55 protein-coding genes and 1 tRNA gene (1 of these 56 running past the window's edge) are annotated in these 57,671 nt (G+C 32.6%); 23 read left to right on the plus strand and 33 right to left on the minus strand.

What is annotated here, in order from left to right:
* The first annotated feature begins 289 nt into the window (after positions 1-289).
* From DM444_RS06440 to DM444_RS06450, 3 genes are all read left to right on the plus strand, one after another.
* Positions 290-853 (plus strand): Crp/Fnr family transcriptional regulator, encoded by a 564-nt coding sequence (locus DM444_RS06440; protein ID WP_111284984.1) that lies wholly within the window; start codon positions 290-292, stop codon positions 851-853.
* Between the two features lie 64 nt (positions 854-917).
* Positions 918-1,691 carry an acyl-ACP--UDP-N-acetylglucosamine O-acyltransferase gene (gene lpxA, locus DM444_RS06445; RefSeq protein ID WP_111284985.1) on the plus strand — a complete coding sequence of 258 codons (774 nt, stop codon included), beginning with the start codon at positions 918-920 and terminating at the stop codon, positions 1,689-1,691.
* A 48-nt stretch (positions 1,692-1,739) separates the two neighbouring features.
* Positions 1,740-2,333 (plus strand): YdeI/OmpD-associated family protein, encoded by a 594-nt coding sequence (locus DM444_RS06450; protein WP_111284986.1) that lies wholly within the window; start codon positions 1,740-1,742, stop codon positions 2,331-2,333.
* A gap of 60 nt (positions 2,334-2,393) precedes the next feature.
* On the opposite strand, the gene DM444_RS23855 is transcribed toward DM444_RS06450, so the two are convergent.
* A complete protein-coding gene (locus tag DM444_RS23855) occupies positions 2,394-2,918 on the minus strand; it encodes a DMT family transporter (RefSeq protein ID WP_239455601.1) in 525 nt (174 codons plus the stop codon).
* 74 nt (positions 2,919-2,992) lie between these two features.
* Entirely contained in the window at positions 2,993-3,283 is a 291-nt protein-coding gene (locus tag DM444_RS23860) for an EamA family transporter (RefSeq protein WP_239455602.1), read from the minus strand.
* Between the two features lie 344 nt (positions 3,284-3,627).
* Here DM444_RS23860 and DM444_RS06460 point away from each other — a divergent pair, with 344 nt between their 5' ends.
* The 3 genes from DM444_RS06460 to DM444_RS06470 all read left to right on the plus strand — a co-directional run bounded on the left by DM444_RS06460 (position 3,628) and on the right by DM444_RS06470 (position 5,787).
* Positions 3,628-4,722: an acyltransferase family protein gene (locus DM444_RS06460; RefSeq protein ID WP_111284987.1), complete on the plus strand. Its 1,095-nt coding sequence runs from the start codon at positions 3,628-3,630 to the stop codon at positions 4,720-4,722.
* A 162-nt stretch (positions 4,723-4,884) separates the two neighbouring features.
* Positions 4,885-5,304: a hypothetical protein gene (locus DM444_RS06465; RefSeq protein WP_111284988.1), complete on the plus strand. Its 420-nt coding sequence runs from the start codon at positions 4,885-4,887 to the stop codon at positions 5,302-5,304.
* A 123-nt stretch (positions 5,305-5,427) separates the two neighbouring features.
* The gene (locus DM444_RS06470) at positions 5,428-5,787 is read left to right on the plus strand and encodes a MerR family transcriptional regulator (RefSeq protein ID WP_111285168.1); all 360 of its coding nucleotides are present in this window, start codon (positions 5,428-5,430) and stop codon (positions 5,785-5,787) included.
* An 87-nt stretch (positions 5,788-5,874) separates the two neighbouring features.
* On the opposite strand, the gene DM444_RS06475 is transcribed toward DM444_RS06470, so the two are convergent.
* The 6 genes from DM444_RS06475 to DM444_RS06500 form a co-directional block, all read right to left on the minus strand.
* Positions 5,875-6,291: a helix-turn-helix domain-containing protein gene (locus DM444_RS06475; RefSeq protein WP_111284989.1), complete on the minus strand. Its 417-nt coding sequence runs from the start codon at positions 6,289-6,291 to the stop codon at positions 5,875-5,877.
* A 312-nt stretch (positions 6,292-6,603) separates the two neighbouring features.
* Positions 6,604-7,077, minus strand: coding sequence for a hypothetical protein (locus DM444_RS06480; RefSeq protein ID WP_111284990.1), 474 nt, complete (start codon positions 7,075-7,077; stop codon positions 6,604-6,606).
* 90 nt (positions 7,078-7,167) lie between these two features.
* Complete coding sequence (locus DM444_RS06485; protein WP_111284991.1) at positions 7,168-7,596, minus strand: NUDIX domain-containing protein; 429 nt, start codon at positions 7,594-7,596, stop codon at positions 7,168-7,170.
* A 79-nt stretch (positions 7,597-7,675) separates the two neighbouring features.
* Positions 7,676-7,753, minus strand: a tRNA-Val gene (locus DM444_RS06490).
* A 160-nt stretch (positions 7,754-7,913) separates the two neighbouring features.
* Complete coding sequence (locus DM444_RS06495) at positions 7,914-8,711, minus strand: hypothetical protein (RefSeq protein ID WP_111284992.1); 798 nt, start codon at positions 8,709-8,711, stop codon at positions 7,914-7,916.
* A 112-nt stretch (positions 8,712-8,823) separates the two neighbouring features.
* Positions 8,824-10,050 (minus strand): bifunctional folylpolyglutamate synthase/dihydrofolate synthase, encoded by a 1,227-nt coding sequence (locus tag DM444_RS06500; RefSeq protein ID WP_111285170.1) that lies wholly within the window; start codon positions 10,048-10,050, stop codon positions 8,824-8,826.
* A gap of 130 nt (positions 10,051-10,180) precedes the next feature.
* On the opposite strand from DM444_RS06500, the gene DM444_RS06505 reads away from it, so the two are divergent.
* Positions 10,181-10,876 carry a MotA/TolQ/ExbB proton channel family protein gene (locus DM444_RS06505; protein ID WP_111284993.1) on the plus strand — a complete coding sequence of 232 codons (696 nt, stop codon included), beginning with the start codon at positions 10,181-10,183 and terminating at the stop codon, positions 10,874-10,876.
* 3 nt (positions 10,877-10,879) lie between these two features.
* Positions 10,880-11,275, plus strand: coding sequence for an ExbD/TolR family protein (locus DM444_RS06510; protein WP_008464192.1), 396 nt, complete (start codon positions 10,880-10,882; stop codon positions 11,273-11,275).
* A gap of 378 nt (positions 11,276-11,653) precedes the next feature.
* On the opposite strand, the gene DM444_RS06515 is transcribed toward DM444_RS06510, so the two are convergent.
* The 3 genes from DM444_RS06515 to DM444_RS06525 form a co-directional block, all read right to left on the minus strand.
* The gene (locus tag DM444_RS06515) at positions 11,654-12,559 is read right to left on the minus strand and encodes an energy transducer TonB (RefSeq protein ID WP_111284994.1); all 906 of its coding nucleotides are present in this window, start codon (positions 12,557-12,559) and stop codon (positions 11,654-11,656) included.
* A gap of 711 nt (positions 12,560-13,270) precedes the next feature.
* Positions 13,271-14,497: a Glu/Leu/Phe/Val dehydrogenase dimerization domain-containing protein gene (locus tag DM444_RS06520; RefSeq protein ID WP_111284995.1), complete on the minus strand. Its 1,227-nt coding sequence runs from the start codon at positions 14,495-14,497 to the stop codon at positions 13,271-13,273.
* 142 nt (positions 14,498-14,639) lie between these two features.
* Positions 14,640-15,215 (minus strand): chalcone isomerase family protein, encoded by a 576-nt coding sequence (locus tag DM444_RS06525; RefSeq protein ID WP_111284996.1) that lies wholly within the window; start codon positions 15,213-15,215, stop codon positions 14,640-14,642.
* A gap of 483 nt (positions 15,216-15,698) precedes the next feature.
* Between DM444_RS06525 and DM444_RS06530 the strand changes: the two genes are divergently transcribed.
* From DM444_RS06530 to DM444_RS06550, 5 genes are all read left to right on the plus strand, one after another.
* Positions 15,699-16,841 carry an acyl-CoA dehydrogenase gene (locus tag DM444_RS06530; protein WP_111284997.1) on the plus strand — a complete coding sequence of 381 codons (1,143 nt, stop codon included), beginning with the start codon at positions 15,699-15,701 and terminating at the stop codon, positions 16,839-16,841.
* Between the two features lie 140 nt (positions 16,842-16,981).
* Positions 16,982-17,959: a M28 family peptidase gene (locus DM444_RS06535; RefSeq protein ID WP_111285173.1), complete on the plus strand. Its 978-nt coding sequence runs from the start codon at positions 16,982-16,984 to the stop codon at positions 17,957-17,959.
* 35 nt (positions 17,960-17,994) lie between these two features.
* Positions 17,995-18,672, plus strand: a complete 678-nt coding sequence (locus DM444_RS06540; protein ID WP_111284998.1) for an SDR family NAD(P)-dependent oxidoreductase — start codon at positions 17,995-17,997, stop codon at positions 18,670-18,672.
* 28 nt (positions 18,673-18,700) lie between these two features.
* Complete coding sequence (locus DM444_RS06545; protein WP_111284999.1) at positions 18,701-19,069, plus strand: four helix bundle protein; 369 nt, start codon at positions 18,701-18,703, stop codon at positions 19,067-19,069.
* Between the two features lie 12 nt (positions 19,070-19,081).
* Positions 19,082-19,690, plus strand: a complete 609-nt coding sequence (locus DM444_RS06550) for a SprT-like domain-containing protein (protein WP_111285000.1) — start codon at positions 19,082-19,084, stop codon at positions 19,688-19,690.
* Positions 19,691-19,795: 105 nt separating this feature from the next.
* Here the strand turns inward: DM444_RS06550 and DM444_RS06555 are convergent, their stop codons facing one another.
* The 6 genes from DM444_RS06555 to gcvP all read right to left on the minus strand — a co-directional run bounded on the left by DM444_RS06555 (position 19,796) and on the right by gcvP (position 27,308).
* Positions 19,796-20,560: an ABC transporter ATP-binding protein gene (locus tag DM444_RS06555; RefSeq protein WP_111285001.1), complete on the minus strand. Its 765-nt coding sequence runs from the start codon at positions 20,558-20,560 to the stop codon at positions 19,796-19,798.
* Entirely contained in the window at positions 20,560-21,306 is a 747-nt protein-coding gene (locus tag DM444_RS06560) for an MlaE family ABC transporter permease (protein WP_111285002.1), read from the minus strand. The genes DM444_RS06555 and DM444_RS06560 overlap by 1 nt, the downstream gene beginning before the upstream one ends.
* A 79-nt stretch (positions 21,307-21,385) precedes the next feature.
* Positions 21,386-22,234, minus strand: a complete 849-nt coding sequence (locus DM444_RS06565) for a glycosyltransferase (protein WP_111285003.1) — start codon at positions 22,232-22,234, stop codon at positions 21,386-21,388.
* A 94-nt stretch (positions 22,235-22,328) separates the two neighbouring features.
* The gene (locus tag DM444_RS06570) at positions 22,329-22,856 is read right to left on the minus strand and encodes a methyltransferase (protein WP_111285004.1); all 528 of its coding nucleotides are present in this window, start codon (positions 22,854-22,856) and stop codon (positions 22,329-22,331) included.
* A gap of 131 nt (positions 22,857-22,987) precedes the next feature.
* Complete coding sequence (locus DM444_RS06575; protein WP_111285005.1) at positions 22,988-24,046, minus strand: 3-oxoacyl-ACP synthase III family protein; 1,059 nt, start codon at positions 24,044-24,046, stop codon at positions 22,988-22,990.
* 412 nt (positions 24,047-24,458) lie between these two features.
* Positions 24,459-27,308 (minus strand): aminomethyl-transferring glycine dehydrogenase, encoded by a 2,850-nt coding sequence (gene gcvP, locus DM444_RS06580; RefSeq protein WP_111285006.1) that lies wholly within the window; start codon positions 27,306-27,308, stop codon positions 24,459-24,461.
* Between the two features lie 193 nt (positions 27,309-27,501).
* Here gcvP and DM444_RS06585 point away from each other — a divergent pair, with 193 nt between their 5' ends.
* Positions 27,502-28,314, plus strand: coding sequence for a UbiA prenyltransferase family protein (locus DM444_RS06585; RefSeq protein WP_111285007.1), 813 nt, complete (start codon positions 27,502-27,504; stop codon positions 28,312-28,314).
* On the opposite strand, the gene DM444_RS06590 is transcribed toward DM444_RS06585, so the two are convergent.
* The 6 genes from DM444_RS06590 to DM444_RS06615 form a co-directional block, all read right to left on the minus strand.
* Positions 28,309-28,554, minus strand: a complete 246-nt coding sequence (locus DM444_RS06590) for a DUF3781 domain-containing protein (protein ID WP_204251668.1) — start codon at positions 28,552-28,554, stop codon at positions 28,309-28,311. The two genes, DM444_RS06585 and DM444_RS06590, sit on opposite strands and share 6 nt — an antisense overlap.
* Before the next feature lie 545 nt (positions 28,555-29,099).
* Positions 29,100-29,555 carry an SRPBCC family protein gene (locus tag DM444_RS06595; protein WP_111285008.1) on the minus strand — a complete coding sequence of 152 codons (456 nt, stop codon included), beginning with the start codon at positions 29,553-29,555 and terminating at the stop codon, positions 29,100-29,102.
* 134 nt (positions 29,556-29,689) lie between these two features.
* Positions 29,690-30,595 carry a TIGR01777 family oxidoreductase gene (locus DM444_RS06600; protein WP_111285009.1) on the minus strand — a complete coding sequence of 302 codons (906 nt, stop codon included), beginning with the start codon at positions 30,593-30,595 and terminating at the stop codon, positions 29,690-29,692.
* 59 nt (positions 30,596-30,654) lie between these two features.
* Complete coding sequence (locus DM444_RS06605) at positions 30,655-31,473, minus strand: thiol-disulfide oxidoreductase DCC family protein (protein ID WP_111285010.1); 819 nt, start codon at positions 31,471-31,473, stop codon at positions 30,655-30,657.
* Positions 31,474-31,500: 27 nt separating this feature from the next.
* Entirely contained in the window at positions 31,501-32,241 is a 741-nt protein-coding gene (locus DM444_RS06610; protein WP_111285011.1) for a YqjF family protein, read from the minus strand.
* 62 nt (positions 32,242-32,303) lie between these two features.
* Positions 32,304-32,807 (minus strand): GbsR/MarR family transcriptional regulator, encoded by a 504-nt coding sequence (locus DM444_RS06615; protein WP_111285012.1) that lies wholly within the window; start codon positions 32,805-32,807, stop codon positions 32,304-32,306.
* A gap of 511 nt (positions 32,808-33,318) precedes the next feature.
* On the opposite strand from DM444_RS06615, the gene DM444_RS06620 reads away from it, so the two are divergent.
* From DM444_RS06620 to DM444_RS06635, 4 genes are all read left to right on the plus strand, one after another.
* A complete protein-coding gene (locus DM444_RS06620; protein ID WP_111285013.1) occupies positions 33,319-33,540 on the plus strand; it encodes a hypothetical protein in 222 nt (73 codons plus the stop codon).
* A gap of 110 nt (positions 33,541-33,650) precedes the next feature.
* A complete protein-coding gene (locus DM444_RS06625) occupies positions 33,651-34,364 on the plus strand; it encodes a hypothetical protein (RefSeq protein ID WP_111285014.1) in 714 nt (237 codons plus the stop codon).
* An 89-nt stretch (positions 34,365-34,453) separates the two neighbouring features.
* Positions 34,454-35,191, plus strand: a complete 738-nt coding sequence (locus DM444_RS06630) for a hypothetical protein (protein ID WP_111285015.1) — start codon at positions 34,454-34,456, stop codon at positions 35,189-35,191.
* Positions 35,192-35,326: 135 nt separating this feature from the next.
* Complete coding sequence (locus tag DM444_RS06635; protein WP_111285016.1) at positions 35,327-36,589, plus strand: cation:proton antiporter; 1,263 nt, start codon at positions 35,327-35,329, stop codon at positions 36,587-36,589.
* 180 nt (positions 36,590-36,769) lie between these two features.
* Here DM444_RS06635 and DM444_RS06640 read toward each other — a convergent pair whose 3' ends face one another.
* The 7 genes from DM444_RS06640 to DM444_RS06670 all read right to left on the minus strand — a co-directional run bounded on the left by DM444_RS06640 (position 36,770) and on the right by DM444_RS06670 (position 45,874).
* The gene (locus tag DM444_RS06640; protein WP_111285017.1) at positions 36,770-37,429 is read right to left on the minus strand and encodes a SanA/YdcF family protein; all 660 of its coding nucleotides are present in this window, start codon (positions 37,427-37,429) and stop codon (positions 36,770-36,772) included.
* 144 nt (positions 37,430-37,573) lie between these two features.
* Positions 37,574-39,601 carry a M3 family metallopeptidase gene (locus DM444_RS06645; protein WP_111285018.1) on the minus strand — a complete coding sequence of 676 codons (2,028 nt, stop codon included), beginning with the start codon at positions 39,599-39,601 and terminating at the stop codon, positions 37,574-37,576.
* A gap of 137 nt (positions 39,602-39,738) precedes the next feature.
* The gene (gene purE, locus DM444_RS06650) at positions 39,739-40,221 is read right to left on the minus strand and encodes a 5-(carboxyamino)imidazole ribonucleotide mutase (RefSeq protein WP_111285019.1); all 483 of its coding nucleotides are present in this window, start codon (positions 40,219-40,221) and stop codon (positions 39,739-39,741) included.
* Between the two features lie 117 nt (positions 40,222-40,338).
* Entirely contained in the window at positions 40,339-41,490 is a 1,152-nt protein-coding gene (locus DM444_RS06655) for a 5-(carboxyamino)imidazole ribonucleotide synthase (protein ID WP_111285020.1), read from the minus strand.
* A 214-nt stretch (positions 41,491-41,704) separates the two neighbouring features.
* Positions 41,705-42,256 (minus strand): hypothetical protein, encoded by a 552-nt coding sequence (locus DM444_RS06660; protein WP_111285021.1) that lies wholly within the window; start codon positions 42,254-42,256, stop codon positions 41,705-41,707.
* A 23-nt stretch (positions 42,257-42,279) separates the two neighbouring features.
* On the minus strand, positions 42,280-44,382 hold the full coding sequence (locus DM444_RS06665; RefSeq protein WP_111285022.1) for a TonB-dependent receptor: 2,103 nt from the start codon (positions 44,380-44,382) through the stop codon (positions 42,280-42,282).
* Between the two features lie 208 nt (positions 44,383-44,590).
* Positions 44,591-45,874, minus strand: a complete 1,284-nt coding sequence (locus tag DM444_RS06670; protein WP_111285023.1) for a PQQ-dependent sugar dehydrogenase — start codon at positions 45,872-45,874, stop codon at positions 44,591-44,593.
* 185 nt (positions 45,875-46,059) lie between these two features.
* Between DM444_RS06670 and hpt the strand changes: the two genes are divergently transcribed.
* The 4 genes from hpt (at position 46,060) to obgE (ending at position 49,847) form a co-directional block, all read left to right on the plus strand.
* The gene (hpt, locus tag DM444_RS06675) at positions 46,060-46,590 is read left to right on the plus strand and encodes a hypoxanthine phosphoribosyltransferase (RefSeq protein WP_111285024.1); all 531 of its coding nucleotides are present in this window, start codon (positions 46,060-46,062) and stop codon (positions 46,588-46,590) included.
* 66 nt (positions 46,591-46,656) lie between these two features.
* Positions 46,657-47,229, plus strand: coding sequence for an adenylate kinase (locus tag DM444_RS06680; protein ID WP_111285025.1), 573 nt, complete (start codon positions 46,657-46,659; stop codon positions 47,227-47,229).
* 200 nt (positions 47,230-47,429) lie between these two features.
* Entirely contained in the window at positions 47,430-48,704 is a 1,275-nt protein-coding gene (locus DM444_RS06685) for a hemolysin family protein (protein WP_111285026.1), read from the plus strand.
* A gap of 141 nt (positions 48,705-48,845) precedes the next feature.
* Entirely contained in the window at positions 48,846-49,847 is a 1,002-nt protein-coding gene (gene obgE, locus DM444_RS06690) for a GTPase ObgE (RefSeq protein WP_111285027.1), read from the plus strand.
* Between the two features lie 92 nt (positions 49,848-49,939).
* On the opposite strand, the gene DM444_RS06695 is transcribed toward obgE, so the two are convergent.
* Both DM444_RS06695 and DM444_RS06700 read right to left on the minus strand, forming a co-directional pair.
* Complete coding sequence (locus tag DM444_RS06695) at positions 49,940-51,004, minus strand: hypothetical protein (protein ID WP_111285028.1); 1,065 nt, start codon at positions 51,002-51,004, stop codon at positions 49,940-49,942.
* The gene (locus DM444_RS06700) at positions 50,997-52,031 is read right to left on the minus strand and encodes a hypothetical protein (RefSeq protein WP_111285029.1); all 1,035 of its coding nucleotides are present in this window, start codon (positions 52,029-52,031) and stop codon (positions 50,997-50,999) included. Before DM444_RS06700 ends, DM444_RS06695 begins: the two co-directional genes overlap by 8 nt.
* 223 nt (positions 52,032-52,254) lie before the next feature.
* Here DM444_RS06700 and DM444_RS06705 point away from each other — a divergent pair, with 223 nt between their 5' ends.
* Positions 52,255-54,399 carry a S46 family peptidase gene (locus DM444_RS06705; RefSeq protein ID WP_111285030.1) on the plus strand — a complete coding sequence of 715 codons (2,145 nt, stop codon included), beginning with the start codon at positions 52,255-52,257 and terminating at the stop codon, positions 54,397-54,399.
* Positions 54,400-54,473: 74 nt separating this feature from the next.
* Here DM444_RS06705 and DM444_RS06710 read toward each other — a convergent pair whose 3' ends face one another.
* Positions 54,474-57,671: the 3' portion of an alpha-2-macroglobulin family protein gene (locus DM444_RS06710; RefSeq protein WP_111285031.1), read on the minus strand. 3,081 nt of this gene lie beyond the right edge of the window; the window shows 3,198 of its 6,279 coding nt (coding positions 3,082-6,279); its start codon lies off the right edge, out of view — the gene reads right to left on this strand; it ends in the stop codon at positions 54,474-54,476.

The raw sequence follows: 57,671 nt of genomic DNA on the forward strand, positions 1-57,671 counted from the left end.
GCCTTTCTTTTAAGAATCCTCATCATGTATTTGATGGGGATTTTTTGGTTTTAATAGTCTGCTGAAATCTGGATTGTAAACAATCTTCTGGAATCTTAAAGGATTTTCCTTGGGAAAACCTCTTAAAAAAAATGTCTTTTTTATTGTGATATAGAAGCTGTAATTTTAATAATTTGGCTTTAAAATGCGAAAAAAAAAGGCTTTGAGTAAGTGTTTTCATTTGTAGGTTATATTGCTTTATAATTTTCGAATTAAAACTTTAAATTTGAAATTATAATATAGAAAATAAATGGAAGAACTAATTCAAGTCATTAATGGTTTTCAGGAATTAGATTCTGAGACAGAACTTGCACTGAAAAAATATTTTGTAGAAGAAACTTTTAAAAAGAATGATTTTATTATTAAAGGTGGTAAAATCTGTGATAAGATCTATTTTATAAAATATGGTGCGGTAAGAAGATTTTGTATTGAAGATGGTATAGAAGTTACAAAGTGGATTTATACCGATAATCAGTTTATAACTTCGATGAGTAGTTTTTTTGAACAAAAGCCATCATTTGAGAATTTTCAAACTTGTGAAGAAACAGTTGTTTATTCGTTGTCTTATTTAGATGAACAGGCTTTGCTAGAATATCCCTTATTTGTGAAGTTTCATATTAAACAGCTTCGATATTATCTTTCCAAAATAAACGAATTCAATCATTTATTTCGTTTAATGACTGCTGAGAAAAAATATTTATTTCTGTTAGAGTCATTTCCTCAAATTATTAAAAAAGCTAAATTGAAACACATTGCATCATTGATCGGCGTGAGCCAAGAAACATTAAGCAGGATTCGGGCATCAATTATTTGATATTGCATCAAAAAAAATGATTTAAACTTTTTCAATTTTTGTGTTTATTTTAAAATACTAAAAATTGAAAAATACTTTCATTCATAAACAAGCTGTAATTGGGACCAATGTCAATATTGGAAACTGCGTTACTATAGAAGACGACGTAATAATTGGTAAAAACACTCAAATTGGGAATAACGTTTCAATTTTAAGAGGAACAAGAATCGGTGAAAATTGTCAGATACATTCTAATGCCGTTTTAGGTGGAATTCCACAAGATTTAAAATACAAAGGAGAATATACTTTTTTGGAAATAGGACATAACAATATAATCAGGGAATTTGTTACGATAAATAAGGGAACTATTTCCAAAGGCACAACTAGTATCGGAAATTCTAATTTGATTATGTCTAATGCACATATTGGTCATGATTGCGCTATTGGAAATAATTGTATAATTGGTTTTAGTGTTGGAATGGCAGGAGAAGTAACTGTTGAAGATTGGTCTAATATTAGCGGATTAACAGCCATTCATCAGTTTTCATCGATTGGTGAAAATACTATGATTAGTGGTTTAAGTCGGGTTGTAAAAGATATTCCTCCTTACATCATGGTTGCGCATGAACCTTTACGTTTTGCTGGGATAAATACAGTAGGATTAAAAAGGCGTGAATTTGACTCTTGTAAAATCGATGAACTAAAAGCTATTTATAAAATTATATTTCAAGAAAAAAGAAATACAAAGTTTGCGTTAGAATTAGTTAAAAGCGAATTTGAGCAGACTTTGGAAAGAGATAAAATCTTAAATTTTATTTGTAACTCAAAAAGAGGAATTCTTAAAGGGATTGAATTTTAATTAAACGATTTATTATCTTTAGTAAACTATTTTTTAATAAAATTGGATATGACAGAAGATAGTGCTAATTCTAAAGTGGATTTTTATTTTGAGAAAGCAGAAAAATGGAAATCGGAACTTGAACAAATGAGAACTATTGTTTTAGATTGCCATTTATCAGAAGAATTAAAATGGGGATGTCCATGTTACACTTTTGATAATGCAAATATTGTTTTGATTCATTCATTTAAGGAATATTGTGCTTTTTTGTTTTTCAAAGGAGCTTTAATGAAAGATCCAGATAATATATTAATTCAGCAATCAGAGAATGTACAAGCGGCTCGTCAAGTTAGATTTACGAATACTCAAGATATTTTGGCCAAGAAAGAAATTTTGAAAAAGTATATTTTTGAAGCGGCTGAAATTGAAAAGTCAGGGCAAAAAGTAGAACTGAAAAAAGTTTCTGAATTTGAAATTGCCGAAGAACTTCAGAATAAATTTGATACGGATTCTGATTTTAAAAAAGCTTTTTATACTTTAACTCCTGGAAGACAACGTGCATATTTACTTCATTTTTCTCAGCCTAAACAATCTAAAACAAGAGAGGCGAGAGTAGAAAAAAATATTCCGCGAATTTTAGATGGAAAGGGATTGAATGATTAAAAAATATCGATAAAAAGAAAAACTCCTTTTGTACAAAGGAGTTTTTTTTGTTTTATACTTTTAAGAGGTTTGTGGCTCTACCGTATTTTTCTTTCGAATAGAAATAATAGATTGCAGTAAAACGGAAGTCATTACCAAGCTTATTCCGATATAAAATGAGAAATTGACTGATTGTCCTTCGTTAAAAAATAAAAAAGCTAATATTATAGAATAAATGGGCTCTAGGTTGAAAGTTAGATTTATAGTGAAAGCAGGAATTTTTTTAAGTGATTCCGCAAACATAACATAAAGCGCAACGGTGCAACATGACGCTAAGATCAATAAATAGAAAGTATCTGTTAAGCTTGGAATGAAAGTTTGGTCTGGAAAATTGTAAAAATAAAATGGCAGTGCAAATCCTAAAACTAAAGTTCCGCCAAGCATCTGATAAAAATTAATTAATTTACTGTCATAAAATTGTACGAGTCTTTCATTGTAAATAGTGTACAAAGCAGCAAATGCAGAAGAAATTACTCCAAGTAAAATTCCAAGCTGATACGAAGAATCAAAATGGAAAATTAAACTTATCCCTAATAAAGTTAGCATACTTAATAAAACCTGAACTAGATTGAATCTTTTTTTATTGAGAATAGGCTCGAAAAAAGCTGTGAAAAAACTAGTCAGACAATAACAGACAACGCAATAGATATGTTAGAATATTTAATGCTGGCATAAAAGAAAACCCAATGAATGGTAATCAAGATTCCAGCTTTAGAAATTTTTACCGCTTCAGAAAATGACTTTAGCATTTTAAGATTGTAAATTTTTAAAATGAAAAAGAGAATAATAGAAGCAAATAATACTCTATACCAAACTAAAGTAATTTCGTTAAGAGAAATAAGTTTTCCGAAAACGCCAGTAAAACCAGCAAGTAAAACTGCAGAATGCAGTATCAAATAAGATTTTTTCATAAGAAGTTGTCTATCCTTTTTTGGGAGGATATTTTTTGAATATTAATAATGTGATTGAGGTAAAGACACAACAAATCGGACTGAAGATTCAGTCAAGTGTCAATACTAAAGAAGCATTATTAATTTATGGAGGAGGAAGACAACCTTTAAAACTCATGATAAAATTTGATTTTCGGTAAAATTAAGAAAAAAGCATTGCGTGAAAAAGTGCAAAAAGTTATTTAAATGTGAAACTTCAAACAATTTAACAACTGAATTGAATAAATCTGATTTTGATTTGAATATTAATTTGTAGAACTTGCGACGATACCGAATCACCTAATTTATAAGTTTATTACAATCTAATGAGTGCAAGCCAGTCAACTACAGCAGTTCTTGAAACAAAACAGCATTTTGAAATTTTAGACGGATTAAGAGGCATCGCAGCTTTTGCAGTTGTCGTGTTTCATTTTATGGAATGGATTTTTACTGATCCAAGCAAGAATTTTATCGGACACGGATTTTTAGCTGTCGACTTTTTCTTCTGTCTCTCAGGTTTCGTAATTGGATATGCTTATGATGATCGAATTGCAAAAATGGGGCTTCGTAATTTTTTTATCGCTAGAATTATTAGACTTCATCCGTTAGTTATTGCAGGTTCAATACTAGGTTTGTTGGCTTTTTTATTTGATCCTTTTGGTGGTCATTTAGAATTGTACAGCACAGGAAAAATTATTTTGACATTTATCTGTTCAATTTTTCTTATTCCGTTTCCAGTTATTGCTGACCGCGGATTTAATTTGTTTAGTTTTAATGCACCTGCTTGGTCGCTTTTTTGGGAATATATAGCCAATATAGTTTATGCATTTGTTCTTTATAGAATTGGAAGAAGTTTTTTACTGCTATTAACGATATTATCTGCGGTGGCTATTTGTTACGTAGGATATAATTCTGGTAATTTAATTGGAGGTTGGAGCGGCCCGACTTTCTGGGATGGATGTGCTAGAATTTCCTATTCTTTTTTAGCGGGATTGCTTATTTATAGATCTAACTGGATTATAAAAAATAAACTTGGTTTTGGTGGATTAACTTTTTTATTGCTATTAGCTTTTATTATACCGTTTTCAGAATGGAATTGGATTTCAGAACCGTTAGTTGTGTTACTTTATTTTCCATTATTAATTTCTTTGGGAGCTGGAGCTATCTTAAAGCCTGGATTGAAAAAAGCTTGTGTTTTTTCAGGAAAAATATCCTATCCGTTATACATGACGCATTATGCCGTTTTATGGATGTTTGGAAATTATTATACTAATTATAAACCAGATACAACACAATTGACTTTAATTGTAGTAACTTCAGTTGTTTTGTTGATCGGATTCGCTTATTTAGTAATGGTTTTTTATGATATTCCGTTAAGGAATTATTTAAATGCTAAAAGAAAAGAAAAACTGGCGAATTAAAAATCTTTAGCCCTAATCATAATAAAAAACTCCATTAGAAATAATGGAGTTTTTTATTGTTTTTTGTCTTGAGTTATGATCTTCTAATGAGTATTTAATCAGAAATTAGCTTAACTTGATCTCGATTTTCCATTCGTTAAAACTATTAAAACCAAATAAATTATGAAATTTCCAATAATTACAACTTTACTGCTATTACTCGGCACAGTTAATACATATTCGCAAAAACTAAATTGCCAAGATTTTAGAACGGGTAAGTTTGAATTAATAGATGAAATAAATCAGCAGAAATATATTTATGAGCGATTCGAAAATTTTCAAACTGAAGAAACATTCGATATGAAAACTGGGAAAGTTGTTGAGGAAAAAGGTTACTACATTTTAACATGGATAAATGACTGCGAATATAATTTAAAGTTAGATACTACTAAAACGAAGGGAGATGATATTGCTTTAGCTGTAAATGCTAGAGGCGGCGTTAATTCTAGAATAGTATTTGTTGACGGTAGTTGTGCTGTCATTGCTGTAACAATTGCAGACGAGAAAATTGAAACTGCCTATGGAATGTGTAAAATTGACTAGCGTTTCTGAAATATTGTTTTTGTCTCATTTCTTGTGCCTTAAGAACAAAAAAATAGTATATTTGAAACTGGAAAGCATAGACTGTACTCTATGCTTTATTGTTTTCTTCTAAAAAATAGAATTATGCTTGTAAACGAATTATCGAAAAAAACAGGATTGTCAATCCATACTATTAGATATTATGAGAATTTAGGAATGATTAAGGGATTGACTGATGAAAAAGTGACATCTAATAATTATAAACATTACGATGGTAATACTATTGAACGTTTAGAAATCATTATAGAAGCAAGGGAAGTTGGCTTTACTTTAGCAGAAATAAAGAAAATATTAATCAGCTGGTTTGAAAGTACTGATTCGAAACCAGAAACGCTTGAGCTTTTTCAAGCCAAGATAAAAGAGATTGACGATAAAATGAGATATTTCAAAAAGACCAAGAGTCTTCTCGAAAAAGTATGTGAAAAAATAAAAAGTAATGATTGATAATGAATTGTCAATCAATTGGATCTTAAATTGTACAATAAAAAAACTCCATTAGAAATAATGGAGTTTTTTTATGCTTTAAAAAGATTATTTTCCTTTTACTATTTTTTCGAGATATTCGACTTTGTCTTTTTCGGCTTGGATCAAGCGTTCATAAAGTTTTTCTTTTTCTTCGTAAAGTTCTACAACTTTATCAAGTGGATTAAAAGTAGGTTGAAAATTGACTGCATTTAATGTTGAACTGTCGTGACTATTAAATGTATTATTAATGATACTTAGTATGTTTTCGTCGCTGTAATTTTTAATGCCTTCAGCTGTAACGCCAAGTGCTTTTGCAACTGCCGTAAGCTTTTCTTCATCAATAGTTTCGCTATTTTCCATAGCAGAAATAGCCTGTTGATTTGTTCCTAAAGCTTGTGCCAATGCTTCCTGTTTCATATCGCGAAGTTCACGAATACGGCTAATATTTCTTCCGATGTGTTTTGGTCTTGCTAGTGTGCTCATAATTCAAAGATAATAATTAAGTGAATAAACCAGAACTGTAAAAAACAGATTTTAAATGTATGTTACAGATTTTCTTGGGGAGCGGTAAACAAAAATACAATTTTTATGGAAAGGATTTTGAATTCTATTTCTCAAGCTTAAATTTTAGATTTGTCATCCTGAGGAACGAAGGATCACACTAGAAATTCCGTAAAGTATATCGCCAATCTTTGTTGGTTTCCGAGTGTGATTTCTCGTTCCTCGAAATGACAATGATTTATGTTTATTGGAATTGATAAAAAAAACATAATGATGCGAAGCTATGTTATGACTTTAATTTTTTCCAATCCATTTTCCTTTGCACCATTTTTTTATTTTACCGTAAATATCCATTTCAAAAAGATAATTTATCGCTTCATCTTTATATGTTTCAACAATAATTACAAAGTTTTGATTTTTGTTTTTTTTTAGATTAGCTATCACAAAAGCTCTTGGATAATCACCTTTTTTAAACTGTTTAATTTTTTTAAATTTATCGTCATTGGCTAAAATAATATTTTTTACCTCTAGATTATTTGTGCCTCCAACCATTGTATCTTGCCATTTAAGTGCAAATGTTTTTGCGCAGTCAGAGTCCCAATAACTATAATCTTGAACTTTGACAACAAAATTAATTTTTGATGAAGTTTTAGATATTATTGAATCTTTATAAAAATTAAAGGCTTTTTGTTCAAAATCAACTTTTTCTTGCCCATAAAATGACTGACAATAAATAAGAAAAATAGATGTATAAAGAATTGTTTTCATAATTTGTGTGTGTACTAAGATAGGAAACAATTTTTTGTGACCTATAAAAGAATTTGAAACAATATAAAAGTTATGAAAGTATTATTTGTCTTATTTGATTAATAGCTTTTTCTTCAATTTCTCAAATGCAATTATATCTGCCTGTAAAACAAAAGGATTTCCTTTAGAATCAATATCAATCCATTCTAATTTTTCCAATCCTGGAATTTGAACATTTAAATCTTCAATATTTTGTATTTTGACAATATAATAAATATTAAGAATCTGTTTGTTGTCTTTTATACGAGATTCAATGAAATCTTCTTGAGTATAAAGATGATCTAATATTTCGATTTTTAAATTTAATTCTTCTTCAAATTCTCGATGAAGACATTCAATGGTGCCTTCTCCAAATTCAAGACCTCCTCCAGGCAATTTGCATATTTGTGTTCCTGCATATTTTTCATGCAGTGCCAAAATTTTATTGTCATTTATACAAAAGGCATAAACTCTAACATTAAATCCGATTAGTTCGCTCATGATTTTAAATTTTTGATGTTTTGGAAAATAACTTTGGAAAAGGGCAAAAAAAAACTCCTTAATTTCTTAAGGAGTTTCTTGGTGGGCGATGAGGGGTTCGAACCCCCGACCCCCTCGGTGTAAACGAGGTGCTCTGAACCAGCTGAGCTAATCGCCCTATTTTACTAGGTTGCTATCATTTCGTGATTGCGAGTGCAAATATACGCTAGTTTTTGAGTTCTGCAAAGAAAATAGAATAAAAATTTAAAATTTTTCAAAAGTATTTTCTATAAGGCTGAGGGATAAAATGTTATGAAAGTATATTTTTTAATCATTTTTTACTTTGAAAGTGACGGAATGTTCCTGTAGATATTATCGCTGTGTTTTCCAGTGAAAGATTTGTCCAATTCATCAAAAAAAGCATTCGAATCTTTTTCATTTGGCCAGGTCGATTTAATCAGTTCGTCTATTTTTTCGTTGGATTTTTCCATATCGGCTAAAGAATCATAGAAAAAAGCTTCCATAAAATCGGTACTATTAGAACCCCAAGAATGGCGGAACGGATAATACGCTTTTATATAAGGATCGTTAAAAGTGATTTTTTCATTAAATTCTTTCGCGTTTTTTCCGTTTCCTTTCATGCTAAGTTCCGATTTTCGGATGTAAACGACCATTGGTTTCTTTGTTTGATCTTTGTATGCTTTTTCGCCAATAGAATTTAAACTCTGATAAATCTCATCTGAATGTATTGGAGTGTAATAAGAGTTGTATTTATCGAAGAAAGCTTTTCTGGCTTTTTCATCTGGCCAAGCTTTTTTAATTAAATCTTCATTAATGGCATCTGCTTTGTCTATATCCTCCCAATTTTTATAAACGCTCACGGCAACTACTTCAGTATTGTCATTCGTGTAATAATGAGTAAGTAATTCCGAACCAATAATAAGATCATTTTTACTAATAACTTTGTCAAAGTATTCCTGTTCTGTAGCCTTCCAGTCTTTTGCTTTTCCATCTAAACTGAGATGCAGAGTAGTCATCGTGATAAAAACTGGTTTCTCTTTTTCCTGTGCGTAACCTACAACGCACACTAGAGCCATCCATAGGAAAAGCCCTAGAAGTGTACTTCTTGTTTTCATGATTTAAATTTATTTTTGGGTTTTTAATAAATAAATTTAAGTCATTAAAAATCAAATAGTTATATGTTTGTAGGCGATTTTATCCTTATTTAGGATGTGAAATTTAATTCTCTTAATTTAAAGGCAGTTCAGCCACTACAAAAGTGCTTCCGCCAACATAAATAAAATCATTTTTTGCAGCCTTTTTCTTTGCTTCCGCGAAAGCGATTTCAACAGAACTGTATTGGTCTCCAATCAAGTCATATTTTTTTGCTTCGTTTTGTAGAATTTCGGTGCTTAAACCTCTTGAAGAATCTGGTCTGCAGAAATAGTATTTTGCTTCTTTAGGGAATAATGGCAAAATAGAATCTAGATCTTTATCATTAACAACACCCAAAACAATATGAAGGTTTTCAAATTTTTCGTTTTTCAGCTGATTCATTACAACCGATAATCCGTGTTTATTGTGCGCAGTGTCGCAAATGATTTTTGGGTTTTCTCCCAATTGTTGCCATCTTCCTTGTAAACCCGTATTTTTTACAACATTTAATAAACCTTCTTTTAGCTGTTCTGTCGAAATCTTAAAATCGGTTTCATTGTTTAAAATCGAAATCGTCTGCTGAACCGTTTTTTTATTATGAAACTGATAATCTCCAATTAAATCAGACAAATAAATCTGATCAATTAAATCTGACGCAAAAGAAATCGGTGCGTTGTTCTCTTCGGCTTTAGCCAAAAATACAGGTTTAGTTTCATCATTATATTCGCCAATAACAACTGGAATATTTGGTTTTATGATTCCCGCTTTTTCGCCTGCAATTGCTTCGAGAGTATTTCCTAAAAATTGTGTATGGTCCAAACCAATATTGGTAATTACCGAAACCAAAGGCGTAATAATATTTGTTGCGTCCAATCTTCCACCCAAACCAACTTCGATAATAGCAATATCAACTTTTTCTGCAGCAAAATAATCAAATGCCAAACCAACCGACATTTCGAAGAAACTCATATCATTAGCTTCAAAAAAATCTTTGTGTTTTGCAATGAATTCAATGACAAAAGCTTCAGAGATTTCTTTACCGTTGATTTTAATTCTTTCTCTAAAATCTTTTAAATGTGGAGAAGTGTACAAACCAACTTTATAACCCGCTTCTTGTAAAACAGACGAAAGCATATGCGAGGTCGAACCTTTTCCGTTTGTTCCAGCAACGTGAATACATTTGAGCTCGTTTTGCGGATTATCAAGATGAGCTGCCAATATTCTAATATTAGTTAAATCTTCTTTATACGCCGAAGCACCTTGCAATTGGTACATTGGAAGTTGATTAAACATCCAATTGGTAGTCTCTTGATAGTTCATTTGTTTAGATAAAATGGTTGTTGATTGAAATAAATTTCGATTTTTGTAGTTTAATATTACAGCGAAAATTATCTTTATTGCAAATTTCAAATATTTTTTAGAATTAATTATTAAAAACCAGAATTAATATATGTTTAGTTTTATTCAGTTACAAACAGATACAATCGCAAATGCTTCAAATGTAGTGATAGAGAAGGTTGCAACACCCCAAAATGAAATTTCAATGTTTGGGTTTATCATGAAAGGGGGAGTTTTTTTAATTCCAATCGCGATTTTATTGTTTTATACGATTTACCTAATTTTTGAACGTTATATGTACATTAACCGTGCGTCTAAAATTGACAGCCGATTAATGCAAGACATTGGTGAGAAATTGCATTCTGGAAATATTGAATTGGCAAGAACTATTGTGGAAAGAAATAATACTGCAGCTGGAAATATTTTGAAAGAAGGTGTTTTGGTAATTGGAAGACCAATTGCAGAAATTGAATCCAACATGGATCGTGCTGCCGATATCGAGATTGGCGAAATGGAAAGACATTTAGGTCATCTTGGACTTATCGCAGGTATCGCGCCAACGCTTGGTTTTATTGGAACAATTTCTGGAGTTATCAAAATTTTCTACAGCATTTCGGTTACCGAAAATATTAGTATCGGAAATATATCTGGAGGTTTGTACGAGAAAATGATCAGTTCTGGTTCTGGATTAATTGTGGGAATTATTGCTTATAGTGCTTACCACTTATTGAACGGAAAGATTGATAATTTTGCTTTAAAAATTCAGAAACAGATTTTAGAATTTGTCAATATAATTCAAAGAGCATAAGCCATGTCTATTAAAAGAAAAAGAAGATTTCACGCCGAAGTAGCGACTTCATCTTTGAGCGATATCATGTTTTTCCTGCTGTTGTTTTTCTTAATTATCTCAACACTGGCAAATCCGAATGTGATTAAGATGACTTTGCCAAAAGCTAAAGCGAACGAAAAAACCAATAAACAATTAATTAGTTTATCGGTTACAGAAGATAAAAAGTTCTATATCGACAAACAAGAAGTCGATTTTGAAAATCTAGAAACGAGTTTAATGTCAAAAATAGGAACAGATAAAGAACAAACTGTCGTAGTTCGAATTCCGTTTAACTTACAAGTTCAAGACTTAGTAGATGTTTTACAGATAGGAGTGAAGAATAATTTGAAATTTGTAATTGCAACTAGTCCGAAGTAAAAATAATTATTAGGGCGTGACCACAATAAAAAGATGGGCCAATCAGCATAACATAACGTTGATTCGCCCATTTTTTTATTGCGGCCGTCCCGATAGCTATCGGGAGCGCTACTTCGGTAGCTTGCTCCTATCCCTCACGCGAACAGAACCTAATTTTACGCAATAATTTGTCATCCTGAGCGAAGTCGAAGTACACGCTAAGAAGCTCGACAAAGATTGATGATTCTCTTTGAGGAATTACATGTGTGTCCTTCGACTTCGCTCAGGATGACAAGCTAATCGTTAATTAAAATAAAAGCAACAAAAAAGGCTTTCAGATATTTATGAAAGCCTTTTTTATAATAGCAGATTCGTGAAAATCCGTGAAATTCGTGTTTTTTAATTCAAGTTAAAATTATAAATAATTCTTCCAACTTGTTTTGGCGCAGCATTATCATCAGCAGACCATTTTGTATTTAATGCAGCAATTTTGGCTTGTTCTAATAAGCAACTTGCTTTGTTTGTTGTTCCTTTTATTCCGGCAGTTGCACTAACGGTTTTTCCAGTTTGATCAACTGTAACTTCAACCACAACAGTTCCTTCTTCGTTACAAGTGTATTTTGGAGCAGGTTTCGATAATGCCTTTCTTCCGTTTAGAGAATATCCAGTTCCACCGCCAGAACCACCACCAGTTCCTGCTCCGTAACCGCTTCCAGTTCCAATGCCATTTCCAGTTCCGTTACCGCCTCCAGTTCCTCCGCCAGAACCACCACTTCCGTAATAACCGTTAGAGTTTAGACTTCCGTTTGCTTTTCCTTTATTTCCGGCTGCTTTATCATCTCCGTCTCCGCCTTTGTTCGAACCTTTCATAATGCTGGCTAAAGCATCATTTGTTGAGTTAGAAACTTTTGGTTTTTCTGGTACTGGTTTTTGTATTGGTTTTTCAACAGGCACAGGTTTCTTCGGTTTCTCTTTGGTCGGAATAACAACATCATTATCGGCAGTTGTATTTTCCTGACTAATTATCGCTTCTTCTTCTGGAGTTGCTTTTGCGGGCGCTTGTTTTACATTGTTTTTTACATCCAAAACTTCGCTTTTATAATTGGCTCCAGAACCTAAATCGCTGTCTCCAAAGTTTACCGTTACGCCTCCGCCGCCACCTCCGCCATCGGCAAGAGCTACATTGTTTTCAGGATTGTAAGGAGGCCAAAAACGTATAAAAAACAGCAACGTAATAATTACCGCATATATTGCAGTAGTAAATAATAATGATTTCCTTTTATCTGAAGAAATAGACGAACTCATTTAGATTCTGAATTTTGAAATGTATTATTTTAAAAACGTTTAAAAGTACTAAAAATTGTTTAGAATGAAAGTGCATGTTGCTATTTAACCGCAAAGCACGCTAAGAGTTTTTTAAAATTAATTATAATGCAAAGTTCACAAAGTTTTTATCTGTTTAATTTGAGTTAATCTTTATATTAAGTTCACAAAGCTTGATCTAAACAAAGCTTTGCGAACTTAATATTTAGATCTTGCTTGCGCTCCAAATAAAAATACCTTAGCGTACTTTGCGGTAAAAAATGCTTGTAATTATAACGCAAAGTTCGCTAAGATTTTTACGCAAAGTACACAAAGTTTAATTTATCTTAAATTTGAGTAAATCTTTAGATTAAAAGTTCACAAAGCTTGATCTAGACAAAGCTTTGCGAACTTAATATTTAGATCTTGCTTGCGCTCCAAATAAAAATACCTTAGCGTACTTTGCGGTAAAAAATGCTTGTAATTATAACGCAAAGTTCGCTAAGATTTTTACGCAAAGTACACAAAGTTTAATTTATCTTAAATTTGAGTAAATCTTTAGATTAAAGTTCACAAAGCTTGATCTAAACAAAGCTTTGCGAACTTAATATTTAGATATTGCTTGCACTCCAAATAAAAATAACTTAGCGAACTCTGCGTAAAAAAAACGAGCCAACAATAATGCGGCTCGTTTAGATTGAGATATAAATAAATTTACACTAACTGTTTCAAAGCAATTTCAAACGCAGTTGCGCTGATATTTGTTTTTGATGAACTTAAAGCATGAGCTTTTACAATTGCATTTTTTATAATTTCTGAAGTATCATTAAAAATCGCTTCGTCTGTCATTTGGACTTTTTTCTCCATGAAATAAGCAAAAACTCTTGCCATTCCGCAGTTTGAAATAAAATCAGGAATCAAACTTACTTTTTGGTCTACTTGCTCCATAATAGAACCAAAGAAAATTTCTTTGTCAGCAAAAGGAACATTTGCACCGCATGAAATTACTTCCAATCCGTTTGTAATTAAGCTATCAATTTGCGCTTGAGTTACCAATCTTGAAGCGGCACAAGGAGTGAAAATCTCAGCGCCGATTGTCCATATTTTAGAGTTGATTTCTTCAAACGGAATCATATTATCGGCAACTAATTTATTTCCGTCTTTATTTAAAAACAAAGTTCTGATCTCTTCAAAAGAAAAACCATCTTCTTTAATAAGCCCGCCATCGCGATCAATAATTCCGATAACTTTTGCTCCCATTTCAGCTAAATAAAAAGCAGCGGCAGAACCTACGTTTCCAAAACCTTGAACGATTGCTTTTTTACCTTTAATGTCTCCGCCATAAGTTGCGTAAAAATGACGAACTGCTTCTGCAACACCAAAACCAGTAATCATATCGGCAACTGTATATTTTCTAGTTACGTCTGGTGAAAATTTCGGATTTTCAATTACTTTAATTACACCCTGACGCAATTGACCTATTCTATTAATTTTATCAGCTTCTGTAGGTTTAAAATGTCCATTGAAAACTCCTTCTTGCGGATGCCAAACACCGCATTCTTCCGTCATGGGGATAACTTCATGGATTTCATCAACATTTAAATCACCTCCAGTTCCGTAGTAACTTTTTAACAAAGGAGAAACCGCTTTATACCAGCGTTGTAAAACACCTTTTTTACGAGGATCGTTCGGATCAAAATTTATTCCAGATTTAGCCCCGCCAATTGCTGGGCCCGAAACAGAGAATTTAACTTCCATTGTTTTAGCCAATGACAAAACTTCGTTCATGTCTAGACCTTTTCTCATTCTGGTTCCTCCACCCGCAGCTCCTCCGCGAAGTGAATTAATTACAGTCCACCCTTCGGCTTCTGTTTCTGAATCTTTCCAATTAAAAACAATTTCAGGTGCTTTGTTTTCAAATTGTTGTAATAAATCTTTCATTTTGTTGTGATATGTTTATTTTGCGTAAATGTATAAAATAGAATAATGCGAATAATGTATTTTGCAGCAAATTTATAAAACATAAAAGAAAAGCCGAAAACTATCAGGTTTTCGGCTTTTTGAATATTCAAAAAATTAAGAACTATTGTCCTAATAAATGTTTCTTTAGAGTTTCATCAACTGGTTTGTCAGAAAGCCAGATTCCGAATAAGGCTTTTTTGAAATCAAATCCTGGAACTTTTCCTTTCAGAACTTCATTTTTATAAACATAAACATTTTGATCAAAAGGACTATATGCTAAGACAAACACATCTTTTTCTGTAATTGCATCACTTAAGTAACTTTTTAACTGCTCAATTCTTGGACGTAATTGTTCAAGTTCTGCTCCAGCAGATTTTTCAAAACCAGTATTCATGGCTTTTGTCAATTTACTAGAAGATACCATTGATGAAGTAATTTCAATTCTAACAGCCATTTCTGTATCACTGTCAATAATGAATTGTGGATCTTGAGTTAATTGAGATAAATATAATGCCTGAACATAAACTTCCAACCACATTTTTGATCTTCCGCCGGCACCATTAAGTTGTAAAGGTTTGTTTTGAAAGTCTATCTTTCTCGGAACTGTAACACCGTTAACTTCTATTTGAGTTTGGGCTGAAACGACCGAAAATTGTAGGCTTAAAAGGAGTGTAAGTAATAGTAAAATCTTTTTCATGTTCTATCAATTATTTATTTTTTGGTCAAAAATAATGTTAATTTATTAATATTTGGTTCATTTTTAGCATGTTTTTTTTCTGTAAAATATACATTTATTTTTTGTATTACATTAACAATCAAATTAGTAAGAGTAAGTTTACGTACATTTACGTGCTTTAAGAATTGTTTAATGTTTGAATTTGAAAACTTAGTCACTTTTAAGTCAAAAAAGAGGAAATTGTGATTCTTGAATTTTATCGAATTTGTTGCAATATTGATGCTGAATTGAATGAAAATCTAAACAATTACGAAAACGTTATCGTGATCTTTGCTGATCTATTAATTTTATATGCATGCATTGTAAATTACACTTTTAAAAAGTATCTTTGGAAGCCTTTGTGTCAAAAAATTAAGGCATCGAAAAAACATAAAAAAACAAAAAACCATCAACTATAGAAATCTGTTTGAAATCTGGTTGAAAAAACATTTAAAGTAAACTACTATGGATTTTAATCTTACCGAAGAACATTTAATGATTCAGCAGGCAGCAAGAGATTTTGCTCAAAATGAATTATTGCCGGGAGTTATTGAACGTGACGAAAAACAAATTTTTCCAACTGAGCAAGTCAAAAAAATGGGCGAGCTTGGATTTATGGGAATGATGGTTGATCCAAAATATGGAGGAAGCGGTCTAGATGCAATTTCTTATGTTATTGCAATGGAAGAAATTTCTAAAGTAGACGCATCTGCTTCTGTTGTTATGTCAGTAAACAATTCATTAGTTTGCTGGGGATTACAAGAATATGGTACTGAAGAACAAAAACAAAAATATTTGCCAGGTTTAGCTTCTGGGGAAATTCACGGAGCATTCTGTTTAAGTGAACCTGAAGCAGGAAGTGATGCAACTTCGCAAAAAACTACCGCAATTGATATGGGCGATCATTACTTGGTTAATGGTACAAAAAACTGGATTACAAACGGTAACACAGCTTCTGTATATTTAGTAATTGCGCAAACACACCCAGAATTAAAGCATAAAGGAATCAATGCTTTGATTATGACGAAAGATATGCCAGGTTTTTCAGTTGGACCGAAAGAACAAAAAATGGGAATCCGTGGTTCAGATACACATTCTTTAATGTTTTCTGATGTAAAAGTTCCAAAGGAAAATAGAATTGGAGAAGATGGTTTCGGGTTTAAATTTGCAATGAAAACTTTAGCTGGAGGTAGAATCGGAATCGCTTCTCAAGCCTTAGGAATTGCTTCTGGAGCATATGAATTGGCATTAAAATATTCTAAAGAACGTAAAGCTTTTGGAACAGAAATCTGCAATCACCAAGCAATTGCTTTCAAATTGGCAGATATGGCTGTGAATATCGAGGCAGCTCGTCATTTATGTATGAAAGCGGCTTGGGATAAAGACAATAATAAAAACTACGATGTAAGTGGTGCGATGGCAAAATTATTTGCTTCACAAGTTGCAATGGACACTTCTGTCGAAGCAGTTCAAATTCACGGAGGAAATGGGTATGTAAAAGAATACCACGTAGAGCGTTTCATGCGTGATGCTAAAATTACTCAGATTTACGAAGGAACTTCTGAAATTCAGAAAATCGTAATTTCAAGAGCCGTTATTGCTGGATAAAATTAGGTTACAAATAGATTTGAAACCCTTTCGACTTTTAGTTTGGAAGGGTTTTTTTATGAATATTCTATTACTTTTCATAAGTTTATAGTTCCAAGTAAAAATCATTTTTGATTATCACTAAAACAAACAAAGAAACAATGAAAAAACTATACTTTTTATTTCCGTTTATTTTTTTAGCCTGCAAGTCAGGAACTACAACTGTCAATGAAAAAGAAACGGTATCAGATTCTAAAACAATTGAAGTTACTTATAAAGTAAATGAAACTGAAATTTCAGATTTTCTAAAATACCTTTCTTCAGATGAATTGGAAGGACGTGAAACGGGGACTAAAGGAATTGAAAAGGCAGCTATTTTTCTAGAAGATTTTTTAAAGAAAAATAAAATCAAACCTTATTTTAAAACCTATCGAGATACTTTGACCAATTTTAAAGTTCCTGCTTTTAATATTGTTGGTGTGATTGAAGGAACAGATCCTGAACTAAAAAAAGAATTTGTTGTCTTGAGCGCGCACTATGATCATATTGGTTTGGAGAAAAAACAACAGGAAGATAAAATTAATAATGGCGCAAACGATGATGCTTCGGGTATAACTTCTGTGGCTGCAATGGCAAAATATTTTAGCGAAACAAAAGCTAATAAACGCAGTATATTAATTGTGTTTTTTGCTGGAGAAGAAAAAGGTTTATTGGGATCAAAAAGTTTAGTTCAGAAATTGAAGAAACAAGATTTCAATCTTTATACCCAATTAAATATCGAAATGATTGGTGTTCCAATGAAAAGAGATTTCTTAGCTTATATTACCGGTTTTGACAAATCGAATATGGCATCAAAAATAAATGAATACACTGGAAAAAATACAATTGGCTTTTTGCCAAAAGAAGCAGAATATCAATTGTTTTACAGGTCAGATAATTATTCGTTTTTTGAAGCTTTCGGAAAACCTTGTCAATCGATAAGTACTTTTGACTTTGAAAACTTTGATTTCTATCACCATGTTTCAGATGAATTTAAATTGATGGATATTCCGCATATTACTGCTTTCACACAAGAATTATTGCCTGCCGTGACCAAAATTGCTATTTCTCCAACGCAGGAAATAACCATGAATAAATAAGAGGCTGTTTTACAGCATTTGATTATTTTTGTCGCATGAAAAATATTATCGTTACAGGAACAAGCAGAGGAATTGGTTATGAATTAGCCTTGAAATTTGCTGAAGCAGGCCATCAGGTTTTGGCAATTTCCAGAAAAATTCCACAAACATTATTACAGCATCAAAACGTAACTTGCTTGTCTGTTGACTTAGCAGATGAAACAGCTTTGAATCAGGTTGAAAGTTTTCTTTCTTCAACTTGGAAAAAAGTAGATGCAGTAGTTCATAACGCAGGAACTTTACTTTTAAAACCTTTTTCAGAAACTACTCAGGCAGATTTTGAAAGTATTTATAAAGTGAACGTTTTTGCAGTTGCTAATTTAACTCGTATTTGTATTCCGTATTTAGAAAAAGGAAGTCATGTTGTGACTATAAGTTCTATTGGAGGAGTTCGCGGAAGTTTGAAATTTGCTGGATTAGCGGCTTACAGTTCGAGTAAAGGAGCTGTAATTACTTTAACTGAATTATTGGCTGAAGAATATAAAGAAAAAGGAATTTCATTTAACGTTTTGGCTTTGGGTTCTGTTCAAACTGAAATGCTGAATGAAGCTTTCCCAGGATATCAAGCGCCAATTTCAGCAGAAGGAATGGCAACTTATATTTATGATTTTACTCTTAACGGAAATAAATATTTTAACGGAAAAGTTTTAGAAGTCTCTTCAACGAACCCTTAAGTTAATTATGAATTATTAGTTATGAATTATGAGTGAGAGTATTGTGAAAACTAAAAGTTTTGAGTTAGCTGTAAGAGGGGTTAATTTCTATAAATGGTTAGTTGCGGAAAGGAAAGAATTTATAATGAGTAAACAATTTTTACGTTCAATTACTTCTGTTGGGGCAAATGTTCGTGAAGCTGTCAATGCACAAAGGAAGCCAGATTTTATTCATAAATTATCGATTTCTCAAAAAGAATGCGATGAATCAATGTATTGGTTGGAAATATTAATTGCTACGAATTATATTTCTAATGCTGAATTTGAATCAATGCACAAGCAATGTGAGGAAGTACTAAAGATCATAAAAAGCATAATCATAACGTCAAAGAAAAAACTCATAACTCAAAACTCATAATTCATAATTAAATTGAGCGAAACTTTAGCTAAATATATTCCAGAACATGCGGTAAAACCCGTTTTCGATTTGATAGTGGCCAATCAGGTTCATTTGAAAATTGTAAACGAACGCCAGACGCGTCATGGTGATTATAGACGCGGACCAAGTGGAAAACATGAAATTACGGTTAATGCAAGTTTGAATAAATACCGGTTTTTGATTACGTTGATTCATGAAATTGCGCATTTAGTTGCTTTCGAGAAATTCGGACGAAATATAAAACCACATGGAAACGAATGGAAATATACTTTTCAGCGTTTGATGGTTCCGTTTATTCGGCCAGAAATATTTCCAGGACAGATTTTACCATTATTAGCAAGACACTTTAAAAATCCGTCTGCAAGTAGTGATACTGATACGACTTTGTCTTTGGCTTTAAAACAATATGATAAAGATAGCGATAAGAACTATGTTTTTGAAATCCCCTACGGAAGCGTTTTTAGAATCAAAAACGGTAAAATTTTCAAGAAATTGGCCGTTCGTACCAAACGCTTTGAATGCATTGAAATAAGTTCAGGAAAAACATATCTTTTTAACCCGAATGCTGAAGTTGAATTGATCACTTTAAAATCTCAATAAAAAATCCCAAATTCCAAAAGTGAGAATACCCAAAATAAAAAAATCCCAAATTCCAAGTTGTTAAGATTGGAATTTGGGATTTTTTTATTTTGAATATTTAAAATTCTAAAGCCCTTTTAAATAAGCTTCACGTACTTTCTTAAATAAATTCGAAGAATAAACGAATTTCACTATCGCTTCATTGTCCGTTTTAAAGATTTCTTCTTTAGTTCCCTGCCAAGCTTTTAATCCTTTTTTCAAGAAAACGATGTTTTCACCGATTTCCATCACAGAGTTCATGTCATGTGTATTAATAACGGTTGTAATGTTGTATTCTCGTGTAATTTCCTGAATCAGGTTGTCAATCAGAGTTGAAGTATTTGGATCCAAACCTGAGTTTGGCTCATCACAAAACAAATATTTTGGATTGTTTACAATAGCACGTGCAATTGCCACACGTTTTTGCATACCTCCAGAAATTTCAGAAGGCAATTTTTTGTGCGCGTCTACCAGATTTACTCTTTCTAAAACAAAGTCAACTCTTTCTTTGATTTGTGCTTTGCTATTACTTGTAAACATTTTTAATGGGAAAGCCACATTTTCTTCAACAGTCATAGAGTCAAACAGTGCAGAGCCCTGAAATACCATTCCGATTTCAGTTCTTAATTCACGTTTTTCATCTTTGTCTAAATCAGAATAAACTCTTCCGTCAAATTCAATTGTTCCTGAGTCTGGTGTGTGAATTCCTAAAAGCGTTTTTAATAAAACTGTTTTTCCAGATCCACTTTGTCCAATAATCAAGTTGGTTTTTCCAGTTTCAAATACCGTCGAAACGCCTTTTAAAACTTTACTGTCACCAAATGATTTTTCTATATTTTTTACTTCTATCATTATCCTAATAATAATTGAGTTAATATATAATTTAGAAGAATTATGGTAACAGATGTCCATACAAATGACGTTGTACTTGCTTTACCAACTTCTAATGCACCACCTTTCATGTAATATCCATGAAAAGACGGAATTGTTGCCAATAACATCGCAAATATTAAAGTCTTGATAAATGCATAAGTAATATGAAACGGTATGAAATCTTTCTGAGCTCCCATGATAAAATCTGCTCCTGTCGAGAATCCTCCGTAAGCACAAGCAAGCCATCCTCCAAAAATTCCTAAAAACATACTGATTCCGATTACAAAAGGGTACATTAATAGTGCAACAATTTTTGGAAAAACAAGATAATTTACTGAATTAACTCCCATAACTTCTAAAGCATCGATTTGCTCTGTAACACGCATTGTTCCAATACTAGAAGTAATGTAAGATCCCATTTTTCCGGCCATAATTACCGAAATAAAAGTAGGAGCAAACTCCAAAACTACAGATTGACGTGTAGCAAAACCAATTAAATATTTTGGGATTAATGGATTAGTTAAGTTTAATGCCGTCTGAATGGCAACAACTCCCCCAATGAAGAAAGATATAAAGCAGACAATTCCAAGTGAATCAATAATCAAATCATCAATTTCTTTAAAAATTAAATTTTTCATAACAGGCCATTTGGTCTGTTTATTGAAAATTTCTTTCAGCATTAAAAAATATTTTCCTACTTGGGATAAATAACGAATTAGCATCATAAGTTTTAAATATTGGCTAAGGTAAAAAGAAGTTATGAGTTATGAGTTATGAGTTCAGTTTTTTCGAGTGTTTTACCAATCAAATTAACTTTTCTTTCATTTTTTTCAAACGATAATTTCTAATAAATTTAGCTTGTTCAGGTGTAACCAATAAAGGTGTTTTTGCTTTTTTAGCTTTCCAAAAACCTCTTATATAGTCTAAAAATAGAAATGGTTTTTTCTTCATCATTGCCAATTTTGCCGATGCAATTGCCGTGATCCAGAAACCATATCCTAAAGTATAAAAAGCTTCGCCTTGTTTGTAACGAGCTGTTTTGTTGTAATTTGCTCCAGTCGGCTTTAAATGTTTTACATGTAAAGATTCGTCAGTGATAATTTTCCAATCGTAATATTTACAAAGTAATTCATCAACAGTGTCCCAACCCATTGCTGGGCGTAAACCGCCAATTTGCTGATAGGTTTCTTTTCGATACGCTTTTAAAGCTCCTCGAATATGATCTTTATCGGTAAGATTTTCTAAAACCCATTCGCCATTTTTATCGATGTAACAGAATCCGCCAGCCATTCCAACTTTTGAATCTGATTCGAAATGTTTGATAATGGTTTCGAAATAATTTGGTGGAAAAATTAAGTCACCGTCGATTTTTACAATAATATCGTAATCAGAATCTAAAGTCTCAAAACCTTTTTGAAAAGCTTGAATCACTTTACTTCCAGGCATATGAATAGCATCTGAAGTTTTGTTGACAACAGAAATATACGGATTTTCTTTTGCGAAGCTTAATACAACTTCTTCCGTTTTATCAGTTGAATTGTCGTTCACAACGACCACTTTTGAAGGCAAAACAGTCTGAGAAACCAAAGATTGTAAAGTCAAGCCAATGAGATCTTGTTCGTTATGCGCGGGGATGACGATGTAATATTTCATTTTAAGAATTTTAGTCCCGAAGCCTCGGGATTAGATTTTAGATTTTAGATTCTGTGAAAGTCATCTAAAAATCAAAAATCGTTAATCAGCAATCTTAGTTCTTGACTTTTTCAGCCACAACAATATAATATCTTGGAGTGAAATATCTTAATAATGGTCTGATTCCAAGTTTTTTTACCGGATGTGTAAATTGCAGACGATCTGTGATTTTCCATCCTGTTTTTTCTAAAAGCCAGTCCAACTGCCAATCTTCAAATTCGTGATAATGTCTGTCCCACATATCAGTTTTAGATCGATATGCTGGTGAAAACCATAAACGTAACGGAATTGAAATTAACAATTTGTCACATTTTACGTTTTGTAAAATTGTGTATGGATTTAGCAAATGTTCGAAAATTTCAAATGCAGTAAAAACAGTATATTCTTCTGTTTGTAAAGCTGTATGATCGTTATCTAAATCTTCACCTGTTGTGTTTTTTACAGTATAACCATTTTCTTCCATTATTTTAGAAAACGGATTTGGAACTCCAAAATCAAAAATGGTTTCAGATGTTTTAACGTGTTTTTGTAAAAATTCTAAGGTAAGTTTGAATCTTTTATTCGGAAATGTTTTTTCGTACATTTTATAGTTTTTAACAACAAGGCGCAAATATACTAAAAAGTCCGCACTATAAGATGCGGACTTTTTTTAGTTTTCAGTCTCAGTCACAGTTTACAGTCTGCTAAACTGAATACTGTGATTGCAAACTGCGACTAATATCTATAAACAAAAGCATTAATGTTCATTCCTGCTCCGACAGAAGCAAAAATAAGAACATCGCCTTTGTTGATTTCGTGACCTTCAACTTTTTTCTGAAGAATCAAATCGTATAAAGTTGGAACGGTTGCAACACTGCTGTTTCCTAAATCATGAATACTCATTGGCATAATAGCTGCAGGCGCAGTTTTGTCGTATAATTTATAGAAACGTTCGATAATAGCCTCGTCCATTTTTTCATTTGCTTGATGAATCAGGATTTTTTTCACATCGTCGATAGCAATTCCGCTTTGATCTAAACAGCTTTTCATTGCTAATGGAACGTTGCTTAAAGCAAATTCGTAAATTTTACGACCGTACATTTTGATATATTTAATATCTGGATCTAAATCTGGATTGTATGATTTTCCGAAGAAAAGATAATTTGCTTCATCATTAGCATAAGTGGCACTTTCATAAGATAATAATCCAGATTCATCTGTAGAAGCTTCTAAAATTGAAACTCCAGCTCCGTCAGAATAAATCATTGAATCGCGATCGTGATCATCAACAACTCTAGATAAAGTTTCAGCTCCAATTACCATTACTCTTTTTGCCATTCCAGATTTAATGAAAGCATTTGCTTGTAAAACACCTTCGATCCATCCTGGACATCCAAAAAGAATATCATAAGCTACACATTTTGGATTTCTGATTCCTAATTTGTTTTTAACACGAGTTGCCAAACTTGGTAAAATATCCGTTTGGTGTGTTCCTGTTTTTACATCGCCAAAGTTGTGAGCGAAAATAATATAGTCTAAAGTTTCTGCATCGATTCCTGCATTTGCAATTGCTTTTTGAGCTGCAAAAAAAGCTAGATCAGATGCTGTGTATTGTGGTTCGGCATAACGGCGATTTTCAATTCCAGTGATACCTTTAAATTTTTTAATTACGACTTCGTTCGGATAACCAAAAGGAGTTCCATCCTCATTTAAAAAAACATGTTTGTCAAAATCTGTATTTTTTACTTCTAAATTAGGAATATAGCTCCCAATACCAATAATTTTTATTTTCATTTTTCCCTTAATTATCCGATAAATTTAGCGCTAATGTATAAATAATATTATGATAACTATCATAAAAAATAGTATGCATGCATATAATTATGAAATAGCTATTTTTCGGTTGATATATTGTTTTTTTTCTAATGATTTTTTAATATTTACTAGATTTCAAACGATTGAAGGCGATTTCGAGAGTAAAGTTTTTTTGCTTTCATTTTAATTTCATGATGATAATTTCACAAAAGATTATAAGAAAGTTATGTTTCTTTAAATCAGATTTCTTCTTTGTTGTTTGGTTTAAAAAAGTTTCAGATTTCAGGTTTCAAGTTATGCTAGAACCTGAAACCTGAAACTTGAAACAAAAAATAAACCCGACAAGTTTCAAAAACCTGTCGGGTTTGGATATTTATTAGGAGGCTAATTTTTAGCTTTCCATATAAGCTTCGATAGGAGCACAGCTGCAAACTAAGTTTCTGTCACCGTAAGCGTCATCTACACGACGAACTGATGGCCAGAATTTATTGTCAGCGATGTAATCCAATGGATAAGCTGCTTTTTCTCTAGTATAAGGGAAATCCCAAGAATCTGTAGTTAACATTGCCAATGTGTGAGGTGCATTTTTCAATACATTGTTTTTGTCATCAGCAGTTGCAGCTTCGATCTCTTTTCTGATTGAGATAAGAGCATCACAGAAACGATCTAATTCTGCTAAATCTTCAGATTCAGTTGGCTCGATCATTAAAGTTCCAGCAACTGGGAAAGAAACCGTAGGAGCGTGGAAACCATAATCCATTAAACGTTTAGCGATATCACCAACTTCGATTCCGTTTTCTTTGAATGCACGGCAATCTAAAATCATTTCGTGAGCTGCTCTTCCGCATTCTCCAGTATAAAGAATTGGGTAGTGTCCTTCGAAACGAGATTTCATATAGTTAGCATTCAAGATAGCGTGTTCTGTAGCGCTTTTTAATCCTTCAGCTCCCATCATTGTGATGTAACCGTAAGAGATTAAACATACTAAAGCAGATCCGTAAGGTGCAGATGAAATTGCTGTAATAGCTTGTTCTCCGCCTACTTTTAAGATTGGGTTTGTTGGCAAGAACGGAACTAATTTTTCGTTCACACAGATTGGTCCAACTCCAGGTCCACCGCCACCGTGAGGAATAGCGAATGTTTTGTGTAAGTTTAAGTGACAAACGTCAGCACCAATTGTAGCAGGATTTGTTAATCCAACTTGCGCGTTCATGTTTGCACCGTCCATATATACTAATCCGCCATTATCGTGGATTAATTTTGTGATTTCAATAATTGAAGATTCAAAAACTCCATGAGTAGAAGGATATGTTACCATTAAACAAGACAAATCATCTTTGTGCTCAATCGCTTTTTCTCTTAAATCTTCTACGTCAATATTTCCTTCTGGAGTCGTTTTAGTAACAATGATTTTCATTCCGGCCATCGCTGCAGAAGCAGGATTTGTTCCGTGAGCCGATGAAGGAATCAAACATACATTACGGTGACCTTCGTTTCTTGATAAATGGTAAGCACGAATTGCCATTAAACCAGCATATTCTCCTTGCGCTCCAGAGTTTGGCTGTAATGTTGTTCCAGCAAAACCGGTAATTACATTTAATTGTTGCTCTAATTTTTTAAGCATTGTGATGTAACCTTCAGCTTGTTCAACTGGCGCAAAAGGGTGAATGCTGTTCCAGTTTGGCATTGATAAAGGCAACATTTCTGAAGCCGCGTTTAATTTCATTGTACAAGAACCTAATGAAATCATCGAATGATTCAATGATAAATCTTTACGCTCTAATTTTTTGATGTAACGCATTAACTGACTTTCTGAATGATGATTGTTGAAAACATCATGCGTTAAGAAAGCAGAAGTTCTTTCTAATGAAGTAGGCAATTGACTTGCAGAAGTTAATTCAGAAACTGTGAAAGTTTCTTTTCCTAAAGCCTCAGCAAAAATCGCAACGATTTGGTTGATGTCAGCAACTGAAGTTGTTTCGTTTAATGAAATGGAAACAGAGTCAGCATCAGGATAGAAGAAGTTTACTTTGTTTTTCTCAGCAACTGCTTTTACTTTTTGAGCATCAGCTTTTACTAAAATCGTGTCAAAGTAAGCCGTGTTAGTTTGGAAAACGCCTAATTTATTCAAAGCTTCAGCAGTAGTAACTGCCGATGCGTGAACTTTGTTTGCAATGTATTTTAAACCTTCTGGTCCGTGGTAAACTGCATACATTCCAGCCATAACTGCTAATAAAACTTGAGCAGTACAGATGTTTGAAGTTGCTTTTTCACGTTTAATGTGTTGTTCGCGAGTTCCTAACGCCATACGTAAAGCACGGTTTCCGTTTACATCAATCGAAACTCCGATGATACGACCTGGCATAGATCGTTTGTATTCGTCTTTAGTTGCAAAAAATGCAGCATGAGGACCACCATAACCCATTGGTACACCAAAACGTTGCGAAGTTCCAACCACTACTGCAGCTCCCATTTCTCCCGGAGAAGTTAAAGCAGCAAGTGATAAAATATCAGCAGCGAAGGCAACTTTGATTTCATTTTCTTTTGCTTTAGCAACAAAAGCGCTGTAATCGTTTACCTGACCGTATTTTCCTGGGTATTGTAAAATAGCTCCAAAAAACTCATTTGAAAAATCAAAAGTTTCGTGGTTTCCAACCACTAATTCAATTCCAATTGGAGTCGAACGCGTTTGAAGTACAGATAAAGTTTGAGGTAAAATTTCTTCAGAAACGAAGAATTTATGTGTATTGTTTTTCTTTTGATCTCTTGTACGAACGTCAAATAATAACGCCATAGCTTCAGCAGCTGCAGTACCTTCATCTAATAAAGATGCATTGGCAATTTCCATTCCAGTTAATTCAATAACCATAGTCTGGAAATTTAAAATCGCTTCTAAACGACCTTGCGCAATTTCTGCTTGGTAAGGCGTGTAAGCTGTATACCATCCTGGGTTTTCAAAAATATTTCTCTGAATTGGAGCCGGAACGATAGTTGGGTGATAACCCAAACCAATGTATGATTTAAATGTTTTGTTTTTCTTCCCTAATTCGCGAATGTGATTTGCAAATTCGTACTCTGTCATTGCAGGATCTAAATTCAAAGGCGCTTTTAAACGAATATCGTCCGGAAGGGTTTCATAAACAAGTTGTTCAATCGAATCAACTCCAATAGTTTTCAGCATGTGCTGAAGATCAGTTTCTCTTGGACCAATGTGTCTTAAAGCAAAAGCATCTGTTTTCATGTAGCTATCTAATGTTTTAAATAATGTGATTCTGCACGATTATAGGGCGCGAATAACATTTAAAAGTAAATGTGTTGTTTTTTGTGGCGCAAAATTAAGTATTATTAATAATTTAATAGGTATTTTTAACTTCAATTTTTATCAAATTTATAACTAAAGAGTTGATTTGTTACTAATTGATTAGATTTGAGCTATGAAACTTCTAAAACAAATTTTCGATTTTTATTTAAATAGCAGTATTCACGTGGCTTTATCGTGTTATGCTTTGGTCCGAATTACTTTTCATGTATTTCATATTCAGTATGATGATCCGATGGCACTTTTTGTTTTTTTCGGAACAATTGTAGGATATAATTTCGTAAAATATGATGCGCTTGTTCGCGTAAAGAAAAATCCGATTGGAACTCAACTAAAAATTATTGCTGTTTTGAGTTTTATTTCGGTGATTTTAGTTGGTTATTATTTTTTTCATTTAAAAAGAATAACACAAATAGTCTCCGTTGGAATTTTTGCCATAACGGCACTTTATACCTTACCTTTTTTTCCAAATAGAAGAAATGCCAGAAACTGGGCGGGAGTAAAAATCTATATTGTCGCTCTTTGTTGGGTTGGAGCAACTTTAGTTCTGCCTTTAATAAATGCCGAAATTCCGTTTACTATAGATTTCTTTATTAAATGCATTCAAAGATTTGTATTGGTTTTTGTCTTGATTTTGGTTTTCGAAATTTTAGATTTAGCCAATGACGATCCGCATTTGCAAACTGTTCCGCAGACAATCGGAGTAAAGAAAACCAAACTTTTAGGATTTTTATTATTGATTCCGTTTTGGTTTCTGGAGGTTTTTATTTCAACATTTAACATTCATGACGCGATTATAAATTTGATAATGGTGGTGATGCTAATGCTGTTTATTTTTTTCGCCAATCCCCATCGTTCTAAATATTACACTTCTTTTTGGGTCGAAAGTGTTCCGATTTTTTGGTGGCTGATGATTGTTTTTTTATGATTTGTTTTTAATTCTGTCTGCAGTAATAACTCTGTAAGTATTCGAATTTACAGTAATTTTAATATTGTTCTCACTGTTTGAAACATAGAAGTTTTTTCCAATCTTCTGATAATATTTTTCTTCAGTATCATTCAAAATTTTCAAAATCATCTTTTCAATTTCAGATTTTGTAAAGTTTGTTTTCAGTTTTTTATTTATTCTGCCGTAAACAAGTTCAGTGTAGCAAATGTTCTCGATAATTTAAATTTTGTGCAATATCATTTATTTGATGTATTTTCTTATTTAAATTGCAAATATAATTTAAATAAGATATTCTCAAATAAAAATGAATTTCAATAATTTGGGCGTGTCCCTCCGGGCCGGGCTATCCGCTAAAAGTCCTCGCACTTCCTTCGTCAGGCTGTGGGCTTTCCGCTTCTATCCCTCACGCAAAACGTAAAACGAGAAAACTCATTTTTATAATATATTTAGAACATTGTATATGGTTTTGACTATTAAGACGGTTTCTTACGCAAAGTTTCCCGCGGTTGAAACCGCGGGCTATGTTTAAAATCAGAATTTGAAAAAAATTAATTGAATTTGTTTTTGAATTGCCTCCCGCTTTAGCTGGAGGTTAAAAAAAGTCTCCAATTAGGGCTTTAGCCAAACTTTGTCTTTTGGCTAAAGCCAGCAAAATTCTATTCCATTTCTCCTCCAGCTAAAGCGGGAAGCAATTAAATTGAAACTATTTTTTTGAAATCTGCTCAAATCTGCGGAATCTGCGCGAAATAAATTCAAAAGAACTATCAATTATTGTTTTCCGAAACGGCTTTTAAAACCTTATTTCTTTCCAAAAGAAAATTAGTAAGATGCTTTTCCAAAAACAAAATATCAAAAAGTTCACCGAATATCCCAAACGGAGTTTCATATTGTAATTTGTCTTTCATGATTGTAATTCCATTTTCTTCTTCAAACAAATGTTCATGTTTGAAAAATTTGAATTTGCCTTTTTCCATTTCATCTACAAAATAATCATAGAGATTCATTGCAGTAATTCGGCTTTTATGAGTCAGATAAAATCCAAAATGTTTGCCGCGCCAAGTTACCGTTTCGTTTAAATTAATTAAACCAGAAGTTATTCCAGCAATCGCTTTTTCTTTTGAAGGACTTGCCGATTGCTGGTGAATATCGATGCTTCTTGAGGCATCAAAAACGATTTGTTTTGAGGCGTTTATTTTCGTTGTAAGGTTTATTGTGGTCATTGATTTACATTTTTTTTGAGCAATCTTGTCATTTCGACGAAGGAGAAATCACACGCGGAATTCGGCAAAGATTGGCGATTTTGATTGTGGAGTTTCTTTTGTGATTTCTCCTTCGTCGAAATGACAAATAATGGTTAAATTAAATCTTTAAAAGCATCATCAATATCCCCAAACTTAAATTGAAACCCATTTTCTAAAAGGTGTTTCGGAATTACATTTCTGCTTTTCAGAACCAATTCGGTTTCTGTGCGAATGAAAAAAGAACCAATTTCAAGAAAGAATTTATTCAGTGGAATTCCGAAAGGAAAACCAACTGCTTTTCTAAGTTTTTGCATGAATGATTCATTTCGAATTGGTTCTGGTGAAACGACATTAATAACGCCTGTCATTTCTTTCTCAATAATAAAATCAACTGCATTTGCGAAATCTTCTTCATGAATCCAACTTACAAACTGATTTCCTTTTCCTTGTTTTCCTCCAAAACCAATTTTTGCCAAAGTTTTTAACGGAATTAATGCGCCGCCATTTTTTCCCAAAACAATCGAAGTTCGCAAAGCCGTTTTTAAAGTTCTTGGCGTTTCAGTTTTAAAAAAAGCTTTTTCCCAAGACAAAGCGACATTTATTGAAAAGTCATTTCCAATTTCGCCATCAACTTCATCCATTTGTTTGTCTAAAGAAAAACGATAAATAGTTGCCGTAGATGAATTCAGCCAATGTTTTGGTGGATTTTGGCAATTTAAAATCGCTTTATTTAGAATTTTAGTGCTTTCAATTCTAGACCAAAGAATTTCTTTTTTGTTTTCTTTGGTATAACGGCAATCAACAGATTTTCCTGCGAGATTAATTAAGACCGTGGCATTTTCCAATTCCTTTTCCCATCCAGAAAAAGTTTTAGCATTCCAGTTTACATATTTAATTCCGTCTACGGTTTGAGATTTTCCGCGTGTTAGAATAACAATTTCATCAAATTTATTTTTGAAATGATTTACTAAAACTTGTCCTAGAAAACCGGTTCCTGCTGCTATAATAAGTTTAGCCATGTTTATGTTTTTTGCGTTAAACCTGAAGGGTTTTTAAAACCCTTCAGGTTTCCGAAAGATTAATTAAGAATAAAAAATAAGGCAACAATTCGATAAAGAATCCAAGTGAAAGATAGGTAAAATGGAAGTTTAAGAATTTTAATTCTTCTAAAATGTTCCAAAAACATAATCAAAACCGTTACTCCAAACCAGCCTAAAATTATCATCTGCGGAAGCTGAACAATCTGACTCAAAATTAAAATCGGCGTCAAAATTAAACTTCCCATCAAAGAAACCGTCATTAAATTTCCAGCATAATTGAGTATGGTTTGTTTATCAAATTTGAAAAGAAATAAACTCTGAAAAACAATTTGTCCAAAAGCTAAAATAAGCTCTCTTGCAATTGTGCTTTTCGGAAAATTCAAGATCAAATTAGAATATCCAAATAAAACGAAAGTTGTTATAGTCAAAGCAAATCCGATGAATAAAAAACGGTATTTATAATTGAAATCGGGAATGCATTGCAATTTGTTTTCCTCTTTTACATTTCCTGGAATAATTACTTTTCGATTATAAGAAACAAAAGAATACAGCTTTTTTAAAATGTAATAAATCGGTTTTATGGTTGCAACTTTTTCAATTAAGGGGAAAGAAAAACCAATAACTTTTATTAAACTATCGATTCCGTAAGTTACCGTTTTGTTTTTATTATCTACTAAAGCAATTTCGTTTGGAGCACGTTTTAGATCCACAAAATTCTGCTCTTCCTCAGATAACTGACAATAAGATTTTCTTCCGTTTTGGTCCAACATACCGCTTTTTACAAATCCAGTAGTATATAAATTGCAAAGTGGGCAATCTTCATCATAAAGCAAAGTTTGATTTTCGAGCGTTTTCATGATTTTTGGTTTTAAAGATGAATAGTTTTATGCGTATAATGTTTCTTCGACGGGAATCAACTCTATTTTTCTTTTGTTTTTAACTGTAATGTTTGAGCCTTTTGCCAAGAAAACTGAAGTTGGTTTTTTAGTTTGAAGGAATCGAAAATCGCTTCCATAATTTTTTTCGAAATCAATATCAATTCGATGATTTACAACCTCAAAATGTTCCCATCTTGGATGTGTAACTTCATATTCAAAAGTGGTTTCTTTGTCAATTTTAGTATATCCAAAATAATGTTCAGTAATGAATTCAGCTTCAGAGTCAATCTCGATTTTGCTTAAATCTTTTTCAGTTTCAATTTCAATTGTGTTCCATTCTTTGCCATTCTTCCATTGATAAATAAAAGTATTGGTGCTTTCGTTTTCAATTATTTCATGTTTCATTTTCTGAGTTCCATAATGTTCCTGATACAAAGTATTCGCAATAAAAGTGATGGCTTTTTTAGGAACAATTTCTTTAATGAAAACTACACCGCGTTTCCATTCGCCATTTTCAAAACGCTTCACATAAAATCGCAGATTGACTTCTTCAAAATTGATATGAAATGGAACTTTCAATCCTAAAACTTTGGTGTTTTTAAACATAAATCCAACCAAGCTTACATAACATTTGTTGTTCCAAATATCAATCTGAGTTCCTGCGGGAATGTGTTTTTCTAAAATTTCAGCATCAATTTCATAATTGAAAAGTGCTAAGTTTTTCCATTCTGCTTTTAAGAAATCCATGATAATTGTTTTTTAAAGTTTTAAACTTTCAGAAAAAATTGAAAGTTTTAATTAAAATTTTTTTATTTCATCATTTTTATAACCAATTTCCCTAACCAGTTTTCATTGAATTCAGTCATTTTATCTAACATATTATCTGCTTTTAAAACGAAATCGTATAATTTGGAAGTCTGATCAACAAAGTGTTTTTCTTCTGCAGATTCATTGGCTTCAATTGTCGAAACTTCTTTTAAGATTTTAAGAGCCGGTTTAATTTCTCTTTTACTTCTTTCTCTGGAAATTTTTACAGCCAATTCGTCTAAATCTTTTTCTGCCGTAAAGAATTCTTTTCTTTCTCCGGCTTTAAATTCTTTATAAACAATTCCCCAATCCATTAAAGCTCTTAGGTTCATGCTTGCGTTTCCGCGGGAAATTTGTAATTCTTCCATAATGTCTTCCATAGAAACAGGCTCATTCGAAATCATTAATAAAGCATGAATTTGCGCCATAGTTTTATTAATGCCCCATTGAGAACCTAATGCTCCCCAAGTTTGAACGAATTTATTTTTTGCTTCTTTGAATTCCATGAAACAAATGTATGTAAAAGTTTTTAAACTTTCAAAAATAATTGAAAGTTTGTTTTGGAATTGTTGTTTCTGTTCCTAAAAAATATCTTGTAACATGGTTTATCTATTTCATAACCAAATATTTCCGTTTCATGACATATTGTAAAAAATAGCTTTAAACAAGATATAATTTTGAAATGAAAATAGTTCGCAAAACTATTCTTCATAACATTAAAAAAACTCAAATGGTAAAATCATACAAATCATTGACTTGTTAATTGAACGATTTGAATTTGAAAACTCGAAAACTGATACTGCAGATCAGGAAATGAGAAAAGCATTAACACTGAAAATATAATCTGATTCAAGAATGTAAATGAGATTTTTATCTCAGTAATCAAAAAAAGTACAGTTGCTTGACACAGATTATCTGCTCGATTGTTAATTCTTAGAAAACTAAACCGCAATTTGAGGTTTTATAGTAGAAATAAGATAGCCTCACAATTATTGTCTAACGTAAAAATCTAAAGTTATGAGTGATTTATTAATTAAAAATGAAGCAGGCACAAGACCAGTAGCAACTGCAAATAGCAATGATCCTATTGGAGCTCAAAATTTGAGAGTAACCAATCTTGATCCAGCAAATTTAATTGTTGTTGGTAACGATTATCAAGTAGGGTTTGATGATGGTACAAACATGAGAGGTCGTACTTGTACTGCAAAAGCAGGAAACACTGCAACATTTGTATTGTAATTAATAGTGGAGTACCACTTAAAAAACGAATTGTCTGTATTCAGAAAATAATACAGAGCGAAAACCGAAAAGCTTACGAGTAGGAACAAACAAATCAAAAAATATATATTATGGCAACTTTTAAAACCACAATCAACATTAGTCCAGAAGATGTAAAAATTTTAAAATCTCAAGGATATTCTTTATACGGATTTAAATCTGTAGCTGCTTCAGGAGATGGATCTCCTACAGTTTGGTTCAATCTTCCAGCTGAAAAATTACTAGGAAAAACAGTAATTACTTGGGAAGAAGAATTTCAAGCATACAATTCGACTACTACAATTCTTCCAAAAACAGTTATCGAAGCAAGTAATACTATCGATACAGACTTAGGACAGCGCGTAACTATTGAACTAGGATCTGGCAATTTAGAGTCTAGTTCAGATGGTATTGACGGTGCAGTAAGTTTTCTTAATAACGATACGCAACAGTTTACAGTGGGAATCAATCAGTTGGTAAATGGGCAATCTAACATTTTATGTGCATTTCCTATTTTAGGAGCTGGCTCTGCTAGAGTAATCACTCCAATAACAAAAATTGCATTGATTTTTTCTACAGAACAAGTAATAACAGCAACTGTAATTACTAAAGCAATGTCTGCTGGTGCATTTATTAATCTAACAGGTGTTACTTCTAGAGAAACTTCTTATTCTGTAAACGCAGGATGGAGCGCTGGAGGAGGAACGTGGTTGAAAAACTTTGATGCATTTACTGACTTGAAAAAGTTATTGATTGAGAATACTAATAAGTTGGAAAAATCAATCAGCGAAAAATTTGCTGTATAATTTGAGGGAATTTGAATTACTCTTCATCAATTTTTGGTGAGGAGTAATTCTTTTAATATTTAAAAACGATATTAACTTAAATAAAGGAAATGAAAAGTTCATTAACTATAAATTTGTCACAAGAAACTGTTGAGAAATTAAATCAAGGAAATTTTACTTTATGCTGTTTTCTTGCTTCTAAATCTGATAATGCTTTGTCATGTTTTCCTTTATGTTGGAATACCTTTACTAAGAATTTTTTAAAATCGATACTGATTGAATGGGAATTTGATCTTTCGGCTTATTTGTCAACCAGTCCCATTTCAGATAATGCTGTGATCTACATTCCACAGCCACAAAAGTCAATACCTAAACAATCTGCTAGATTTACGGTTAAAAAAAGCGTATCAGGTTCTAATGACAAAATAGAATTAAATCAACGAATGCTTATCGAAGATTATGGCAAAATCACAATTGATACAAATAATACTTCTCCAAATGTGTTAATTCAAAACAATTCTACTGATTCTTATTCTACAGGTATCTGTGTTTACAGCAGTGATGATGATCAATATTACGGCACTTGTGCTTTTACTTTATATGGTGGAAACACGATTTCTGTCGCTCCTGTGAATAAGATGTTTGTAATGTTTAGCAACAAAAATATTCAAAATAACACCGTAATTTCTTTATCAGAAAATCAAGGACTTTTAATTGATTTTAGCGGAAGCAATGATAATTTAAGAACAGTATCTTATGATATTAATTTAGGATGGAGTTCTAATAATCAACCTTGGGGAACTAAAATTCCAGCCAGAACATTCCTTAGCACTATTTTAGTGAGTTGAGGTATAATTTCGAGATTAAAAAATATATCCAGAATAAATTTTTAGGGATTTTAAGAATTATAAAGTTATGTTAATTCAACCCTTGAAATTTTCGATTAAATAAGGAGAAAGATATTTTTGTAAAAATCACTTTTTATGGAATTATACTACACTTTTTCAGTACTTATCGTGCTGGCTTCTTTCTTCGCCTATTTGAATTTAAGATTTTTAAAACTTCCAGGAACGATCGGAATCATGATTATTGCGATGCTAGTTTCGGTTGGAATTCGTCTTTTGGGAGATTCTTATTTTCCTGCAACTACCAAACATTTTTTTGATTTAATAAAAGAATTTGATTTCAATGAAATCCTAATGGGAGCAATGTTGAACTTTCTTTTATTCGCAGGTGCGTTACACGTAAATATGGCCGATTTGAAAGAACAAAAAGTGCCAATTATGATTTATTCTACGGTAAGCGTTGTATTATCTGCTTTAATTATTTCGATGCTGTTATATTATATCGCACCGCTTTTAGGAATCCATATTCCGTATATATTTTGTTTAGTTTTCGGAACCTTGATTTCTCCAACAGATCCAATTGTGGTTTTGGGAGTTTTAAAAGAAGCTAAAGTCCCAAAAAGAATAGAAACCAAAATTGTTGGTGAATCGCTATTTAATGATGGAGTAGCCGTAGTAATGTTTGCTGTTGTTTTGAAAATGGCAACCGATCCAACTTTTGATGTAAGTTTTAGTTCGATCGCGTGGCTTTTTGCAAAAGAAGGAATCGGCGGACTTTTATTAGGAGCTGTTTTTGGATTTACAGCATCAAAAGTCATGAAGAAAATCGACGATTATAAAGTTTCTGTTTTAATAACGCTTTCGATTGTAACAGGAGGATTTTTAGTGGCTCAAAGTTTACACGTTTCTAGTCCGCTTGCAATGGTTGTTGCTGGATTGATTATTGGGAATTATGGCAAAAAAGTCGCGATGAGCGAAGTGACAAAAGATTATTTAGGTAAATTCTGGGAACTCATCGATGAAATCTTAAATGCAGTTTTATTCCTTTTTATTGGTTTCGAATTGTTGTTATTGCCAGATTTAAACAAACAATTACTTACTGGTTTTGTAGCTATTTTTATCGTTCTTTTTTCAAGACTTACCTCTATAGTTTTGCCGTGGAAATTCTTTGACATCTTTAAGTTCTTCGGAATAAAATCGGCTTACAATAAAGGATCTTTGATGGTTTTAGTTTGGGGAGGAATTCGTGGTGGAGTTTCAATCGCACTTGTACTTTCTATGCCCGAAGGAGAATATAAAAACTTGCTGCTTGAAGTTACTTATATTGTTGTGCTGTTTTCAATTGTAGTGCAAGGATTGACTGTTGGGAAATTAGCTAAGAGAGTTTTGGAGAAAGAATAAATAAAATAGAATAAAGAGAAAAGAAAGAAGATTTCTAACTTTAAATTGTTTATTAAAAAAAATGGGCTGTTTCAGAAATGATTCAGCCCATTTTTTTAATTGCTCCAGCGGAGCATAATATTTATAGAAAATAAGGTTTCAAATATCAAAAGCTCTAGCGGAGCGACACAATATTTTTATTTATCGTTTATCTTCTTTCGAATAATTCGATTCTCCATTAATATTAATTTCTCCACCTAAAAAACGAGGTTCACGATTTCGTAAAACATCAAAAAATGATTTACATCTTGAAAGACATTCTCTAAAACGAACATAATTGTAACCTAAATATTCCCCTTGATTAGCAGAATAACCAGCTGATTTTATTCCCAATTTATTTCCGATGTAAATCGCACGATTTAAATGATATTCTTGAGAAATTAAAGTCGCTCTCTTTATTTTGAAAATATGCTTCGCGCGATACATTGTCGAATACGTATCGAAACCTGCATAATCAATAAAAATCTTTGTAGTATCAACGCCATGATTGAAACAATAATTTTTCATTACCGTTAATTCATCATATTCTTCACGGCCATTATCACCAGAAAGCAAAATTTTATTGATTCGTTTTGCTTTCCAAAGCATAATTCCTGCATCAAGTCGGTCCTTTAAATATTTGCTTGGCTGATTACCGTTAATTCCCGCACCAAAAATAATTCCGACATCATTCTTAGGGAATTTTTTAGCCGAATAATAAATTTTGGTTTTAGTCGAAGATGTTACATAATAATTTATAGAAACAATTGCGAGTAGTCCAATAATTATTAGGTAAACAAAGATTTTAAAATATTTTTTCACGGCTTGTATTTGTAAGATTAAGATTTAAAAGGCGAAGATAGTTAAAGTAAAACCAAATAAAAAACCGAAGCAGAAATGCTTCGGTTTAATCTAAAATTATAGCAATTAGAATTTAATCTAAAATCTAAAATCAGAAATCTAAAATTAAAGAAGTCCCGCTCTTTTCAACAAAGCCTCAGGTTTTGGTTCTTGTCCTCTGAAACGTTTATACAAAGTCATAGGATGTTCAGTTCCTCCTTTTGAAAGAACATTATCTTTGAATTTTTTTGCAATTTCTTCATTGAAAATTCCGTTTTCGTGGAAATATTCAAAAGCATCAGCATCTAGAACTTCAGCCCATTTGTAGCTGTAATATCCAGAAGAATATCCGCCTTGGAAAATATGTGAAAATGCCGTACTCATCGCATTTTCTTTTACATCGGGATATAATTGTGTATTAGCAAATTGTTCCGTTTCGAAAGCTTTTAAATCGGTAATAGAAGTTGGATCTTGTCCGTGCCAAGCCATATCTAATAATCCAAAACTTAACTGACGCAATGTTGCCAAACCTTCTTGGAAACTTGCACTTTCTTTAATTTTCTGAACATACTCAATCGGAATAATTTCTCCCGTTTCATAATGATTCGCAAACAAAGCCAAAGCTTCAGGTTCGTAACACCAGTTTTCCATAATCTGACTTGGTAATTCTACAAAATCCCAATAAACAGAAGTTCCTGATAAACTTGGGTAAACTGTATCAGCCAACATTCCGTGTAATCCGTGTCCGAATTCGTGGAATAAAGTCGTTACTTCATTAAAAGTCAATAATGAAGGTTTTGTTTCTGTTGGTTTTGTAAAATTGCAAACGTTCGAAATGTGCGGTCTTTCGTTTACGCCGTCTTTTACATATTGTGATTTAAATGAAGTCATCCAAGCACCGTTTCTTTTTCCTTTTCTTGGGAAGAAATCAGCGTAGAAAATCGAAACTAAATTTCCGTCAGCGTCTTTTACTTCGTAAGTTGTAACTTCTTCGTGGTATTTATCGATATCAAAAACTTCCGTAAAAGTTAAACCGTATAATTTTTTGGCAACTGTGAAAGCGCCATCCAATACTTTTTCTAACTGAAAATAAGGTTTCAGCTTTTCATCATCTAAGTTAAAAAGCTGTTGTTTTAATTTTTCAGAATAATAAGCACCGTCCCATTTCTCAAGTTGTTCGATTCCGTCTAATTCTTTTGCGAAAGCAGTTAATTCAGCAAATTCTTTTTGAGCCGCTGGTTTCGCTTTTGCTAATAAACCATTCAAGAAAGAAAAAACTTTCTCTGGACTTTCGGCCATTCTTTCCTCCAAAACAAAATGAGCATGCGTTTTATAGCCTAATAAATTGGCTCTTTCATGGCGAAGTTTAGCAATTTTCAGAACGTTTTCTTCATTGTTGAATTCGTTATTTTGAAATGCTTTTGCTCCAAAAGCAATTGCCATTTTTTTACGTAGTTCGCGATTATCTGCATAAGTCAAAAACGGAACGTAACTTGGATGATCTAAAGTAAAAATCCAACCTTCTTTTTCTTGATTTTTGGCTAATAATCTTGCCGCTTCAATCGTGCCTTCTGGTAAACCAGACAAATCTTTTTCATCAGTTAAATGCAATTCGAAGTTGTTAGTTTCTGCCAAAACATTTTCACCAAACTGTAAACTCAATTTCGATAATTCTTTGTCGATTTCTCTTAATTGATTTTTTTTGTCTTCTGGTAAATTGGCTCCGTTTCTTGAAAAGCTTTTGTATTTTTTATCTAATAAAGTCGTTTGCTCTGGGTTGAGGTTCAAACTTTCTTTTTGATCGTAAACGGCTTTTACTTTTGCAAATAAATCAGCGTTTAAACGAATGTCATTTCCAAATTCTGAAAGCAAAGGTGAAACTTCCTGAGCAATTTTCTGCATTTCGTCATTCGTTTCTGCCGAATTCAAATTGAAGAAAATACTCGAAAGACGATCTAAAATATCACCAGAATAATCCATTGCCACAATCGTATTTTCAAAAGTAGGTGCATCTGAATTATTTACAATTGCATCAATTTCGGCTTTAGCCAAAGCAATTCCTTCGTTGAAAGCAGGAACATAATCTTCGATTTTAATTTGCGAAAAAGGCGCGGTGTTATGTTTGGTATTGAAATATTGTGTTAATACGCTCATTTTTTTAGTTTTCAGTCTCAGTCTCAGTTTTCAGTATGAAATGAGACTAAAGAGTTGTTTTTTTAGTTTTCAGTCGCAGTCGCAGTCTCAGTTTCAGTTTTCAGTTTTTGACTGAGACTGAAAACTGAGACTGAATACTATTTTAAGCTTTCAGCCGCTTTATTAACCGCAGCTTTCAATTCTTCTTTATAAGAAATAATAGTATCTAAAACTTTTTTGTCGTGGCTTCCGATGATTTGTGCTGCTAAGATCCCAGCATTTTTTGCTCCGTTTAAGGCGACAGTAGCAACAGGAACGCCGCCTGGCATTTGCAAAATTGATAAAACAGAATCCCAGCCATCAATAGAATTACTAGATTTTACAGGAACTCCAATTACTGGAAGTGGAGACATAGAAGCTACCATTCCAGGTAAATGTGCTGCACCGCCTGCACCAGCAATAATTACTGAAATTCCGCGAGTATGTGCATTTTTACTGAAATCGAATAATTTCTCTGGCGTTCTGTGTGCCGAAACGATATCTACTTCAACTTCTACATTAAATTGTTTTAATATGTCGATTGCATCCTGCATAACTGGCATGTCTGAGATGCTTCCCATTATAATAGCTACTTTGCTCATGAGTGTTTTTGTTTGTTTTGTTTCAGGTTTCAGGTTTCAAGTTTGTTGAGACTGAAAGCTGTTTATTTTGTTTTAAGTTGTGAACTGTTAGTGCAAACTGCGACTGAATACTAAAAATTACTGACCACTGATCACTTTAATAGTTTCCTTAACTTCCTGTGCAATTCTTCTGGCTTCGGACATGTTCTCGTTTACGATGGTTACGTGCCCCATCTTTCTGAACGGGCGTGTTTGTTTTTTACCGTAAATATGTGGCGTAACACCGTCCCATCCTAAAATGGTTTCGATGTTTTCATACACTACATTTCCAGAATGACCTTCAGCACCAACTAAATTTACCATAATTCCGGCAACTTTGCTGTCTGTGTTTCCTAACGGAAGATCTAAAATAGCGCGTAAATGATTTTCGAATTGTGATGTATAACTTGCTTCGATTGAATAATGACCAGAATTGTGTGGGCGAGGAGCAACTTCGTTTACCAAAATTTCATCGTCTTGAGTTTGGAACATTTCAACTGCTAAAAGTCCAACATGATTAAAATTCTCTGAAACTTGTAAAGCAACAGCTCTTGCTTTTTCAGCTACTTTATCATCGATTCTTGCTGGACAGATTACATATTCAACTTGATTCGCTTCTGGGTGAAATTCCATTTCTACAACCGGATAGGTTTTCATTTCGCCCGATGGATTTCTGACCACAATTACCGCCAATTCATTTTTGAACGGAACCATAGTTTCTGCAATACATTCTACATTTGGCAACGTATCTAAATCTGAAATTTGGCGAACTATTTTTACACCATTTCCATCATAACCAAATTCAGTGCATTTCCATACAAACGGTAATTGTAAATCGCTGATTTTAGATTTTAGTTGATCTAAATTTTCAAATCTTTGAAATGGTGCAGTTGGGATATTATTTTTGGCGTAAAAATCTTTTTGAGTTCCTTTATTCTGAATTCCTTTTAAGGTTTTTGGAGATGGATATACTTTTAGGCCTTCGTTTTCTAATTGCGTTAAAGCTTCAAGGTTTACCAATTCGATTTCGAAAGTCAAAACATCGACTTGTTTCCCGAAGTTGTAGACCGTTTCATAATCCATTAAATCACCTTGAAAGAATTTATTGCAGGCAATTTTACTTGGCGCTTCGTCGCTTGGATCCAGAACGTAAGTTTGTATATCAAATTTTCTGGTGTCGAACAAAAGCATTTTACCTAATTGTCCGCCACCTAATATTCCTAATTTAAAATCAGAAGAAAAATAATTCATTTTGTGTTGTGTTTTTGCAAAGATACTTTTTAATCTTTTTTTAGCCAAAATTTAGTTTTTTTCGCCACGAATTCACGAATTATATTTTTTTAATTTTTGCCACAGATTAAAAGGATTAAAATGATTTTCTACTTTTTGTTAGCCACGAATTCACGAATTTTTATAAAATCTATGCGAAAAAATAATTCGTGAATTCGTGGCTATAAACAAAAAGTTATTTTATTTTCTTCAAAACTTCTTTAGCAACGGCTTTGTAGGCTGCCGAATGGTTTCCGAAATCTTTATCAATTATCACTTTTAGTTCGGGATGAATCCAGTCGTAATAATTTCCTAGAATATATAAAGTTCTGATCGAATAAGCTTTTGTAGCGACTTTGGTGTCATTGATTAGCCAATCAAAAGAAGCTTCGATGCAATCTTGAAGATTTTTTTCAGAAAGCTGAATTCCGTTTTCATTTTTCTTATAATGCGATTTTACCAAAAGCTGTGTCACTTTTGCAATGGGACGCATGGAACTTTCATCTTTTAAAATTTTAAGATTCAAACAGAAAAAATCAAGATGAGGCTGAAGCCAAAGCAATTCTTCGTACGAAACAAATTCTAAAATCCAGCAGGCTTTATGATTATTTTTGTCTTCGGGCGAAAAGCAAATCGAAACCAATTCACTAAAAAGCGAGGGGTTTTCTAGAACATCTTGCGCAGCTTTTAGACGGTTTTCTCTATATGCATTTACGTAATCCAATTTTTTTTGCAATTCAGACGGCATCGTTTTTGGTATTTAATACAATGCTAAAATAAGTAATTTAATGAGATAATTCCGTAATAATTTATCGGTAAGCCTGGATAATAAAATCTTGGTTGCGCATTTCCAACTCCTGTTGCATTGGTTAAAATCATTGAAGCATATTTTTCATTTGTCACATTATTTATTCCTGCGTCTAAATGAGTCGTTAGACCTGATAAAATCTCAAATTGATAACCTGTTTTTAAATTTAATAAAGAATAAGAATCTGAAAAATCTGCATTTGAATCGTTCATTGGAATTTTATCTGTGAACTGAAAATCGGCTGAAAAATAAAATCCTGAATTTGTGTTTAAAATAAAACCTGCGCTTGCTGTATTGGCGGGAACTCCAGTTAATTTGTTTCCAGAATAATCATTTCCATTATCGACAAATTCTTTGAATTCATAATTCCCGACTGAGGTTCCGATATAGGAGTTTAAATTGAAAATCTTATTTATTGGCCAATTATGATTTAATGAAACTTCAATTCCTTCATGAAAAGTTTTTCCAGCATTTACACCTTCGTATTGATCTTCGCCGATTCTTTTTGCCACCAATAAATCTTTAATTTCCATTCGATAAATGGCAATTTGTGTGTAAAGTTTTTTATTGAAGAAATGAAATTTTCCGCCCAATTCAAAATTATAACCGGTTTCAGGTTTTATGTCTTGATTGATATTTCCTGATGAGGTTAAAGTTTCTTCAGTTGCAGGAAGAGAAAATCCACGGCTTACAGAAAAGTAAAAAGTCTGAATTTCATTCGGTTTAAATAGAAAAGAGAGCTGTGGCGAAAAAATGCCGTCATAACTATATTTTTCCTTCGGATTATTCGCGGAAGTGGGAAAATCATTTTGCAGTTCAAATTTGGTTTTGTTGTAATTTAATCCTGCCTGAATTTCAAATTGATCAGAAAGTAAAGTTCTGATTTGCGAAAAAATATTATAAAAATGCCTTTTCTGATTGGTTGCTGAAAGTTGATCGCCTTGTAAACTTCCGTTTCCGTTATTTTGCTGATAAAGATTTTGAAAAGTATTTCCGCTGTAATTGTCTCTGAAATATTCTATTCCACCAATAAACTGATTTTTGATTTTTCCAATTTTAAAATCTCCCGAAAACTGTGTTCGTACGCCCGAAGCAAAAGTATATTGACGTAAAATATCAAAAGGTCGCGGTTCGTTGCTGTCTTTATAATTGATGAAAACTGAAGTCGAATTGTTGAGGTGATCATTTATTTTGAAATCGTAAGCCAATCCGCCTAAAGTCGATTTGTATTCTTTGAATCCTTTTGAAGAAACCCAAGTTGGCGCGCCTGCTTGCGGATTATTTTCGAAAGTGGTTTTGTTTATTGAACTCGGAATATAAGCTTTTAAATAAGTATAATTGGAAAAGTAAGTCAGCTTGCTGGTTTTCTTTCGTAATAATTCTCCCGAAAGCGTAATTCCTTCGCGATTGTAAGTGCTGTTTTCGCGCCATCCGTCTGTCTTTAAATTATGATAACTTAGATTTAGAGAAGAACTTTTTTCATTTAAATCAAAACTTATTCTATTTTTTAATAATCCAAAAGAACCAAAAACGGAACTTATTTCAGTTTGATAATTGCCTTTTTTTAAAGTTTGAGGCGAAATTAAAATTGCTCCGCCCAAACCTGCACCGTAAATACTCGAAAGCGGTCCTTTTATAATTTCAATTTGATTGATATTTTGAAGGTCGATATCGTCAATTACGGTTTCGCTATTTCCAGAAGTTAGCGGAATGCTTCCATAAAAAGCTCTTATTTTATTGGTTCCGTATGGCGTTCTCGCTCCAATTCCGCGAATCGAAATTCGGGTTGTCGTAATATTTGACGACTGCATAAAAACGCCAGGAATCGTATTAATGACATTGCTAATATCTGTGGTATTATTTCGAAGTAATTCTTTTTCCGCTAAAATTCCAATAGAAGCGGGACTATTCTGTAAATCTCTATTAATATGAAGCGGACTAATTAAAACTTCATTTAGTTTTTGAGTTTTAGTAGAATCAATATTTTGGACTTCTTTTTCCTGTGCCAAACTATTTCTAGAAATAAAAAGAACAGAAAGAAGAAGAAAATATTTTTTAGAAATCATACAGATGAAATTATGACGTAAATAATTTTAACACATAGAAACATAGTATTGATTGAGGCAAAAAAGGCGTTTCACTTATTTAAATTCACATAGCGAACTATGCGAAAAAACGAGATTTCTTTAATAACATCTTTTAAACAAAAATCTATGTCTCTATGTGTTTAAAATCTTTTTGTAGATTGGAATTTGTTAGTTAAAAATTGGAATTTTATTTATTTGCTGTCACTTTCCAAATTGTATTTCCGCTATCATCATTTACCAAAAGCGATCCGTCATTCATAACCGTTACAGCAACTGGACGTCCGTAAACTTCTGCTTTTTCATTGTCAGAAATAAAGCCAGTTAAAAAATCTTCTGGTTTTCCTGAAGGTTTTCCATCTTTAAAAGGAACAAACAACACTTTATAACCTGAAATTTTAGAACGGTTCCAAGAACCATGTTGTCCAACAAATGCTCCGTTTTTATATTTCGCAGGAAAAGCATCTTTAGTATAAAAAGCCAATCCTAAAGAAGCGGTGTGAGCACCAACTGGAACATCGGGAACAATTGCTTTTTTTATCAAATCTTTTCGTTCACCTTTCTCTTTCCATCTTGGATCAGGAATACTTCCAAAATACGAATAAGGCCATCCGTAAAAACCGCCTCTTTTTACACTCGTAATATAATCTGGGACCAAATCATCACCAAGTTCATCTCTTTCATTTACCGCAGTCCAAAGTTCTTTTTTATTGGCAGGATTCCAATCCATTCCCATTGGATTTCTAAGTCCCTCAGCATAGATTTTTTCGCCAGTTCCATCAGGGTTGATTTCTAAAATTGCAGCTCGACGAATTTCTTTATCCATTCCGTTTTCTCCAACATTACTTCCTGAACCAACACCAATATAAATTTTTGTTCCTTCAGGATTGGCAAGCAAACTTCTTGTCCAGTGATTGTTGTATCCGCCAGCTGGCAGTTCAACAATTTTAGTTCCTTGAGTTTCTAATTTTAATGGTGCGTTTTTATAAGGATAACGGTAAAGTCCGTCAGTATTTGCAATGTAAAAAAAGTCTTTTAAAATTAACATTCCTAAAGGTCTGTTTAAACCAGAAATAAAAACTTCACGAGTTTCATATTTTCCGTCTTTATCATTGTCACGCAAAACTATAATTTGGTTTTTGCTTGTTCTGGTTCCGCTTTCAACAACAAAAATATCATTGTTTGGACCTATATAACTCCAACGCGGATTCTCAAATCCGTCTGCAAATTTAGTTACAGTAAAACCTTCCGGTGCTTTTGGAGTTTTGCCAGCTGGCCAGCCAATCACTTTACTATTATTGGTTTTAGATTCTGTGGCATAGGGCGGAGGAAGAGTAATGTCTCCGATAGCCGTTTTTACAACATTTCCAGGCTGTTTCGCCAAAGCTTCTTTTTCTTCTTTTTTTACTTGCCCATTGCAGGCAGTCATTAAGGCTAATAACGGAATTGAAAATAAGGTTAAGGATTTTTTCATTGGTTTTTGGAGTTAAATAATTATAGTACAACAATTTACTTAAAATTCAGATAGTCTCAAAAAATAATTTGTAAACATTAACTGATATTTAACATTCAGAAAAAATATCGAGATACAGTCCATTTTGATAGAAGCAGTTAAGTTCTAATTCTTTATCTTTGTCCATTATTTTAAAAAGAAAAATAATGATACAACTTCACGATAAACAATTTGTTCCGTTTATTTCGGCTAAAGAAATTGATTTTGCTTTAACTAAAATAGTGGCTCAGGTAGAGGATGATTTTGGAGATGATACGCCAATTTTTATTGGAGTTTTGAATGGCGCTTTTATGGTAGTGTCAGATTTTTTGAAAAAATATAAAAAACCGTGCGAGGTTTCATTTATCAAAATGGCATCGTATGAAGGGACTGAAAGTACAAATTCGGTTAAAGAATTGATCGGAATTAATCAGGATCTTTCGGGAAGAACGGTAATTATTATTGAAGATATTATCGATACTGGAAACACAATTGAAGAATTAAAGCATTTGTTTAAAGCGCAAAATGTAAAGCATTTTAAGATTGCAACATTGTTCTTTAAGCCAGAAGCGTATAAAAAAGACATTAAAATAGATTATGTTGGAATCAGAATTCCGAATAAATTTATTGTAGGTTATGGTTTGGATTATGATGGTTTAGGCCGAAATCTGAATGAAGTTTACAAATTAGCAGAATAACAAAACACAACTAAATATTCATTTAAAGACTTCTGAAAGACAGGAGTAACAACACTCATTTCAATTATGATTAACATCGTTTTATTTGGAAAGCCTGGTGCAGGAAAAGGAACTCAGGCAGAATTTTTAAAAGAGAAATACAATTTAACGCACCTTTCAACTGGAGATATTTTTCGTTTCAATTTAAAAAATGATACTGAACTAGGAAAAAAAGCAAGAGTTTTTATGGACAATGGAGAACTAGTTCCTTGCGAAGTAACAACTGCAATGTTAATTGATGAGGTGAAAAAACATCCAGATACAGCAGGATTTTTGTTCGACGGTTATCCAAGAACAATTAATCAAGCTGAGGCTTTAGATAAATTTTTACCAACTATTGGATCAAGCGTTACAGCAACAATTGCTTTAGAAGCTGACGATGAGATTTTGGTAGCACGTTTATTAGAAAGAGGAAAAACAAGTGGAAGAGCTGATGATCAAGACGAAGAAAAAATTCGTGTAAGATATCAAGAATACAATGAGAAAACAGCTCCACTTATTGGATATTACAAAGAACAAAATAAGTTTTATGCCGTAGACGGTATAGGAACTATTGAACAAATTACAGAGCGATTAACGTCAGTTATAGATAATTTGTAGAAGCTTATTCCAGCTGTACGTTACATCCCGATAGTTATCGGGGCGCAAAGAACTATTTTTCTAACCATAAAACTAGCTTCTTAAGATATTTTAAGAATCACTGTTTTAGGGTTAGAAAAATTAGTTTTTTAAGTAACGTCTAAAAATCAAGATTGCAAATTATATTTAACAAGACTATTTTATAACGAATCCACTATCAATTGGAAATACTAATTATATTTTTTCTAATTCTATTAAACGGAGTTTTCTCCATGTCTGAAATCGCCTTGATTTCTGCCCGTAAAAACAGGCTCGAAACAGCTGCGAAAAAAGGCAATAAAAGTGCAAAAACTGCACTTGATTTAGCCAATTCCCCAAATAAGTTTTTATCTACAGTACAAATTGGAATTACCTTAATCGGAATTTTGACGGGTATTTATTCTGGTGACAAAATCACTGCCGATGTAGAACTTTTTGTCGCAGGTTTTGCAGTTCTAAAACCTTATGCACATTCAGTTGCAGTTGGAATTGTGGTTGTAGTTTTAACTTTTTTCTCATTGGTTTTAGGAGAATTGCTTCCAAAACGAATCGGATTAAATTATCCAGAGGCAATTGCTAAAATGGTTGCAATGCCAATGAAAGTGATTTCGATTATTACGGCGCCATTCATTTGGTTATTGACTTCTTCAACAGATTTTTTATTGAATGTTCTTCAAATAAAACCAACTGCTGATGGAAAAGTTACCGAAGAAGAAATTAAAGCCATCATTAAAGAAGGAACAGAAGTAGGAGAAGTTCAAGAAATTGAACAAGATATTGTGGAACGTGTTTTCCATATTGGAGACAGAAAAGTAAATTCTTTAATGACACACCGCAAGTCGGTTGATATGTTGCCATTAAAAGAAGATAAAGAAAAAATCAAAGAATTAGTAGTTCAGGATCTTCATGCAGTTTATCCTGTTTACAATGATAATTACGATGATATTGTTGGAGTCGTAACGCTGAAAAATATTTTTGCTAACATCGAAAGCGATAATTTTGATTTGGCTGCAATTATGTCTGATGCACCTTATTTGATGGAACAAACTACGGCTTATAAAGCATTAGAGAATTTCAAAAAAACAGGTGTTCATTATGCTTTAGTTTCAGATGAATATGGTGTTTTTCAAGGTATGATTACATTGAATGACATTTTAGAAGCTTTAGTTGGTGATGCATCAGAATTTTATAAAGACGAATTCCAATTAATTGAAAGAGAAGATGGCTCTTGGCTAGTTGACGGACATTATTCGCTACACGACTTCTTGACTTATTTCGAATTGGATGAGTTAACAAACGATTACGAAGTAAACACCGTAAGCGGAATGATCATGACTGAGCTTTCGCATATTCCAAAAGAAGGAGAAAAATTAGTTTGGCAGAAATTCGTTCTTGAAGTTATAGACATGGACGGTGTAAAGATTGATAAAGTGCTTGTCAAAGCATTGAAAGAATAAAAAAATAGTTTTCAGTCGCAGTTTTCAGTCGCAGTTTGTGCTGAAAATCTAGACTGGCACTGAAAAATAAATAAAATAGAATTTAGAAATAGAAGCTAGAGAAATCTAAAATCTGAAATCTAAAATCTGAAATTCAGAAAAATGACAGAAGGAAATTTTGTAGATTACGTTAAGATATATGTTTCTTCCGGAAAAGGAGGAAAAGGATCTACGCATTTACATAGAGAGAAATTTATTGAAAAAGGTGGTCCAGACGGAGGAGATGGAGGTCGCGGAGGACATGTATATTTAGTTGGGAATAAAGGACTTTGGACATTATTTCATTTAAAGTTTGCACGTCACATTAAAGCGGGTCACGGTGGAGATGGTGGTTCTGACAGAAGTACGGGGGCAGATGGAGAAGATAAAGTAATTGAAGTGCCACTAGGAACTGTTGTAAAAGACAAAGAAACTGGTGAAACACTTTTTGAAATTACAGAACACGGAGAAAAACAAATTCTTGCAAAAGGAGGAAAGGGAGGTTTAGGAAACTGGCATTTTAGAAGTTCTACAAACCAAACGCCTCGTTATGCACAGCCAGGTTTGCTTGGAATAGAAATGGATGTTATTCTAGAACTTAAAGTTTTGGCAGATGTTGGTTTAGTTGGTTTTCCTAATGCAGGAAAGTCTACTTTATTGTCTGTATTGACTTCTGCAAAACCAAAAATTGCTGATTATCCGTTTACGACTTTAAAACCAAATTTAGGAATCGTAGCTTACAGAGATTTTCAGTCTTTTGTAATTGCCGATATTCCTGGAATTATTGAAGGTGCTGCTGAAGGAAAAGGTCTTGGTCATTATTTCTTGCGTCATATTGAACGTAACTCAACGTTATTGTTTTTAGTTCCCGTTGATACTCCAGACATCAAAGCAGAATATGATATTTTGGTTAACGAATTAACGAAATACAATCCTGAAATGTTAGATAAAGAACGTCTTGTTGTTATTTCAAAATGCGATATGTTGGATGATGAACTAAAAGCAGAATTGAAAGCAGAGTTAGATGTTTCTTTCAAAGGAATCCCTTATATGTTTATCTCTTCTGTTGCACAACAGGGTTTAACAGATTTAAAAGATAAACTTTGGAAAATGCTTAACGAATAAAAAGATATTTTTTTAAATATAAAAAACCACTAACAATTCATCGTTAGTGGTTTTTGTTTTTAAATTGGAATGTTTTTGTATTCAAAAGCATACTAATTTTTGTAATATTCTATTTTCCTTTCTGCTACAGCATCTGGAATCGCATTTTTTTGATTGACATACATTTTACAAAGCGTCCAGTTATTTTTACTGTCAAAAGTGTAATCAAAAAGTATTGAAATAAGGATTTCTTCTCCCACCTCATTGTCATAAGACGTCATGGAACTTACATTACCAAAGCCATCGTATTTATAAACGACCTTATCACTATCAAATTCGTTGTGGGTATGTTCACTGTCGACGTGTTTTTCCATTTCGATTACTTTATTGTTCTCGATTTTGTAAATTTCTTCATATAAGAATTCTTTTCTTTTATAAACCGTCATTTTTGTGATTTGGCCTTGATCATTATAAGTGTAATTGACATTTAATGTATTGTCGTTAAAAATCTCTCGATCGTAGAATGTTTCTGTGCTGTGACTACTATATTGGTCAAGCGGAATAATAATCTGCTTTTTAACAACCTGTCCTTTAGGATTGTAGAAAAACAAAGTCCTACGGTCGAATTTTAAAGTATCCTCCTTTGGAAATTCATCGCTAGAATAATCATTAAAGTAGAGTTCTTCAGTGATCTTTTGATTTTCTGTTTTGTACTCATATTTCATCTCTTCTTTTGAATCGTCATATGTGTGTGTTCTGTTTGGATTCATTCCGAACAAAAAGTTGCATTGCGAAGCGATTTTTTGTTTGTTAAAAAAATCAACTGAATCAATTTGAAATTTAAAAACCTGACCTTTTTCAAATTCTTCATTTAAATTGGAAATTCTTTTATCAGAACGTTCAATAATCATTCCGTAGGTATTGAATTTTTTGTAATACAATTCACGATCATATTCGTCAGTAGCATAGTAATTATGCAGAACTGGATTGTATTTATAAAACAAATTCGAATTCCAGCGCTCGTCATTACTAACTTTCATAGCCGTTTTTACTGTTTTTACATTTCCTTTCAGACCAAATTTTTCCCAGTCATTCTTAAAAATATATTCAGAACCAACTTGTGAGAAACCGTAATTTATAAATAATAAAACTACGATTAGAGTTTTTATTTTATTCATAGTAAGTGATTTCTTTGGTTACTAAAGTCTCTTTTTTAATTGTTTTTTTTCCATTTTCAGAAATAGTTGTTGAAATGTTTAATTTGATCCAGTTTCCGGTTGCATCAAATTCGTATTTATAAACTCTGCTTTCTATATAATTATTTTTATTAGTAACGGTTCGCTGACTTATTAAGCCATTTTTAAGTAGAGCTGTATCCGTTTTGCCTTTTTCTGTATAAATTTGTTTTATTAAAATATTATTACTGTCGTAATTATACGTCGCTTTATATACTGGGTCTTTATAAAAGCAACTCTCTTCAATGAGATTGTCTTTTAGGTCGTATTTATAACTAAATGTAAGAGGTGTTTCTTTTGGTTCGATCAAAAAACTCAGCAACTCTCCGTATCTGCTTTCTTCTATAAGTCTGTTTTTAGCATCGTACTTGTAATAAGATCGCACCTTTGCTTTTTTCGGATCCTTTTTATTGTCATCTGATGAATATTCTATGGCCTCTATTTTATAGCCTGCTGTATTATATTTGTAAGAATAATAGTTGTTGGCCCCAAAATAAGTATCCTCATCTTTTTTGATTTCTTCCTGAGAGATTTTATCTTCTTTATCATTAAATTTTTTGATAAAATCCACTCCGATTGCACTTGTATAAAAAGATTTTTCAAGTTTTCCTTTGTTGTTATAAACCAGACTGTCTCCACCAATAGTGTCTATTGGGAAATAAACAGGAGGATGTAAGGTTATTTTTTTTGTCAATCTTCCCGATGCATTAAAAGTTTCGTACAAACCATAAATATTTGGATTAAGTAGTTTTTTAATGTTTTGCTGTTTTGGGGTGTTTTCGATTGTAAAGAAACAGGTTTTAATTGTTCTTACTTTTCCGTTTAAATTTCTTTCTTTTAATTGAGTTTTGGATTCAGGCTTCTCGATCAAAAATTCCTGAATTACTTGAGCATTCATATGAGCGCTTACAAGAAAAATGACAAATAAAATCAGTTTTTGAAAAGAACTGTGCTGTGGTTTTTTTATCATAGAATAAATATGATTTTTGGGTTGCGAGACTTTTTTGTTTTTTGGAAAGATAGAAAATTTCTTTTTTGTAATACAGATTTGAAACTCAATATTATTTTTTGATTATAGAATATTAAATTCGTAATAAAGAGTTAAAAAATCATTCTCATATTTAATTTTAGAATCGTTTAAGATGAAATAATTATCAAAATGGCTTATATTCGCATCACTTAAACAAAATAACATGAAAAAAGTAATTTTATTCTTGACCATGTCCCTTATGGCTTTCCCAATGAGAGCGGATGAAGGAATGTGGTTTTTGATGTTTATCGAAAGATTGAACCATAGAGATATGGAAAAAATGGGCTTGCAATTGACGGCTCAAGAAATTTACAGCATTAACAATCATAGTTTGAAAGATGCAATCGTCCAGTTTAATGGAGGTTGTACTGCTGAGATAGTTTCTAACAGCGGTTTGGTTCTTACTAATCACCACTGTGGTTATAGTGCGATTGCAGAACTTTCAACTGCAGAACAAAATCATTTGAAAGATGGTTTTTGGGCAAAAAGTCGTTCAGAAGAACTAAAGCCTAAATCTTTATATGTTCGTTTCTTCGTTCGTATGGACGATGTTTCGAAAAGAATTTTGTCAAAAGTAAATGATACAATGACAGAAACTGAAAGAAACAAAGTTATTCAACAAGAGATCGCTTTGATTGAAAAAGAAAATAGCGAAAATGGAAAATACACTGTTTCTGTTCGTCCTTTTTTTCAAGGAAATGAATATTACTATTTTGTTTACCAAGATTACACAGACGTTCGTTTAGTAGGAACTCCGCCTGAAAGCGTAGGTAAATTTGGTGGAGATACAGACAACTGGGAGTGGCCTCGTCAAACAGGAGATTTCTCTATGTTTAGAGTTTATGCAGATAAAGACGGAAATCCAGCAGCATATTCTAAAGACAATGTGCCGTTACAGCCAAAACACTATTTGCCAGTTAGTTTAAAAGGAGTAAAAGAAAATGATTTTGCAATGATCTTAGGTTATCCAGGAAGAACAAACCGTTGGATGCCTGCTGGAGGAATTGAGCAAAACATTAAATATGCTTATCCTGCTTGGGTTGAAGGTGCAAAAACCGGAATGGATGTAATGAAAAAGTATATGGATAAAGATGCAACTGTTCGTTTAGACTATGCTTCTAAATATGCTTCTACAGCAAACTACTGGAAAAACCGTCAAGGTATGATTGATGCTTTAACAAAAGCCGGAACTGTTGATACAAAAGCAGAACAAGAAGATAAATTCTACGAGTGGGCAAGCAAACCTGCAAACAAAGAAAAATACGAGAATGTAATTCCAACTATCAACGATTATTACAGAGAAACAAACTTAAAAGCGCGTCACGATAATTATTTGACACAACTTTTACGTACTTCTAGCTATGCAACTGCTCCAGCTAATATAGGAAATGCATTAATTGCTTATTACAAAGAAAACGATGCTAAAAAAGCAGAAATGCTTCCTAAGATCAATGCGATGATTGAAAACATTTATGGTGAATTTTATGCGCCATTAGAAAAAGATGTTTTAACAGCACAATTGAATTTATATGCTGAAAAAGCTGCTGAGTACGGACTTGCTCCTGAAATCGCAAAAATGAAAACGGCTAACAATGGTGACTTTACTGCAGATGTAGCAAAAGCTACTGAAATTAGTTATTTTACAACTAAAGAAAAAGTATTGGAATTTTTAGCTGATCCAAAGCCATTGGCAATTGTACACGATCCGTTGTATATTATTTCTAATGATTTATTGACAAAATACCGTTCTAAAACAGACGACCAAGCAAAAGCTGATGATGGTTTTGCAACGGCTTACCGTAAATTGGTTGAAGGTTTAAGAGAGTCTAAATTGAACGCAATTAAATATCCAGATGCAAACTCTACGTTGAGATTGACTTACGGAAAAGTTCGTGCTTTACCTGCAGATCCTCGCAACGATGCTAAAATCAATAACTATACTACAATGGAAAGTATGGTTAAAAAATACAAAGCAGGAGATCAAGAATTTGACTTGCCAGCTCGTTTATTAGAATTAAACAAGAAAAAAGATTATGGACAATATGCTGATAAAGCAGGATATATGCCAGTAAACTTCTTAACTGATAACGATATTACAGGAGGAAACTCTGGTTCGCCAGTTCTTAACGGAAAAGGAGAATTAATCGGAATTGCTTTTGATGGAAACATCGAAGCTATGGCTGGAGACGTTATTTTTGATCCTAAATTACAAAGAACTATCAACGTTGATATTCGTTATGTACTTTGGATTATCGACAAATACGCTGGAGCTAAAAACATTATCGACGAATTGACGATTACTAAATAATCTTCATTTCAGATTTAAATATCAAACCTAACAGGTTTTTAAAACCTGTTAGGTTTTTTTATGCCTAAATTTTATTAATTCACTTTTACTCGAATTCCTTTTGTATGACTTGCAAATTCTGGTGCATACATACTTTGTATTGTCGTAATTCCGTTTGAGAATTCTCCGCTGTTATTTACTCGAATATCATATTCTAAAACATAAGTTCCTTTATTGATTTTGTCAAAGAAGAAATGAGTCGCTGCATCTTTTGTGCTCATATAATATCCTAATCTATCAGAATATTGATATTGTGAAAATACATTTACAGGCTCAAAACAAGAAGCGCGCATATCTTTTAAATGAATGTATTCCAAATCTTCTTTCGAAGTGATAATTAAACGGACTGTAACTAAATCTCCAATTTTTAAAGAATTTTCAGTTGTTATCTTTTGCAATTCGTCACCTTTTAGCGTGTTTTTCTTTAGATACAATTCTTTCGAAACAGATAAAACAGCTCCAGTGTTATTTTTAATTTTATCTAAATCTTCAAAATACTGCCAATAAACACCACCAAAACCTGGAATTTTAGATTTGTTTTGAACGCTGATCGAAGCCATTTCTTTTTTTACTTCTTCAGCTTTCCAGTTTAGTTTGATATAACCTGTTTCGGCTTCTTTTTCATTTTCGGATAATTTTTTGGTCATGATTTTTTCATCTCCCAATTTTATAACTGTATTGTCTTTTACAGAAAGCCAATCGCTGCCTTGGAGTAATAATGCATAAATTGCTTCACTAGTTGATCTTGTTGTTGGCCAGTTTTTAGCTTGTTTGTTTTTTAGTAGCCAGACTTTCATTGCATCAACAGATTTGGTGTCTTGAGTAACTTCGGCGAAAGCCTCAATTAAAAGAGCTTGAGTTTCTATAGGCGCTTGATACCAGTACCAACCTGGTTTATTGGCAATCCAATACATTCCCCAATCTTCATTGTTAGATGAATTTTCTTTTAAACTTTCAATGATTTTTTTAGCGCTTTCCTTTTCTCCAAAACGATTTAAGACTAAAGCTGTCAATCCTTTTTCATAAATAGAATAATCTAACCAATCTCTTTTTGCTGTTTCGAGATATAATTTGGTTACTTTTTTTAAAGTATCCGAAAGCGGATATTGTTCTAAATAAAAACTTCTGCTATATAAATAATGCAAATTAGAATATGGCCATCTCCAAATTAAACTGTTCCTTTCTTTATTAAATTTTGCCCTTTTTTGATGTTCTTGTAAAAACTTGCCATCTATAAAAGGAATTGCGCTTTTAGTAATTTCATCAATTTTAAGATTCTGATTTTTAACCAATTTTGACAAATGGCCTAATCCTGCTAAAATATGTCTAGTAATGTAATCGTCTCCAGTACCGCCTTCAAACCATGAAAAACTACCATAAGAATTTTGTTTCTTTTTTAATTTTTCGAAAGTAGCTTCTTGCGAAGTTTTCATTTTTTCCAAATCAAATAAAACGGCAAAACTTTTCCTCTTTTCATCTTCATTTTGATTATCATTTAACCATGGCGTTTCTGACAGAATAATTGATTTTAGCTCTTCATTTTCTTCTAATTTTGGATTGATTTTCCCCTTTTTTCTCCATTCATCAAAAACGGCAGCAATTTTCGGATTGCTTGAAATTACTTCTTTAGCAAGTGCATTCGAATAAAATCGAGCAAAGGTTTGTTCTGCACATTCGTGTTCATATTCCATTAAATAAGGCAAAGATTGAATTGCGATCCATGCAGGATTTGAAGTGTACTCAAATGTAAATTGATGATTTTTTAATGTTGTCGAATTATTGTTTTTTAAGTTTTCAAAAGTGTATTCTTTGGTTGAATTTTCACGAACCCAAATCGGAATACTTTCTGTAACAAGCATATTGTTGGTTAAAACAGGAATAATGTTTTCTTCTCCATCTGAGAAATCACCTGATTTTGCCACGATTTTATATTGAACACCCTGTAAACCTTCAGGAATTGTAACGGTCCAACTTGCTGTAGTATTTCCATAAGCTGGAACTGTGAAATTTTTAATGTTATCTGCATTTAGCATTTTAGCATCAATTGGTTCCATTGTTACAGCATCGAAAAGCTGTAAAGCAGCAATTCCAGTTTTCGCTTCGGCGGTAACATTTGAAATTTTCGTAGTGATAACAATCGTATCTTTTTCCCTAAAGAAACGCGGAAAATTTGGCAAAAGCATTAATTCCTTTTGAGTCACAACGTTTTTCTGCAAATAACCAGAAACTGCTTCTTTGTTGTGTGCAAATAAGCGAAGTTTCCAAGCCGTTAAAGCTTCTGGCGATGTAAAAGAGAAACTCACTTTTCCTTGTGAATCTGTTTTTAAATTTGGCAAAAAGAAAGCAGTTTCAGATAAATTTTTTCTTGCTTTCACTTGATTTAATTCTTCTAATGCCTTTTTGTTTACAGAATTTATATCATAAACAGTATTGTCTTCTTCATAAATAACATTTGAGCTAACCGTAGTAATGGCGGCAGATAAGCTTGCTTTTTTCTGAATGCCATATGCAGTATTTACCACAACTTCTGATAAAGTACTTGAATCATTAGTTAAAACAATATCAATGAATTTTCTATTTCCTACTAATACAGATTGGGTTTTACTGCCAATATAACTAAACTCAAGTTCTTCGTTTTCTTTAGCGCCTATTTCATAATAACCATCAAAATCGCTTTGAGTGCCACGTCTTGTACCTTTCACGACAATAGAAGCTCCTGGCAAGGCAAGTCCAGAATTATCAGTTATAATTCCCGAAATCAATTTTGCATTGAAAGGTTTTTTAGCCTTTTTAGCAACCTGCATTTGATACAGTCTCTTTTGATGAATATTATTTTTGCTGTTAAAATCGAATCCAAACGACATTAATTTAGTGTCTTCACTAAATAGTTCAAGTCGGTTTAGAGGCAGATTTAAATACATAATAGAGGCCGAAACCTGATCAAAACCAAATGACGATTTCTTATAGCTTCCGTTATAATTATAGTCGTTTATGGCTAATATATTCCAATCATTTTTTGTAAACTGATCTAATGAACTGTCATACATTGATGCTAAAACTTCAGCTTCGTTTCTGGTGTCTTTTGATTTTAATTTGAATGACCAGTTTTCTGGACTTCCAGGCTGTATTCTACTCCTAAATGTTTCTACATTGAATTCTAATTTAGGAGTAATAGATTTTAATGCAACTGCTACATCACTAGAAAAAACTTCGTTTTCAAATATGCTTTGAAA

Origin of the sequence: Flavobacterium ginsenosidimutans (genome assembly GCF_003254625.1) — a bacterium.
Taxonomy (GTDB): Bacteria; Bacteroidota; Bacteroidia; order Flavobacteriales; family Flavobacteriaceae; genus Flavobacterium; species Flavobacterium ginsenosidimutans.

Excerpts from the sequence above, each read along its gene's own strand:
- DM444_RS06440 (WP_111284984.1), top strand. The coding sequence starts at position 290 with ATGGAAGAACTAATTCAAGTCATTAATGGTTTTCAGGAATTAGATTCT.
- DM444_RS06450 (WP_111284986.1), top strand. The coding sequence starts at position 1,740 with ATGACAGAAGATAGTGCTAATTCTAAAGTGGATTTTTATTTTGAGAAA.
- DM444_RS23855 (WP_239455601.1), bottom strand. The coding sequence starts at position 2,918 with ATGCTAACTTTATTAGGGATAAGTTTAATTTTCCATTTTGATTCTTCG.
- DM444_RS23860 (WP_239455602.1), bottom strand. The coding sequence starts at position 3,283 with ATGAAAAAATCTTATTTGATACTGCATTCTGCAGTTTTACTTGCTGGT.
- DM444_RS06460 (WP_111284987.1), top strand. The coding sequence starts at position 3,628 with ATGAGTGCAAGCCAGTCAACTACAGCAGTTCTTGAAACAAAACAGCAT.
- DM444_RS06465 (WP_111284988.1), top strand. The coding sequence starts at position 4,885 with ATGAAATTTCCAATAATTACAACTTTACTGCTATTACTCGGCACAGTT.
- DM444_RS06470 (WP_111285168.1), top strand. The coding sequence starts at position 5,428 with ATGCTTGTAAACGAATTATCGAAAAAAACAGGATTGTCAATCCATACT.
- DM444_RS06475 (WP_111284989.1), bottom strand. The coding sequence starts at position 6,291 with ATGAGCACACTAGCAAGACCAAAACACATCGGAAGAAATATTAGCCGT.
- DM444_RS06480 (WP_111284990.1), bottom strand. The coding sequence starts at position 7,077 with ATGAAAACAATTCTTTATACATCTATTTTTCTTATTTATTGTCAGTCA.
- DM444_RS06485 (WP_111284991.1), bottom strand. The coding sequence starts at position 7,596 with ATGAGCGAACTAATCGGATTTAATGTTAGAGTTTATGCCTTTTGTATA.
- DM444_RS06495 (WP_111284992.1), bottom strand. The coding sequence starts at position 8,711 with ATGAAAACAAGAAGTACACTTCTAGGGCTTTTCCTATGGATGGCTCTA.
- DM444_RS06500 (WP_111285170.1), bottom strand. The coding sequence starts at position 10,050 with ATGAACTATCAAGAGACTACCAATTGGATGTTTAATCAACTTCCAATG.
- DM444_RS06505 (WP_111284993.1), top strand. The coding sequence starts at position 10,181 with ATGTTTAGTTTTATTCAGTTACAAACAGATACAATCGCAAATGCTTCA.
- DM444_RS06510 (WP_008464192.1), top strand. The coding sequence starts at position 10,880 with ATGTCTATTAAAAGAAAAAGAAGATTTCACGCCGAAGTAGCGACTTCA.
- DM444_RS06515 (WP_111284994.1), bottom strand. The coding sequence starts at position 12,559 with ATGAGTTCGTCTATTTCTTCAGATAAAAGGAAATCATTATTATTTACT.
- DM444_RS06520 (WP_111284995.1), bottom strand. The coding sequence starts at position 14,497 with ATGAAAGATTTATTACAACAATTTGAAAACAAAGCACCTGAAATTGTT.
- DM444_RS06525 (WP_111284996.1), bottom strand. The coding sequence starts at position 15,215 with ATGAAAAAGATTTTACTATTACTTACACTCCTTTTAAGCCTACAATTT.
- DM444_RS06530 (WP_111284997.1), top strand. The coding sequence starts at position 15,699 with ATGGATTTTAATCTTACCGAAGAACATTTAATGATTCAGCAGGCAGCA.
- DM444_RS06535 (WP_111285173.1), top strand. The coding sequence starts at position 16,982 with ATGAAAAAACTATACTTTTTATTTCCGTTTATTTTTTTAGCCTGCAAG.
- DM444_RS06540 (WP_111284998.1), top strand. The coding sequence starts at position 17,995 with ATGAAAAATATTATCGTTACAGGAACAAGCAGAGGAATTGGTTATGAA.
- DM444_RS06545 (WP_111284999.1), top strand. The coding sequence starts at position 18,701 with ATGAGTGAGAGTATTGTGAAAACTAAAAGTTTTGAGTTAGCTGTAAGA.
- DM444_RS06555 (WP_111285001.1), bottom strand. The coding sequence starts at position 20,560 with ATGATAGAAGTAAAAAATATAGAAAAATCATTTGGTGACAGTAAAGTT.
- DM444_RS06560 (WP_111285002.1), bottom strand. The coding sequence starts at position 21,306 with ATGATGCTAATTCGTTATTTATCCCAAGTAGGAAAATATTTTTTAATG.
- DM444_RS06565 (WP_111285003.1), bottom strand. The coding sequence starts at position 22,234 with ATGAAATATTACATCGTCATCCCCGCGCATAACGAACAAGATCTCATT.
- DM444_RS06570 (WP_111285004.1), bottom strand. The coding sequence starts at position 22,856 with ATGTACGAAAAAACATTTCCGAATAAAAGATTCAAACTTACCTTAGAA.
- DM444_RS06575 (WP_111285005.1), bottom strand. The coding sequence starts at position 24,046 with ATGAAAATAAAAATTATTGGTATTGGGAGCTATATTCCTAATTTAGAA.
- gcvP (WP_111285006.1), bottom strand. The coding sequence starts at position 27,308 with ATGAAAACAGATGCTTTTGCTTTAAGACACATTGGTCCAAGAGAAACT.
- DM444_RS06585 (WP_111285007.1), top strand. The coding sequence starts at position 27,502 with ATGAAACTTCTAAAACAAATTTTCGATTTTTATTTAAATAGCAGTATT.
- DM444_RS06595 (WP_111285008.1), bottom strand. The coding sequence starts at position 29,555 with ATGACCACAATAAACCTTACAACGAAAATAAACGCCTCAAAACAAATC.
- DM444_RS06600 (WP_111285009.1), bottom strand. The coding sequence starts at position 30,595 with ATGGCTAAACTTATTATAGCAGCAGGAACCGGTTTTCTAGGACAAGTT.
- DM444_RS06605 (WP_111285010.1), bottom strand. The coding sequence starts at position 31,473 with ATGAAAACGCTCGAAAATCAAACTTTGCTTTATGATGAAGATTGCCCA.
- DM444_RS06610 (WP_111285011.1), bottom strand. The coding sequence starts at position 32,241 with ATGGATTTCTTAAAAGCAGAATGGAAAAACTTAGCACTTTTCAATTAT.
- DM444_RS06615 (WP_111285012.1), bottom strand. The coding sequence starts at position 32,807 with ATGGAATTCAAAGAAGCAAAAAATAAATTCGTTCAAACTTGGGGAGCA.
- DM444_RS06620 (WP_111285013.1), top strand. The coding sequence starts at position 33,319 with ATGAGTGATTTATTAATTAAAAATGAAGCAGGCACAAGACCAGTAGCA.
- DM444_RS06625 (WP_111285014.1), top strand. The coding sequence starts at position 33,651 with ATGGCAACTTTTAAAACCACAATCAACATTAGTCCAGAAGATGTAAAA.
- DM444_RS06630 (WP_111285015.1), top strand. The coding sequence starts at position 34,454 with ATGAAAAGTTCATTAACTATAAATTTGTCACAAGAAACTGTTGAGAAA.
- DM444_RS06635 (WP_111285016.1), top strand. The coding sequence starts at position 35,327 with ATGGAATTATACTACACTTTTTCAGTACTTATCGTGCTGGCTTCTTTC.
- DM444_RS06645 (WP_111285018.1), bottom strand. The coding sequence starts at position 39,601 with ATGAGCGTATTAACACAATATTTCAATACCAAACATAACACCGCGCCT.
- purE (WP_111285019.1), bottom strand. The coding sequence starts at position 40,221 with ATGAGCAAAGTAGCTATTATAATGGGAAGCATCTCAGACATGCCAGTT.
- DM444_RS06655 (WP_111285020.1), bottom strand. The coding sequence starts at position 41,490 with ATGAATTATTTTTCTTCTGATTTTAAATTAGGAATATTAGGTGGCGGA.
- DM444_RS06660 (WP_111285021.1), bottom strand. The coding sequence starts at position 42,256 with ATGCCGTCTGAATTGCAAAAAAAATTGGATTACGTAAATGCATATAGA.
- DM444_RS06665 (WP_111285022.1), bottom strand. The coding sequence starts at position 44,382 with ATGATTTCTAAAAAATATTTTCTTCTTCTTTCTGTTCTTTTTATTTCT.
- DM444_RS06670 (WP_111285023.1), bottom strand. The coding sequence starts at position 45,874 with ATGAAAAAATCCTTAACCTTATTTTCAATTCCGTTATTAGCCTTAATG.
- hpt (WP_111285024.1), top strand. The coding sequence starts at position 46,060 with ATGATACAACTTCACGATAAACAATTTGTTCCGTTTATTTCGGCTAAA.
- DM444_RS06680 (WP_111285025.1), top strand. The coding sequence starts at position 46,657 with ATGATTAACATCGTTTTATTTGGAAAGCCTGGTGCAGGAAAAGGAACT.
- obgE (WP_111285027.1), top strand. The coding sequence starts at position 48,846 with ATGACAGAAGGAAATTTTGTAGATTACGTTAAGATATATGTTTCTTCC.
- DM444_RS06695 (WP_111285028.1), bottom strand. The coding sequence starts at position 51,004 with ATGAATAAAATAAAAACTCTAATCGTAGTTTTATTATTTATAAATTAC.
- DM444_RS06700 (WP_111285029.1), bottom strand. The coding sequence starts at position 52,031 with ATGATAAAAAAACCACAGCACAGTTCTTTTCAAAAACTGATTTTATTT.
- DM444_RS06705 (WP_111285030.1), top strand. The coding sequence starts at position 52,255 with ATGAAAAAAGTAATTTTATTCTTGACCATGTCCCTTATGGCTTTCCCA.